The sequence below is a fragment of the Aliirhizobium wenxiniae genome, assembly GCF_014201355.1.
GTDB lineage: Bacteria > Pseudomonadota > Alphaproteobacteria > Rhizobiales > Rhizobiaceae > Neorhizobium > Neorhizobium wenxiniae.
On record NZ_JACHEG010000007.1, the window covers coordinates 114,018 to 171,688 of the forward strand.

General features: G+C 60.8%; 49 protein-coding genes (1 of these 49 only partly in view). 27 read left to right on the forward strand and 22 right to left on the reverse strand.

The window, feature by feature from the left end:
• Positions 1–1,435 carry the 5' portion of a sugar ABC transporter ATP-binding protein gene (locus HNQ72_RS23575; RefSeq protein WP_183995890.1) on the reverse strand. It extends 125 nt beyond the left edge of the window, so only the first 1,435 of its 1,560 coding nucleotides appear in the window; its start codon is at positions 1,433–1,435; its stop codon lies beyond the left edge, outside the window.
• A gap of 165 nt (positions 1,436–1,600) precedes the next feature.
• Between HNQ72_RS23575 and HNQ72_RS23580 the strand changes: the two genes are divergently transcribed.
• Entirely contained in the window at positions 1,601–2,272 is a 672-nt protein-coding gene (locus HNQ72_RS23580; protein ID WP_183995892.1) for a FadR/GntR family transcriptional regulator, read from the forward strand.
• A gap of 6 nt (positions 2,273–2,278) precedes the next feature.
• On the opposite strand, the gene HNQ72_RS23585 is transcribed toward HNQ72_RS23580, so the two are convergent.
• Together HNQ72_RS23585 and HNQ72_RS23590 are read right to left on the reverse strand one after the other, a co-directional pair.
• On the reverse strand, positions 2,279–3,448 hold the full coding sequence (locus tag HNQ72_RS23585) for a pyridoxal phosphate-dependent aminotransferase (protein WP_183995894.1): 1,170 nt from the start codon (positions 3,446–3,448) through the stop codon (positions 2,279–2,281).
• Between the two features lie 103 nt (positions 3,449–3,551).
• Entirely contained in the window at positions 3,552–3,989 is a 438-nt protein-coding gene (locus HNQ72_RS23590) for an Lrp/AsnC family transcriptional regulator (protein WP_183995896.1), read from the reverse strand.
• A gap of 115 nt (positions 3,990–4,104) precedes the next feature.
• Between HNQ72_RS23590 and rocF the strand changes: the two genes are divergently transcribed.
• Both rocF and HNQ72_RS23600 read left to right on the forward strand, forming a co-directional pair.
• On the forward strand, positions 4,105–5,025 hold the full coding sequence (rocF, locus tag HNQ72_RS23595; protein ID WP_183995898.1) for an arginase: 921 nt from the start codon (positions 4,105–4,107) through the stop codon (positions 5,023–5,025).
• Positions 5,025–6,104, forward strand: coding sequence for an ornithine cyclodeaminase (locus tag HNQ72_RS23600; RefSeq protein ID WP_183995900.1), 1,080 nt, complete (start codon positions 5,025–5,027; stop codon positions 6,102–6,104). The genes rocF and HNQ72_RS23600 overlap by 1 nt, the downstream gene beginning before the upstream one ends.
• Here the strand turns inward: HNQ72_RS23600 and HNQ72_RS23605 are convergent.
• Genes HNQ72_RS23605 through HNQ72_RS23630 form a run of 6 tightly spaced genes read right to left on the reverse strand, consistent with a single transcriptional unit; the run spans position 6,101 to position 13,308 of the window.
• Positions 6,101–7,390, reverse strand: a complete 1,290-nt coding sequence (locus HNQ72_RS23605) for an amidohydrolase family protein (RefSeq protein WP_183995902.1) — start codon at positions 7,388–7,390, stop codon at positions 6,101–6,103. The genes HNQ72_RS23600 and HNQ72_RS23605 overlap by 4 nt on opposite strands.
• Before the next feature lie 24 nt (positions 7,391–7,414).
• Positions 7,415–8,359: an ABC transporter permease gene (locus tag HNQ72_RS23610; RefSeq protein WP_183995903.1), complete on the reverse strand. Its 945-nt coding sequence runs from the start codon at positions 8,357–8,359 to the stop codon at positions 7,415–7,417.
• Complete coding sequence (locus HNQ72_RS23615; RefSeq protein ID WP_183995905.1) at positions 8,356–9,405, reverse strand: ABC transporter permease; 1,050 nt, start codon at positions 9,403–9,405, stop codon at positions 8,356–8,358. The genes HNQ72_RS23610 and HNQ72_RS23615 overlap by 4 nt, the downstream gene beginning before the upstream one ends.
• Positions 9,395–10,912 (reverse strand): ABC transporter ATP-binding protein, encoded by a 1,518-nt coding sequence (locus HNQ72_RS23620; RefSeq protein WP_183995906.1) that lies wholly within the window; start codon positions 10,910–10,912, stop codon positions 9,395–9,397. The genes HNQ72_RS23615 and HNQ72_RS23620 overlap by 11 nt, the downstream gene beginning before the upstream one ends.
• A complete protein-coding gene (locus HNQ72_RS23625) occupies positions 10,909–12,312 on the reverse strand; it encodes an amidase (RefSeq protein WP_183995908.1) in 1,404 nt (467 codons plus the stop codon). The genes HNQ72_RS23620 and HNQ72_RS23625 overlap by 4 nt, the downstream gene beginning before the upstream one ends.
• Before the next feature lie 9 nt (positions 12,313–12,321).
• Complete coding sequence (locus HNQ72_RS23630; RefSeq protein WP_183995910.1) at positions 12,322–13,308, reverse strand: BMP family protein; 987 nt, start codon at positions 13,306–13,308, stop codon at positions 12,322–12,324.
• Positions 13,309–13,886: 578 nt separating this feature from the next.
• Here HNQ72_RS23630 and proV point away from each other — a divergent pair.
• From proV to HNQ72_RS23650, 4 genes are all read left to right on the forward strand, one after another.
• Positions 13,887–15,119 carry a glycine betaine/L-proline ABC transporter ATP-binding protein ProV gene (gene proV, locus HNQ72_RS23635; protein WP_183995912.1) on the forward strand — a complete coding sequence of 411 codons (1,233 nt, stop codon included), beginning with the start codon at positions 13,887–13,889 and terminating at the stop codon, positions 15,117–15,119.
• A gap of 57 nt (positions 15,120–15,176) precedes the next feature.
• Positions 15,177–16,058, forward strand: coding sequence for an ABC transporter permease (locus tag HNQ72_RS23640; protein ID WP_183995914.1), 882 nt, complete (start codon positions 15,177–15,179; stop codon positions 16,056–16,058).
• A gap of 66 nt (positions 16,059–16,124) precedes the next feature.
• Entirely contained in the window at positions 16,125–17,024 is a 900-nt protein-coding gene (locus HNQ72_RS23645; RefSeq protein ID WP_373289482.1) for a glycine betaine ABC transporter substrate-binding protein, read from the forward strand.
• Positions 17,025–17,079: 55 nt separating this feature from the next.
• Positions 17,080–17,337: a helix-turn-helix domain-containing protein gene (locus HNQ72_RS23650; RefSeq protein WP_183995916.1), complete on the forward strand. Its 258-nt coding sequence runs from the start codon at positions 17,080–17,082 to the stop codon at positions 17,335–17,337.
• 47 nt (positions 17,338–17,384) lie between these two features.
• Here HNQ72_RS23650 and HNQ72_RS23655 read toward each other — a convergent pair whose 3' ends face one another.
• The 3 genes from HNQ72_RS23655 to HNQ72_RS23665 all read right to left on the reverse strand — a co-directional run bounded on the left by HNQ72_RS23655 (position 17,385) and on the right by HNQ72_RS23665 (position 22,444).
• A complete protein-coding gene (locus HNQ72_RS23655; RefSeq protein ID WP_183995918.1) occupies positions 17,385–18,005 on the reverse strand; it encodes a TetR family transcriptional regulator in 621 nt (206 codons plus the stop codon).
• Positions 18,006–18,097: 92 nt separating this feature from the next.
• Positions 18,098–21,244, reverse strand: a complete 3,147-nt coding sequence (locus HNQ72_RS23660) for an efflux RND transporter permease subunit (protein ID WP_183995920.1) — start codon at positions 21,242–21,244, stop codon at positions 18,098–18,100.
• Positions 21,245–21,256: 12 nt separating this feature from the next.
• Positions 21,257–22,444, reverse strand: coding sequence for an efflux RND transporter periplasmic adaptor subunit (locus tag HNQ72_RS23665; protein WP_183995921.1), 1,188 nt, complete (start codon positions 22,442–22,444; stop codon positions 21,257–21,259).
• Between the two features lie 486 nt (positions 22,445–22,930).
• On the opposite strand from HNQ72_RS23665, the gene HNQ72_RS23670 reads away from it, so the two are divergent.
• From HNQ72_RS23670 to HNQ72_RS23695, 6 genes are all read left to right on the forward strand, one after another.
• Entirely contained in the window at positions 22,931–24,136 is a 1,206-nt protein-coding gene (locus HNQ72_RS23670) for an efflux RND transporter periplasmic adaptor subunit (RefSeq protein ID WP_183995923.1), read from the forward strand.
• A 13-nt stretch (positions 24,137–24,149) separates the two neighbouring features.
• Positions 24,150–26,099: a MacB family efflux pump subunit gene (locus HNQ72_RS23675; protein WP_183995925.1), complete on the forward strand. Its 1,950-nt coding sequence runs from the start codon at positions 24,150–24,152 to the stop codon at positions 26,097–26,099.
• Between the two features lie 28 nt (positions 26,100–26,127).
• The gene (locus HNQ72_RS23680) at positions 26,128–26,772 is read left to right on the forward strand and encodes a TetR/AcrR family transcriptional regulator (protein ID WP_183996127.1); all 645 of its coding nucleotides are present in this window, start codon (positions 26,128–26,130) and stop codon (positions 26,770–26,772) included.
• Positions 26,773–26,878: 106 nt separating this feature from the next.
• Entirely contained in the window at positions 26,879–27,949 is a 1,071-nt protein-coding gene (locus HNQ72_RS23685; RefSeq protein ID WP_183995927.1) for an HlyD family secretion protein, read from the forward strand.
• A 10-nt stretch (positions 27,950–27,959) separates the two neighbouring features.
• A complete protein-coding gene (rbbA, locus tag HNQ72_RS23690) occupies positions 27,960–30,740 on the forward strand; it encodes a ribosome-associated ATPase/putative transporter RbbA (protein ID WP_183995929.1) in 2,781 nt (926 codons plus the stop codon).
• Positions 30,741–30,743: 3 nt separating this feature from the next.
• A complete protein-coding gene (locus HNQ72_RS23695) occupies positions 30,744–31,856 on the forward strand; it encodes an ABC transporter permease (RefSeq protein ID WP_183995931.1) in 1,113 nt (370 codons plus the stop codon).
• Between the two features lie 9 nt (positions 31,857–31,865).
• Here HNQ72_RS23695 and HNQ72_RS23700 read toward each other — a convergent pair whose 3' ends face one another.
• The 3 genes from HNQ72_RS23700 to HNQ72_RS23710 form a co-directional block, all read right to left on the reverse strand.
• Positions 31,866–34,991 carry an efflux RND transporter permease subunit gene (locus tag HNQ72_RS23700; protein ID WP_183995933.1) on the reverse strand — a complete coding sequence of 1,042 codons (3,126 nt, stop codon included), beginning with the start codon at positions 34,989–34,991 and terminating at the stop codon, positions 31,866–31,868.
• Positions 34,988–36,223: an efflux RND transporter periplasmic adaptor subunit gene (locus HNQ72_RS23705; RefSeq protein WP_183995935.1), complete on the reverse strand. Its 1,236-nt coding sequence runs from the start codon at positions 36,221–36,223 to the stop codon at positions 34,988–34,990. The genes HNQ72_RS23700 and HNQ72_RS23705 overlap by 4 nt, the downstream gene beginning before the upstream one ends.
• A 145-nt stretch (positions 36,224–36,368) precedes the next feature.
• Complete coding sequence (locus HNQ72_RS23710) at positions 36,369–37,217, reverse strand: MurR/RpiR family transcriptional regulator (protein WP_183995937.1); 849 nt, start codon at positions 37,215–37,217, stop codon at positions 36,369–36,371.
• 100 nt (positions 37,218–37,317) lie between these two features.
• Between HNQ72_RS23710 and HNQ72_RS23715 the strand changes: the two genes are divergently transcribed.
• From HNQ72_RS23715 to HNQ72_RS23745, 7 genes are all read left to right on the forward strand, one after another.
• Positions 37,318–38,055 (forward strand): 5-formyltetrahydrofolate cyclo-ligase, encoded by a 738-nt coding sequence (locus HNQ72_RS23715; protein ID WP_183995939.1) that lies wholly within the window; start codon positions 37,318–37,320, stop codon positions 38,053–38,055.
• 44 nt (positions 38,056–38,099) lie between these two features.
• On the forward strand, positions 38,100–39,071 hold the full coding sequence (locus HNQ72_RS23720) for an ABC transporter substrate-binding protein (RefSeq protein WP_183995941.1): 972 nt from the start codon (positions 38,100–38,102) through the stop codon (positions 39,069–39,071).
• Entirely contained in the window at positions 39,071–39,841 is a 771-nt protein-coding gene (locus HNQ72_RS23725; RefSeq protein ID WP_183995943.1) for an ABC transporter ATP-binding protein, read from the forward strand. The genes HNQ72_RS23720 and HNQ72_RS23725 overlap by 1 nt, the downstream gene beginning before the upstream one ends.
• Complete coding sequence (locus HNQ72_RS23730; protein ID WP_183995945.1) at positions 39,831–41,441, forward strand: ABC transporter permease; 1,611 nt, start codon at positions 39,831–39,833, stop codon at positions 41,439–41,441. Before HNQ72_RS23725 ends, HNQ72_RS23730 begins: the two co-directional genes overlap by 11 nt.
• A gap of 16 nt (positions 41,442–41,457) precedes the next feature.
• Positions 41,458–42,213 (forward strand): 5-formyltetrahydrofolate cyclo-ligase, encoded by a 756-nt coding sequence (locus tag HNQ72_RS23735; RefSeq protein WP_183995946.1) that lies wholly within the window; start codon positions 41,458–41,460, stop codon positions 42,211–42,213.
• Between the two features lie 178 nt (positions 42,214–42,391).
• Positions 42,392–43,186: a MetQ/NlpA family ABC transporter substrate-binding protein gene (locus HNQ72_RS23740; protein ID WP_183995948.1), complete on the forward strand. Its 795-nt coding sequence runs from the start codon at positions 42,392–42,394 to the stop codon at positions 43,184–43,186.
• Between the two features lie 44 nt (positions 43,187–43,230).
• Positions 43,231–44,280 carry a lipoate-protein ligase LplAB gene (locus HNQ72_RS23745; RefSeq protein ID WP_183995950.1) on the forward strand — a complete coding sequence of 350 codons (1,050 nt, stop codon included), beginning with the start codon at positions 43,231–43,233 and terminating at the stop codon, positions 44,278–44,280.
• Between the two features lie 33 nt (positions 44,281–44,313).
• Here HNQ72_RS23745 and HNQ72_RS23750 read toward each other — a convergent pair whose 3' ends face one another.
• The 5 genes from HNQ72_RS23750 to HNQ72_RS23770 all read right to left on the reverse strand — a co-directional run bounded on the left by HNQ72_RS23750 (position 44,314) and on the right by HNQ72_RS23770 (position 49,318).
• The gene (locus tag HNQ72_RS23750) at positions 44,314–45,042 is read right to left on the reverse strand and encodes a GntR family transcriptional regulator (RefSeq protein WP_183995952.1); all 729 of its coding nucleotides are present in this window, start codon (positions 45,040–45,042) and stop codon (positions 44,314–44,316) included.
• Positions 45,043–45,159: 117 nt separating this feature from the next.
• The gene (locus HNQ72_RS23755; protein ID WP_183995954.1) at positions 45,160–46,284 is read right to left on the reverse strand and encodes an iron-containing alcohol dehydrogenase; all 1,125 of its coding nucleotides are present in this window, start codon (positions 46,282–46,284) and stop codon (positions 45,160–45,162) included.
• Between the two features lie 183 nt (positions 46,285–46,467).
• Positions 46,468–46,857, reverse strand: a complete 390-nt coding sequence (locus HNQ72_RS23760) for a cupin domain-containing protein (protein WP_112458259.1) — start codon at positions 46,855–46,857, stop codon at positions 46,468–46,470.
• A gap of 35 nt (positions 46,858–46,892) precedes the next feature.
• Positions 46,893–48,497 (reverse strand): L-lactate permease, encoded by a 1,605-nt coding sequence (locus HNQ72_RS23765; protein ID WP_183995956.1) that lies wholly within the window; start codon positions 48,495–48,497, stop codon positions 46,893–46,895.
• A 308-nt stretch (positions 48,498–48,805) separates the two neighbouring features.
• Positions 48,806–49,318 (reverse strand): hypothetical protein, encoded by a 513-nt coding sequence (locus tag HNQ72_RS23770; RefSeq protein WP_183995957.1) that lies wholly within the window; start codon positions 49,316–49,318, stop codon positions 48,806–48,808.
• A 270-nt stretch (positions 49,319–49,588) separates the two neighbouring features.
• Here HNQ72_RS23770 and HNQ72_RS30990 point away from each other — a divergent pair, with 270 nt between their 5' ends.
• On the forward strand, positions 49,589–50,689 hold the full coding sequence (locus HNQ72_RS30990; RefSeq protein ID WP_183995959.1) for a methyl-accepting chemotaxis protein: 1,101 nt from the start codon (positions 49,589–49,591) through the stop codon (positions 50,687–50,689).
• 14 nt (positions 50,690–50,703) lie between these two features.
• On the opposite strand, the gene HNQ72_RS23780 is transcribed toward HNQ72_RS30990, so the two are convergent.
• Positions 50,704–50,949: a PIN domain-containing protein gene (locus HNQ72_RS23780; protein ID WP_183995960.1), complete on the reverse strand. Its 246-nt coding sequence runs from the start codon at positions 50,947–50,949 to the stop codon at positions 50,704–50,706.
• Positions 50,950–51,074: 125 nt separating this feature from the next.
• Here HNQ72_RS23780 and HNQ72_RS23785 point away from each other — a divergent pair, with 125 nt between their 5' ends.
• The 6 genes from HNQ72_RS23785 (at position 51,075) to HNQ72_RS23810 (ending at position 56,188) form a co-directional block, all read left to right on the forward strand.
• Positions 51,075–51,452 (forward strand): GFA family protein, encoded by a 378-nt coding sequence (locus HNQ72_RS23785; protein WP_183995962.1) that lies wholly within the window; start codon positions 51,075–51,077, stop codon positions 51,450–51,452.
• Positions 51,453–51,525: 73 nt separating this feature from the next.
• On the forward strand, positions 51,526–51,951 hold the full coding sequence (locus HNQ72_RS23790) for a metal-dependent phosphohydrolase (protein WP_183995964.1): 426 nt from the start codon (positions 51,526–51,528) through the stop codon (positions 51,949–51,951).
• Between the two features lie 66 nt (positions 51,952–52,017).
• Positions 52,018–52,797, forward strand: a complete 780-nt coding sequence (locus HNQ72_RS23795) for an SDR family oxidoreductase (protein ID WP_183995966.1) — start codon at positions 52,018–52,020, stop codon at positions 52,795–52,797.
• Positions 52,798–52,944: 147 nt separating this feature from the next.
• Positions 52,945–53,403, forward strand: coding sequence for a MarR family winged helix-turn-helix transcriptional regulator (locus HNQ72_RS23800; RefSeq protein ID WP_148145128.1), 459 nt, complete (start codon positions 52,945–52,947; stop codon positions 53,401–53,403).
• Positions 53,390–55,084, forward strand: coding sequence for an MFS transporter (locus HNQ72_RS23805; RefSeq protein WP_183995968.1), 1,695 nt, complete (start codon positions 53,390–53,392; stop codon positions 55,082–55,084). The genes HNQ72_RS23800 and HNQ72_RS23805 overlap by 14 nt, the downstream gene beginning before the upstream one ends.
• 36 nt (positions 55,085–55,120) lie before the next feature.
• Complete coding sequence (locus tag HNQ72_RS23810; RefSeq protein ID WP_183995970.1) at positions 55,121–56,188, forward strand: HlyD family secretion protein; 1,068 nt, start codon at positions 55,121–55,123, stop codon at positions 56,186–56,188.
• Between the two features lie 102 nt (positions 56,189–56,290).
• Here HNQ72_RS23810 and HNQ72_RS23815 read toward each other — a convergent pair whose 3' ends face one another.
• Complete coding sequence (locus tag HNQ72_RS23815; RefSeq protein WP_183995972.1) at positions 56,291–57,421, reverse strand: glycoside hydrolase family 25 protein; 1,131 nt, start codon at positions 57,419–57,421, stop codon at positions 56,291–56,293.
• Between the last annotated feature and the right edge of the window lie 250 nt (positions 57,422–57,671).

Here is a 57,671-nt window from a genome sequence, read left to right on the forward strand (position 1 = left end):
ACATGCCGAGCACTTCCGGCAATTCCGAACTGATCAGCACGACGCCGATGCCGCGCGCCGCAAGCTCGTCCATGATCTGGTAGATGGCGAATTTCGCCCCGACATCGATGCCGCGCGTCGGCTCGTCGAAGAACATGATGCGCGGCTCGCGAAACAGCCATTTGCCGATGATGATCTTCTGCTGGTTGCCACCCGAAAGCAGGCGAACCGGCTGGCTGAGGCTCGGCGTGCGAATGTTGAGGAGATCGACATAACGCTGCCCCGCCTCACGATGCCGCTTGCGGTCGATCACGCCGAAGCGGTTCGCTATCGCCTCCATCCGCGCCATGACCAGATTGGCATCGACCGGCATCTTCACCGCCAGCCCCTGCGCCTTGCGGTCTTCGGAAAGATAGGCGATGCCCGCATCGATCGCGCTGCGCGGATCGGAAATCTTCAGTTCATTTCCATCGAGCGTGATCGTGCCCGCATCGAGCGGATCGGCCCCGAAAATGGCGCGCGCCACCTCGGTTCGCCCTGCCCCCATCAGCCCGGCGAAGCCCAGAATCTCGCCACGGCGGATTTCGAAACTGATGTCGGAGAAAACACCGCGTCTGGTCAGGCCGATTGCCGAAAAGATCACCTCATCGCCCGGCACCCGAGTCGGCTCGGGAAACTTGTCCTCCAGCGAGCGCCCCACCATCCGCGCGACGATGTCGTCGACGGTAAGATTGTCGAAATCGTCGGTGGAGATATAGCGTCCGTCCCGCAGAACCGTCACCCGATCGACGATCTCTGCCATCTCGTCCAGCCGGTGCGAGATATAGATGATGCCGGTTCCCTGAGCCTTCAGATCCCGGATCACCTTGAACAGAAGCTGCGCTTCCTGTTCGGTCAGAGACGAGGTCGGCTCGTCCATGATCAGCACGGTGGCGTCCAGTGAAAGCGCCTTGGCGATCTCCACCATCTGACACTGAGCAACCGACAGCGTGCGCACCTGCACATTCGGATCGATGTCGACGCCAAGCCGGTCGAGACAGCGCTTTGCATCCGCGACCAGCTTTTTCCGGTCGACGAGAAAACCGCGCCGCGGCTCGCGGGCGAGATAGATGTTTTCCGCTACCGTCAGATGCGGGACGAGATTGAGTTCCTGATGGATGATGGCAATACCGGCAGCCTCGGACTGCAAGGTCGAGGCAAACTGCACGGGCTCACCCTTGAAGGTGATCGAACCCGAATTCGGCTGGTAGACGCCGCTGATGATCTTCATCAGCGTCGATTTTCCGGCCCCGTTCTCTCCACAGACGGCATGCACCTCGCCGGCGCGCAGATCGAAACTGACGCCCGAAAGAGCCTTTACGCCCGGAAATTCCTTGGACACACCCTCAAGCTTCAACAGCACGGCATGCCCAAGGGCATGACCAGCCATGCCTGCAGGTTGCGGCACTCCTCCCATCGCGATCTCCTCTTCGCGCAAGAGCTTCCCAGGGCTCTTGCCGATTATCAAATCGCGGCTGCGCCATTTGGTCAAGCCAATTTGCAGATTTTTCTTGCGCCGTACCAATTTTTAGCGCCAACTGGACGGGAAATGCCTGTTAATTACGCAATTGGCCAGACCTCAATGACGGATACACGACGCCTTTACCAGCAGACAGCAGACCGCGTCCGGCAGCTTATCGCCAAGGGCGACCACCAGGCCGGCGCGCGTCTTCCCGCAGAGCGCGAACTCGCCCAGCAACTCGGCGTCTCGCGCCCTTCGCTTCGGGAAGCGCTGATTGCACTCGAAATCGACGGTACGATCGAAATCCGCATGGGGTCGGGCATCTATGTGCTCAACACGGCAAAACCGGCCGGCAACGGTCGCTCGCTGGGAGAAAGCCCGTCGGAACTGATGCAGGCCCGTGCGGTCATCGAAAGCGCCATCATCGTCCAGGCGGCCGCAACGATGACAGAAGAAACGCTTGCCACTTTGCGCGCGACTCTGGAGGCGATGGCTGACGACATCGCCAACACGCGAAAACCGATCGAGCAGGATCGCGCCTTTCACCTGATCATTGCGGAGAGCACCGGCAATACGCTGCTTGCGGAGATCGTCGAGAACCTGTTCGACGAACGCCACAGCCCGCTATCTGCCGGCATTCGCGGTCATTTCGAAACGGCCGACAGCTGGACGGCGGCGCTCACCGAACATCATGCCATATTGGCGGCGCTCGAAGCCCGCGATCCACTGGCGGCACAGGCGGCGATGCATTCGCACCTTACCGCTTCGGGCCGCCGCTGGCTTGAGAACTAAACGACCTTAGAGCGCGCGGATATAGCCGCTCAACCGCTCGGCCGCATCCTCGATCTGTTTCGGATCGCGCAGATAACAGGCACGCATGAAGGTCTCGCCGCCCACACCGAAAGCCGTGCCCGGAGCCAGGCCGACACCCGTCGCATCGACGATCTTGAACGCTTCGGCACGCGCATCCGTCACGCCGTCGATCTTCAGGAAGGCGTAGAGCGCACCCGGCGGCCGGCGGGTCTCGACCCGGTTGGTCGCCACCAGCGCATCGCAGAGAATGTCGCGCGAGGTCCGCGCCCGCTCGATATTGGTGCGGACGAAATCGTCGCCCTGATCGAGCGCCGCGATCGCGCCCTTCTGCATGAACTGCGCCACGCCGGACGTGGAATACTGGATGAGGTTCGTCAGCGTCTGGCCGATTTCGGCAGGTGCCACCATCCAGCCGACACGCCAGCCGGTCATGCACCAGTTCTTCGAAAACGACTGGGCAAAGATGATGCGGTCATCCTTGTCCATCACATCCATGAAGGACGGAGCGCGGGCACCATCGAAATAATAGAGACCATAGATCTCGTCGGCGATGATCCAAAGACCATGCTTGCGGGCAAGATCGAGCACGGCGGCCAGATCTTCCTTCGTCGCCGTCCAGCCCGTCGGGTTCGATGGCGAGTTGATGAACAGCGCCTTGGTCTTCGGGGTGATCGCAGCAGCGAAACGATCGATATCGATCTTCCATTGCCCGTCGACGAAATCCAGCGCCACCGCCTTCGGCTTTACTTCCGCCACCAGCGCGGCATGCATGGCATTCGGCCATGACGGCGAAAAATAGATGATCTCGTCACCGGCCGAAACCGTCGCCTGGATTGCCAGCACGATCGACTGCATGCCCGAACCGGTCACATAGATATTGTCGACCGAAAGATCGGTTGCGTAATGGCGCTGATAATAGCGCACGATCGCCTGACGAAGCTCGGGTATCCCTTGCGTCCAGGTATAGAAGGTCTCTCCCGCAACAAGCGCATCCGCTGCTGTCTTCGTAATGAAATCCGGCGTCGGCAGATCACCCTCACCGATCCACAGCGGCAGCAGGTTGTCGCGCCCCCTGGCATAGGTGACGATTTCGCCAATCCCGCTGCGAGGTGCTGCTGCGGCACGGGCGCTGATATCCGGTCTGATAAAGTTCATGAAAGGCGTCTCGACTTGAAGAAAATCAATTGCAGGGCGCAAGGACTAAGCGCGTCGATTGTGGCCGTCAACGGGCAGAATCTTAAGCCGGACGCGAAAATGCTCAGAGCCGCGCCCGTGTGCTGCGCGGCGTTGCCAGAAGCAGGTTCGTCTCGCTGGCGGTGATGCCCTGAACGAGCCTGATGCGGCGCAGTACATTGTCGAAGTCTGCAAGCGTTGCCGTGCCCAGCTCGACGATCAGGTCCCAGCGACCGTTGGTCGTGTGGATTTCGGAAACCTCGGGAAAACCGCCCAGCGTCTGGATCACCCGGTCCGCGACGCGGCCCTCGATCTCGACCATCATGATGCCGCGCACCGGCAGTTCCACCGCATCCGCCCTCAGGATTACCGTGTAGCCGAGAATGTCGCGGTTGCGCTCCAGCTTTTCCATGCGCGCACGCACGGTCGCTCTCGACGTGCCGAGATTGGCCGCCAGATCCGAAATGCTGCGGCGGGCATCGTGACGCAAAAGCGTCACTAGCTTGTGGTCGAATTCATCCATGGACAGATTGATAGATCATGCTGCCGAAATGGGAAGCTATTTTATCAATTCTGGCAAATCGATCCATTCAATCCGCCACGGACTCATGATCATTTTCAATAAACGGAGTAGACTCATGCATTGCAGACTTATCGGTATTCCTCTTCAGGACGGCGCTTCCCGGCTTGGCTGTGAAATGGGTCCAAGCGCGCTGCGCGTTGCGGATCTGGCGGGCGCGCTGAAAGAACTCGGCCACGAGGTCACCGATACCGGCAATGTGGTCATCGGCGAGCTTCCCGATATCCGCCATCCGAACCCGGCCGTGCGCAACCTGCCGCAAATCGCCGCCTGGACAAAGCTCCTGACCGAGGTCGCCTATCGCGAGGCAGCCAAGGGCATGCCGATCTTCATGGGTGGCGATCATGCGCTCTCTGCCGGCACCATCGCCGGTGTCGCCCGCCACGCGGCCGACCAAGACCGTCCGCTTTTCGTTCTCTGGCTCGACGCGCACACGGATTTCCATACGCTCGATTCGACCACGAGCGGCAATCTGCATGGGCTCCCCGCCGCTTACTATACCGGTCAGGCCGGCTTCGAAGGTTACCTGCCGCCGCTTTCCCACGCCGTCGATCCCGCCAATCTGTGCATGATCGGCATCCGCAGCGTCGACCCGGCCGAGCGCGAGACGATCAAGCGGAATGCCGTGACGGTCCATGACATGCGCACGATCGACGAGCACGGCGTCGCCGTTCTGGTGCGCCAGTTTCTCGAAAGGGTCGAGGCAGCAAACGGCATGCTGCATGTCAGCCTCGACGTCGATTTCCTCGACCCGTCGATCGCGCCCGCCGTCGGCACCACGGTTCCGGGTGGCGCCACCTTCCGCGAGGCGCATCTGGTCATGGAAATGCTGCATGACAGCGGCCTCGTCACCAGCCTCGATCTGGTCGAGCTCAACCCCTTCCTCGACGAGCGCGGCCGCACCGCGACGCTTCTCGTCGATCTTACCGCAAGCCTGATGGGACGCACCGTCCTAGACCGACCGACAAGGAGCTACTGATGCCGGCCGAACAGAACCTCAACATCGTCCCCTTCATCAGCGTCGAGAACATGATGGATCTCGTGCTTTCAACCGGCACCGAGACCTTCCTGAAGGAACTCGCCGCCTATGTGGAAGAGGATTTTTCCCGTTGGGAACTGTTCGATAAGGTCGCCCGCATCCCCGCCCATTCGCGTGACGGCGTCATCGAACTGATGCCGGCAAGCGACGGCAAGCTCTACGCGTTCAAATATGTCAACGGGCATCCGAAGAACACGAAAAGCGGCCGCCAGACGGTGACTGCTTTCGGCGTTCTTTCCGATGTCGAAAGTGGCTATCCGTTGCTTCTGTCCGAGATGACCATCCTGACGGCGCTGCGCACCGCCGCCACGTCCGCCGTCGCGGCAAAGCACCTTGCCCCGAAGGGTGCCAGAACCATGGCCCTGATAGGCAACGGCGCCCAGAGCGAGTTCCAGGCGCTCGCCTTCCGCTCGCTTCTCGGCATCGAGAACCTGCGCCTTTACGATATCGATCCTGCTGCCACCGATCGCTGCCGCCGCAACCTTGCCCATCTCGGCTTGAACATCACCGCCTGCCGCACCGCCGAAGAAGCGGTCGAGGGCGCCGACATCATCACCACCGCGACGGCAGACAAGCGCAATGCAACGATCCTCACCGACAACATGATCGGCCCCGGCGTGCATATCAATGCTGTCGGTGGCGATAGCCCCGGCAAGACCGAACTGCACCGGGATATCCTGACACGCTCTTCGATCTTCGTCGAATACCCGCCGCAGACCCGCATTGAAGGCGAGATCCAGCAGCTGGCCCCTGATTATCCGGTCACCGAACTCTGGCAGGTGATTACCGGCCAGACGACAGGCCGTAGTGACGACCGCCAGATCACCCTGTTCGATAGCGTCGGTTTCGCAACAGAGGACTTCGCGGCCCTCCGTTACGTCTACGACAAGCTGCGCGGCAGCACCTGTTACGAAAAGCTCGATCTGGTCGCAGACCCCGACGAGCCGCGCGACCTGTTCGGCATGCTTCTGCGCCGCCAGGCGGCAGCGCAGAAATCAGCGGAACCGGTTATCGCTTAATTCCGTGTCGTCGGGTTGCGGCCGGCGTCGATCATACCCGGCCGGCCATCGAGCTGAAGATGCGAAATCTTCGGCTCGGTGCGGGCGATCACCTTGCCGCGACGGATCACGGCAAGCCGCGTCGGCTTCAGTCGCAGCGCTTCCAGCACGTCTTCCGCCTGCAGCATGACGAGATCGGCATTGCAGCCGACCGACAGGCCGTAGTTTTGCAAGCCCATCGTCTTCGCCGAATTGACAGTCAGCGCATCAAAAATCTGCTTTTTGTCTTCAACGCCGGACATCTGCGCCACATGGATCGCCATGTGGCCGACTTCCAGCATGTCGCCGGAGCCCATCGAGTACCAGGGGTCCATCACGCAGTCATGGCCGAAGGAAACGTTGAGGCCCGCCGCCATCAGCTCGCGCACCCGCGTCATGCCGCGACGCTTCGGATAGGTATCGTGCCGGCCCTGCAGCATGATGTTGATCAGCGGGTTGGGGATGACGTTGATCTCGGCCTCCGCCATCAGCGGAATGAGCTTCGAGACGTAATAATTGTCCATCGAATGCATCGAGGTCAGGTGCGAACCGGCAACCCGGCCCTGCAGGCCGAAACGCACGGTCTCAGCCGCCAGCGTCTCGATATGGCGGGACATCGGATCATCCGTCTCGTCGCAATGCATGTCGACCGGCAGGCCGCGATCAGCGGCGATGCGGCAGAGCGCTTCAACGGAGGCCGCACCATCCTGCATGGTCCGCTCGAAATGCGGAATGCCGCCGACGATATCGACACCCATGTCGAGCGCCCGTTCCAGCGACTTTACCCCATCCGCCGCGCGATAATATCCGTCCTGCGGGAAGGCGACGGTCTGCAGGTCGATATAGGGCGCAACGCGCTCCTTCACTTCCAGCATTGCCTCCGCCGTCACCAGCCGCGGATCGGATGTGTCCACATGGGTGCGGATATGCAGCAGCCCTTGAGAAACGGCCAGATCGCAATAGGCGAGCGCCCGCTCGACCAGTGCTTCCTTCGTCAGCATCGGCCGAAGCTCGCCCCAGAGCGCAATGCCTTCCAGCAGCGTGCCGGAGGTGTTCATCCGGGGCAGGCCGAGCGACAGCGTGGCATCCATATGGAAATGCGGATCGACGAAGGACGTGCTGACCAGCCGGTTCGTCGCGTCGATTGTTTCGCTCGCCTCACCTGCAATATTCGCCTCGATCGCGGCGATCTTGCCGCCGGTCACGGCAATATCCACGCCCTTGCGGCCGTCCGGCAGGTTGGCGTTTTTGATGATGAGATCGAACATGAAAAACTCCTCGGAATTGAAAACTCAGCGCTCGCCGCGCCGGTAAGGCTGCATCAGCGCCTGCGGCACGCGCGCACGCCGTGCCATGACGGCAAGGGCTGCAATTGACAGCAGATAGGGGATCATCAGAAAAATCTGATAGGGCACGACACCGCTCAACACTGTCTGCAGCCGAAGCTGGAAGGCGTCGAACAGCGCAAACAGGATCGCCCCGAGCAGCGCCCGTTCCGGCTTCCAGGAGGCAAAAACGACGAGTGCGATACAAATCCAGCCGCGCCCCTGCACCATGGTCGGGAAGAAGCTGTTGAAAGCCGAGAGCGTCAAAAACGCCCCGCCGACACCCATCAGCGCACTGCCGAAAATCACCGCGCCATAGCGGATCGCCATCGGGTTCAGCCCTTGCGCTTCGGCCGCATGCGGGTTCTCGCCCGTCATGCGGATCGCAAGGCCCACCGGCGTGCGGGCGATCAGATAGGCAAGCGCAATCGCCAGCCCGATCGCCAGATAGGTCGGAGCGGTCTGGGTGAAAAAGGCCGGGCCGAAGAAAGGCAGATCGGAAAGAGCCGGAATGTTAAGCGGCCGGAACGGCTCGATCGTCGGCGGCGTTCCTGCCACCGGCACCATCAGCCGGAAGACGTAATAGGCGAAGCTCGAGGCAAACAAGGTCACGCCGAGGCCGGAAACGTGCTGCGACAGGCCGAGCGTCACCGTCAGCACCGAATGCAACAGCCCGAACATCGCCCCGCCGAGCGCCGCAACCAGCAACCCGACCCAGAGATCCGCACCGTTGAAGACCGCCAGCCAGCCGGACATCGCGCCAAATGTCATGATCCCCTCGATGCCGAGGTTCAGGACACCCGCCCGCTCCGAAATCAGTGCGCCGAGCGTGGCAAGGATCAGCGGTGTGGCGATACGCAGCACGGCGGCCCAGAGGCCGGCAGAAGCGAGGATGTCGAAAAGCGCGCTCATCGGCGTATCCTGTATTGCGTGAAGAACACCGCGACCAGCATGGACAGCAGCGACAGCGCTACCGTCACATCGGCGATATAGGTCGGAATACCCATGCTGCGGCTCATCCCGTCCGCGCCGACGAACATCGTCGCGGTAAACAGCGCCGCCAGCACGACCCCGAGCGGATTGAGATTGGCGAGCATGGCAACGACGATGCCGGAATAACCGTAACCGGGCGAAAGATCGGTCGTCACGTACCCCTTTACGCCCAGAACCTCGATCGTGCCGGCAAGACCGGCGAGCCCCCCGGAAATCATCGCGACGATCACCAGCGTCCGCCCGAGCGGAACACCGGCGAACACGGCACCCGACGGGTTGAGACCCGCAGCACGCGACTGCACGCCGAAAACCGTGCGCGTCTGGACGAAATAGATCAGGAAGGCGATCACGACTGCAATGCCGAGCCCGATATGCAGCCGCGAGCGGGCGAGCATCTTGGGCAACCGTGCCGCCGCATCCACCGCTTCCGATTGCGGCCAGCCAAATGCCGCCGGATCCTTCAGCACGCCATCGATCAGCATCGAGACGAAGAGAAGTGCGACAAAATTCAGAAGCAGCGTCGTTACCACTTCATCGACGGAAAAGCGCAGGCGCAGCCACAGCGGAATAAGCAGCAGAACCATGCCGGCAAAAGCCCCGACCACAAAGAGAAGCGGGATCTGCAGCAGCGACGGCAGGCCGGCAAACAGATGTGCGCTTGCCGCTGCGGCCGCAATCGCGCCGAGATAGAACTGCCCTTCCCCGCCGATATTCCACAACCGCGCCCTGAAGGCTACGGCAGCGGCCAAGCCCGTCAGGATCAGCGGCGAAGCACGCGTCAGCGTCTCGGTCGCCGAAAGCCGCGAACCGAAGGCGCTGGTCAAGATCTTCCAATAAGCCTCGAAGACGGGCGCACCGGCAGCCGCAATCAGCAAACCGGCAATGGCAAGCGCTGCAATCACCGCGAGGATCGGTGTTGCGATCACCAGCAGCGTCGAGCGATGTTCGCGCCTCTCAAACCGCATCGGTCGCACCTTCCCATTCGCCTGCCATCATCAACCCGAGCCTTTGCGCATCGACATCCTCGGCATTGACGGAAGGCGACAGCCGGCCGCCGACGATCGCCTGGATCCGGTCGGCCAGCGCCATCACCTCGTCGAGATCCTCGGAAATCAGCAGCACTGCCGTGCCTGCCTTGCGCGCCTCAAGAATACGCTCATGCACGGCCGCGACCGCGCCTTCGTCCAGCCCGCGCGCCGGCTGGGCCGCAAGCAGGATTTTCGGGTGCTCGATCAGGTTGCGACCGAGGATCAGCTTCTGCATGTTGCCGCCCGACAGAAGGCGAATGCGACTGGTGGGTGACCCTCCGCGCACGTCAAACCCTTCGATGATCCGTGTCGCAAAGGCGATCCCCGCCTTCCGATCGACCAGACCGCCCTTCGAAAATTCCGGCAACCGTTCCAGAACGGCATTTTCCCAGATCGCCATCTCGCCGATCGCGCCATCGCGATTGCGATCCTCGGGAATGCGGCCGATGCCGGAAGACACGGCATCCGCCACCGTCAGGTCACCGCCCCCCTTGCCGAACAGCACCAGATCACCGGCGCTGCGACCGATCGTGCCGCTCAAAAGCTGCGCCAGCACCGCCTGTCCATTGCCGGAAACGCCGATAATGCCGAGCACCTCGCCGGCCCTCAGCCGGAAATCGATCGCCTTCAACCGGTCCACACCGCCGGAGCGCACGGTGATACCGGCAGCTTCCAGCACGACCTCTCCAGGCGTCGAAGCCTCGCGCACCGGCCGGGTCACCTTGCGGCCGACCATCAACTCCGCCAGTTCAGCCTTGCTGGTGTCACCCACCTTGCGCTCGGCCACCTGCCTGCCGCCACGCAACACGACGATGCGGTCGGCGGTCGCCATCACTTCGTCCAGCTTGTGGGAAATGAAGATCAGCGACAGCCCCTGCCGCGCCATGTCCTTCAGCGTCGAAAACAGCGTTTCCGCTTCCAGCTTGGTCAGAACCGCAGTCGGCTCATCGAGCACCAGAATGCGCGCATCGTTATAAAGCGCCTTCAGAATTTCCACGCGCTGCTGCTCGCCGACAGACAGATCGCCGAGCCGCGCATCGGGATCGACCTTCAACCCGAAACGCTGCGAAATCTCGATAAGCTTTTTTCGCCCGGCAGAGACATTCGAACCGAAAGACCAGAGGCTTTCCGTCCCGGTCATGACATTTTCGAGCACGGTCAGGTTCGGCGCCAGCGAAAAATGCTGGTGCACCATGCCGACGCCGGCGCGGATTGCGGCACGCGGTTTTCCTGGCGGCAGCGTCTGCCCCATCACCGAAACCGACCCGGTATCCGGCACGTAATGGCCGAAAAGAATGCTCATCAGCGTCGTCTTGCCGGCACCGTTTTCGCCGAGCAGCGCAGCGATCTCGCCTTTTCCCAGCGACAGCGAAATATCGTCATTGGCGAGGTTATCACCAAAACGCTTGCTGACATTTCGAATGTCGAGAACGATGTCCGTCATCGGTCGAGGCCTGTGATTGGGAAAGGGTGCGACCAGCGCTCCTCACCCTCAAGCCTTGCGGCAAGGGCCAGAAGCAGCGCCTCATGCCCCATAGGAGCAATCATCTGCACCGGCAAGGGCAGACCGGCTCTATCCACCCCAAAAGGCAGGGTGATCGCCGGAAAACCGGATATGTTGGCAATTGCCGCCAGCGGCGCAAACGATCCCATGCGGGCGAAATGCAGGTCGGTATCGCGGTGATCGCTCGGGAAAGATCCGGTAGGCCTCGGCGCAGAAGCAAGCATCGGCGTCAGCAGGCAATCGAAACGGTCGAACAGCGCATGCAGATCACGGCTGACATAGACCATCGCCTGCGCCATGTCCCAGACCTCGACGCCGCTCATGCGAGCACCTTCTTCGGCAACCGCCTGCGTCATCGGCTCCCAAAGGGACGCATCAATACCCGGCAACTTCGCAAGACTCGCGAGATTGATGGCAATCACATCGCGAAACGCCCTGCCCGATGCTTCGACGACTGCACGAATGTCATCCCAAGCCAACGAAACGATCTCATGCCCTTGCGCTTCCAGCGCCCGCGCGGCATCCGCGACGGCCTTGGCGCGAACCGGGTCGATCGCAACATCCGATCCAAGTTCCGTCAGCAGCCCGACCCTGAGCTTCCCACTCCGCGCTACGGCCTGCTCGACCGGCGGATAAGGACCTCGCGCAGAACCGGACAGAACGGAAAACGCCCGTTCCGCATCCCGCACCGAGCGACAGACGGCAAGCTCGCTGGCAATGCCACCGAGATGATTGCCAAACAGCGGCCCCGCCGCCATTGCCCCGCGTCCGGGTTTCAGGCCGACAAGACCACAACAGGCGGCCGGAACCCGGATCGAGCCACCGGCATCCGTCGCATGCGCAATCGAAACGATGCCGGCCGCAACAGCCGCAGCCGCACCACCGGAAGACCCGCCGGGTGTCAGCGATGGATCGAGCGGATTGCGCGATATCGGGCCAATGGCAGGTTCGCTTGCCAGCGAAAGCCCGAATTCCGGTGTCGTGGTGATGCCGAACAGGCAGAAACCGCCATCGCGAAAACGGGAAGCAAGATCGGAATCTGCTTCGCCGCCCTGCCTCGGCAGGGATTTCGATCCGGCACTGACCGCAAATCCCCTGAATGGCCCGCCAAGATCCTTGGCAAGCGTCGGCACGCCGCCGAAAGGCATGGATTTGCGCTGATCCACGGGAAGCGCATCGAAGGCATCGGCCGCGGCCAATCCCTGCTCGGCATCGAGATAGCATATGCAGCCGAGCGACTCATGCTGTTCGGCTGCGGCAAGCGATCTCTCCATCGCCTGCCGCGCCGTCATTTTTCCGCAGCCGATCGCTTCGGCAAGTGCTGTCGCATCGGCATGCATCGGTCCGGCTTACTTCGGCTCGTTCATGTTGCGCGGCACTTCGAACGTGCCGGCCTTGATCTCGGCGCGCTTGGCCTCCATTGCAGCTTCCGCTTCGGCCGGGGCAACGCCCTTGACGAAGGCGATGTCGCTGCCGCCTTCCTTCAGAAGACCGAAGGGCGTGTAGTCCTTGCCGACCGGCTTTCCTGCAGCAACATCGGCAATCGCCGCGTTGAGGATCGGGCGGAAGCCCCAGAGTGCATTGGCGAAAACGGTTTCCGGATAACGCGGCGTGTAGTCGATCAGCGAACCGACGGCCTTGATGCCGCGTTCCTTGGCGGCGTCCGCCGTGCCGATACGCTCGCCGAACAGGATGTCCGCACCGGCATCGATCTGCGCCAGACCTGCCTCGCGCGCCTTCGGCGGATCGAAGAAGGTGCCGATGAAGGAGACGAGCACCTTGGCATTCGGGTTGACGGCCTTCACGCCTTCACCGAAGGCATTGATCAGCATGTTGACCTCCGGGATCGGCATGGCGCCGACGGCACCAACCGTGTTGCTCTTGGTCATCTTGCCGGCCAGCATGCCGGCCAGATAGGCGCCGTCATGGTTCCAGGTGCCGAAGACACCGAAATTGTCGCCGGCCTGTTTGCCGCTGGAGCCGAGCACGAAAGCCGTTTCCGGATATTCCGCGGCCACTTCGCGGGCTTCGCTTTCAACGGCATAGGCTTCGCCGATGATCAGCTTGTTGCCCTGCTCGGCATATTCGCGCATCGCTCGGCCGTAATCGGTGCCCGAAACGCCTTCCGAGAAGACATATTCGATCACGCCTTCCTTGGCGGCTTCCTGCAGGGCTGCATGGAGAACCGAGTTCCAGGCGTTTTCCACCGGTGAGCCGTGAATACCGGCCACCTTCAACGGCGCAGCACGCGCAATGGAAGGAAGAAAGGCGCTTGCGCCGACGGCGGTGGCCGAAGCGATCAGCGTACGGCGGGACAGTTTGAATTCATGCGTCATGGACGGAAATCCCCTCTTTTTGTATGGTCAATTCTGTAGGCAGCGCACAAAACAGTGTCAAGCAAACTGACTGCTCATCAAATGAGCATTCATGACTTTATTCATCATTGCGCCGGAGGGACGCTTAGTCTCACCACGGCACGATTGCCATGCGACCAAGAGGGGTCGAACAGCCATATCACGGCTTCGTGATCGATTATTTTTGGCCTCGGCCTGACTCCCTCAATCCCCTGTTATTTAAGGGCATCGTCACACAAAGGAACAACAACTCCAAGGCCGCGGCCTAATAGAATTGTGTTTTTTTATGGACATCTAGACGCCTCCCCCCTACCTTTTGCAGCATACCCGGTCGATCGATCGTATTATCGAGAATAGATCCTGATCGATGCGGTAAACATGTTTTTCGCGGCCTATTTTGATGTGTTTCTTCGCATCGGCTGCGTCCTATATCCGCGGCGGCGATATTGTTTCGCCGCTTTTTGTTGTCTTGATATCCTTAGCGCCGGCTCCGCCAGGCGCTGCATTCGGGAAATCACAAAAGGAGAATGCCTGCGCTATCGAGCCCGGGCCCAGATTGTATGGCTTTTACAACTGAAAATGACGCGTCGGCTGTGCCGGCTTCGACCAAGATCAGTCTCAACAATGTCTACAAGGTTTTCGGCGAGCGGCCTGAAAAGGCCATGGAGATGGTCCGCGCCGGAAAGACGAAATCGGAAATCCACGCCCAGACCGGCTGTTCGGTAGGCGTCAACAATGCAAGCTTCGACATCAAGGCCGGCGAAATCTTCGTCATCATGGGCTTGTCGGGCTCCGGCAAATCCACCCTTCTTCGCCTTCTGAACCGTCTGATTGAACCGACTGCAGGTTCGATCGAGATCGACGGCCGCGACATCACCAAGATGTCTCGCCGGGAACTCATCGATGTCCGCCGCCGCGATATCAGCATGGTGTTCCAGTCCTTCGCGCTGTTGCCCAATCGCACGGTGCTCAACAACGCAGCCTTTGGCCTGGAAGTTGCCGGCATCGGCGAAGCCGAACGCAAGGAAAAGGCGCTGTCCGCGCTCAAGGCCGTCGGCCTCGACGGTTATGCCGACAGCATGCCCGACCAGCTTTCCGGCGGCATGAAGCAGCGTGTCGGCCTTGCCCGCGCACTAGCCAGCGAGCCGACCATTCTTCTGATGGACGAGGCGTTTTCCGCCCTCGACCCGCTGATCCGCACGGAAATGCAGGACGAACTCGTTCGTCTGCAGTCAGAGCACAGCCGTACCATCGTTTTCGTCAGCCACGACCTCGATGAGGCGATGCGCATCGGTGACCGGATCTGCATCATGCAGAACGGCAATGTCATCCAGGTCGGTACGCCGGACGAGATCGTCATGAGCCCGGCCAACGATTATGTCCGGTCCTTCTTCCGCAATGTCGATGTAAGCCAGGTCTTCAAGGCCGGTGATGTCGCGCGCAAGACGCAGATCACCATCATCGATCGCCAGGGCACCACGGCTGCTGCGGCACTCGAACGTATGAAGCATTATGACCGCGAATACGCGATCATTCTCGGCCGCGACAAGACCTATCACGGCGTCGTCAGCCAGACCTCGCTGATCGAAAAGATGCGGGCCAAGGCCGCCGACCCCTATCGCGGTGCCTTCCTCTCCGAGATCGAGCCGATCCCGGCCGATGAACCGCTGTCGAACGTGCTCGGCAAGGTTGCAGCCAGCCCATGGCCGGTCCCCGTCATCGACGACGGCAAACGCTATCTCGGCTCCATCAGCAAGTCGACACTGCTCGAAACGCTCGATCGCGCCAGCTGATCCATCCGCAGGATCTTGAGCCCTTCCCATAACCGGCCCACCACCGGAGACAGACTTATGAATTTCGATATCGGAGACGGCATCGACGCCGCCGTCAATTACGTTCTGGACAATTTTTCTCCCGTCCTCGACTTTATCGCCAGCATGATCGGTTTCGTGACCGGCAACATTCAAAACGCCCTCGTCGGTATCCCCTTGCCGGTCGGCATCGCCATCTTCGTCCTTCTGTCCCTCTGGAGAGTAGGTCTCGGCTTCGGCGTCCTGACAGGCGTTGCGCTGTGGCTCGTCAATCACATGGGCCTGTGGAGCGCGATGATGGAAACCCTGTCGCTGGTCATCGCATCCACGCTGATGGCAATGCTGATCGGCCTGCCACTCGGTATCGCCATGGCGCGCAGGGATACGGTCGCAACCATCGTTCGCCCGATCCTCGACCTGATGCAGACCATGCCGGCCTTCGTCTACCTGATCCCCGCCGCCATGTTCTTCGGCCTCGGCGCAGTACCGGGGGCGATCGCCACCGTGATCTTCGCAATGCCGCCTGTGGTGCGCCTCACCAATCTCGGCATCCGCCAGGTGCATGCCGAATTCATCGAGGCCGGTAACGCCTTCGGCTGCACCTCGACACAGCTCCTGTTCAAGGTGCAGCTGCCCAATGCCATGCCGTCGATCATGGCCGGCATCAACCAGACGATCATGCTGTCGCTGTCGATGGTGGTCATCGCCTCGATGATCGGCGCAGGCGGCATCGGCAACACGGTGCTCACCGGCATCCAGCGACTTGATGTCGGAACCGGTTTTGAGGGCGGCCTTGCCGTCGTCATCCTGGCCGTCATTCTAGACCGCCTTACCCAATCCCTCGGAAAGCCGCGCGCCGCCTTCTGGAGCGTGCTTTTCAAAAAGACCGAGCGCGAGGAGCTGGCAACGGCAACCGCCTGAGCCGATCCCGCGCCTGCCCATGCGGGTGCCGAACCCGCGAATTCAAACTCCCAAGAAGGAGCATCCATGTTCAAGTCACTTTCCACCACCCGACGCACGACGCTTGCGGCAACGCTCGGACTTGCCGCGGCACTCGTCGGCGGTTCCGTCATGCCGACCATGGCGCAGGACGCCAAGACGGTGAAGCTCGGTTTCGCGCCGTGGTCCGACGCCGAATTCGTCACCAAGCTTGCAGCCAAGCTGATGACCGACAAGCTCGGCCAGAAGGTCGAACTGGTCCAGACCGACGTGGCGCCGCTCTATCAGGGTGTCAGCCGTGGCGATATCGACGCGATGATGATGGCATGGCTGCCGGCAACCCATGCCGACTATTACGACAAGGTGAAGAACCGCGTCGAAACGCTCGGCACGGTTTATGACGGCGCCAAGCTCGGCTGGGTCGTGCCGACCTATATCCCCGAAAGCGAGATCGCCTCGATCGAGGATCTGAAGAAGCCGGAAGTACAGGAAAAGCTTTCCGGCACGGTGCAGGGCATCGATCCGGGTGCTGGCCTGACACGCCTTTCGCAGCAGGCCGTGAAGGATTACGCACTCGACGACTACAAGCTGCAGATCTCCAGTGAAGCCGGAATGCTGACGACCGTCGACCGCGCCATGCGTGGCGAAAAGTGGTTCGTCGCAACGTCCTGGAGCCCCCACTGGATGTTCGGCAAATACAAGCTTCGCTACATCGACGACCCGAAGAAGTCGCTCGGCGAGGCCGAACATGTCGACATTCTCGCCTCGAAGGATTTCAAGACCGAAAACCCGAAAGCCGCAGAATTCCTGTCGCGCATGAAGGTGCCGCTCGATGACCTCGAGGCCGCCATGTTCAACGCCCAGGAAACCTCTTACGACGAGGCCGTGGCAAAATATATCGAGGACCATCCGGACCAGATCAAGGCCTGGGTCGGCGACGAAGGCTGAATAGCGGCGGCCGCTCGCCGGACGAGCGGCCGCACTTCACCTGTGGGGACACCTGATGAGCAATCGCAAATTCCAGCCCGCCTACGGCATTGACGACACACTGGGGGGCCGTATCTCCCTGGCGCGCGATGCGCGGGATATCTCGGTAGAGGAGGCGGCGCAGACCCTCGGGATTGAACCCGTAACGTGGTCAGATTGGGAAAACGACCGTTCAGAACCCCTCTCCGACCGCCTCGAGATGATGGCGAGCGTTTTGCAGGTCAGCGTCGTTTGGTTGGCGGATGGCCGGGGAACCGGACCGCGCTGGAGTTGATACCGGCGCATCACAGCAAATGCCGGCAGCTTTCCGGTTCTACGGCCCTAGACCGTGTTGCTGCGAAAGCTGGCCAACAATCTCCTGACCTTGTCACTGCCGTCCTTGCTAAGATCGAACTTCTGGCCGTAAAGCAGCCAGTCCCAGCAAATACCCTTCATCAGCCATTTGAATGTCTTGCTGGCCGAATGCGGCGTCCACGCAGCGGCGAGCCGGTTGTCGTTCGCGGCTCGCTCCAGAATGCTCTCCAGATAGCCCGTATGTTCACGATCGAGCTTGTCCAGCTCGTCCATCACCGGCTGGAATTCTTCCGTGAAATTGGTCCGCAGCAGGATGGAAAGCAGCCGCTGGCGATGCCTGTCCTCGGCCAGCACCTGTAGCCAGTCACATGCCATATTTTCCACGAGAGACAACGGATCGCGGCCGTCATCGCATGGCGCATCGACATCCGCCATGTTAACACGCGGAAGATCGGCCGCGTTGTAAAGCTCGAGAAACAGATCGCTCTTGCTGTTGAAATGCCAATAGATCGCGCCGCGGGTCACGCCGGCTGCCGTCGCGATTTCATCAAGCGTGCTGGTGGCGACGCCCTTCTCGAAGAAGAGTTTTTCAGCCGCCGCAAGGATCGAGCAGCGCGTCTCGGCGGCCTCTGCCTTGGTTCGTCTCATCCCTCCTCCTTTCCATCATGCCCGAATACTCCACGCTTTCGGGCCAAGGTGGTGGTTGCCCCCGGAAGACCGAGCTTCCGGGGGCAACAATCTTAATGTGTCGACGTGCCACTCTTGGCTTCGTACTTGCCGCCCATCGGCTCTGCGCGGGCGCTCTTGCTGAACAGCCTCATGACGAACATGAAGAAGGCCGGCACGAAGAAGATCGCGAGAACGGTGGCGGAGATCATGCCGCCGAGAACGCCGGTACCGATGGCGTTCTGGCTGGCAGCACTTGCGCCGGTGGCAATCGCCATCGGCACGACACCGAGGGTAAACGCCATCGACGTCATCAGGATCGGGCGGAAGCGAAGATGCGCCGCTTCCACAGTCGCCTCGTAAGTCGTCTTGCCTTCAGCGCGCAGGTCCTTGGCGAACTCGATGATCAGGATCGCGTTCTTGGCAGACAGACCGACGATCGCGATCAGCCCGACGAGGAAGTACACATCGTTGGGCATGTTGCGGATCATCACCGCGGCCACGCAACCGATGACACCGAGCGGAACCACCAGCATGACCGCAATCGGGATCGACCAGCTTTCGTAGAGTGCCGCCAGAAGCAGGAAGACGAACAGGATCGAGAGCCCGATCAGCGCGGGAGCCTGCGAACCGGACTGGATTTCCTGCAGCGACTGGCCGGTCCATTCGTAACCGAAGCCGCTCGGCAACTGCCCGGCGAGGCGCTGCATTTCCGCAATCGCGTCACCCGACGAGTAACCCGGACCGGCCTGACCGGCGATACGGACCGACGGATAGCCGTTGTACCCGACGACCTGGGACGGACCACGCATCCATTCGACAGTTGCGAAGGACGACATCGGCACCATGCCGCCACTGGCATTGCGGACGTTCAGCTTCAGAAGGTCCGCCGTCTGCATGCGCTGGTTGCCGTCCGCCTGCACCGTCACGCGTTGCATGCGGCCCGCATTCGGGAAGTCGTTGACATAGGACGAGCCGAGATTGGCGGTGATCGTCGAGTTGATGTCACCGAAGGTCACGCCGAACGTGTTGGCCTTTTCGCGATCGATCAGCAGGTTCACCTGAGCCGCATCCGGCATGCCTTCGATGCGAAGGCCGGCAAGGATCGGGCTCTTGCGAGCTTCCGCCATCAATTGGTCACGCGCAGCGGCGAGCGCCGTCTGTCCCACACCTGCGCGGTCCTGCAGGCGGAAGGTAAAGCCGGACGAGTTGCCGAGACCCTGGATCGGCGGCGGCGACAGCGAAAACGCGATCGCATCGCGAATGCCGAAGATCTTGCCGTTGATCCGCTGCGCCAGCGCATTTGCGCTGTCTTCCGGTCCGCGTTCGCTCCAGTCCTTGAGCGTGATGAAGGCGAGACCGGCGTTCTGACCGGAACCCGAGAAGGAAAAGCCGTTGATGGCGATGATGCGATCGACAGCCTTTTCCGCCATGGCGATCTTCTCGATCTGCGAGATGACGTCGATCGTGCGGTCGGTGCTGGCTTCTGCCGGCGCCTGCACGTCGACGATCAGAAAGCCCTGGTCTTCGTTCGGCAGGAACGATGTCGGCAACTGGATATAGGCCCAGCCGAGACCGGCAACCAGCGCGAGGTAGATGATCATGAAGCGGCCGGAGCGCTTGATGATGCCACCGACAGTACTGGAATAACCGTGCGATGCCTTGTTGAAGCCGCGATTGAAGAGACCGAAGAAGCCCTTCTTCTCGTGGTGGCCTTCCTTGATCGGCTTCAGGAACGAGCCGCAGAGCGCAGGCGTCAGCGACAAAGCAAGGAAGCCCGAGAAGAGGATCGACACGACCATCGTCAGCGAGAACTGCTGGTAGATGATGCCGACGGCGCCCGGGAAGAAGGCCATCGGCACGAACACTGCCGTCAGCACCAGCGTGATGCCGATGATGGCGCCGGAAATCTGCCCCATCGCCTTGCGTGTCGCTTCCTTCGGCGACAGCTTCTCCTCGGCCATGATGCGTTCGACGTTTTCGACGACGACGATCGCGTCATCGACGAGAATGCCGATCGCCAGAACCATCGCGAACATCGTCAACACGTTGATCGAGAACCCGGATGCATACATGACGGCGCAGGTGCCGAGCAGCGCCACAGGCACGACCAAGGCCGGAATGACGGTGTAACGGATGTTCTGCAGGAAGATGAACATGACGACGAAGACGAGAATCATCGCCTCGATCAGCGTATGAATGACCTTCTCGATCGAAACCGCCACGAACGGACTGGTGTCATAGGGAATTTCATACTGGACGCCAGCCGGGAAATACCTCGCCAGTTCCGCCATCACGTCCTTGACGCCTTCCGAAGCCGCAAGCGCGTTGCCAGTCGGTGACAACTGAATGCCGATGGCAGCACTCGGCTGACCGTTCAGGCGGCTGGAGAAGTTATAGCTTTCACCCCCCACTTCGACACGGGCAACGTCGCGAAGACGAACCGACGAACCATCGGGATTGGCGCGCAGCACGATCGCACCGAACTGCTCGGGCGAGGTGAGCTGTCCTTGGACATTGACGGTTGCCGAAATCTGCTGGCCGATCGGGTTCGGCGTCGCACCGATGCGTCCACCTGCAACCTGAGCATTCTGAGCCGAAATCGCACTGACGATATCGGCAGAGGTCAGGCTGAGGCCAACCATCTTGTCGGGATCCATCCAGATACGCATGGAGCGCTGGGTGGCAAACAGCTGGGCGCTGCCGACGCCATCGACACGACGGATTTCGCCGATAACGTTGCGCTGCAGGTAGTCGCCGAGACCGATCGCGTCAGTATTGCCGTCCGTCGAGGTCAGGGAAACGACCATAAGGAACGACGTGCCGGCGCGCTCGACGCGAATACCCTGCGAGGTGACGGCCTGCGGTAGGCGCGGCTCGGCGCGGGCGATACGGTTCTGCACCTCGACCTGCGCTTCACCGATATTGGTGCCGGGGGCGAAGGTGACGTTGATCGAGATACGACCGGAGGATTCGGACGTGGATTCGAAATAGATCAGTCCCGGAACACCGTTCAGCTCGTCTTCGATCGGACGCGTGACACTCTGGTAGATGTTTTCGGGAGACGCACCAGGATAGCTGGTGGAGATGGAGATCTGCGGCGGCGCGACATTCGGATACTGCGCGATCGGCAGCATCGGGATCGCGAGCACGCCCGCCAGCATGATGAAGATCGCGACGACCCACGCAAAGATCGGCCGATCGATGAAGAAACTTGCCATACGATCGGATCCTTACTTCTGTGCCGCCGGGGCTTCGCCTGCCGCTGCTTCAGCCGCAGGCTTTTCCGGGCTCCAGGGCTGCGGGTTGACGGTGGCTCCGGGTGCAGTCTTCTGGAAGCCGTCGGCGATGACCTTGTCGCCGGCCTTCAGGCCCTGCGAGATGACCCAGCGATCGCCAAGCGCACGGCCGACATTGACGCGGCGCTGCTCGGCCTTGTTGCCTTCACCGACGACAAGCACGCTTGCCTGACCGCCCGGATCGCGCTGAACCGCCTGCTGCGGAACCGCAAAGGCTTCCCTCTCGACACCCTGCTGGATCTGGACGCGCACATACATGCCCGGCAGAAGGTCGCCGTCCGGATTGGGGAATTCACCACGCAGCGTCACCTGGCCGGTCGTTTCATCGACGGCGGCTTCGGAGAACAGCAGGCGTCCCGTCTGGGCGTAAGGCGTGCCGTCATCGAGAAGCAGCTTCACTTCCGCCTCATTGTCGCCAGTCATCAACTTGCCGTCTTCGAGCGCCTTGCGCAGGCGGATCAGGTCAGCAGCCGGCTGGGTGAAATCGGCATAGATCGGGTCGAGCTGCTGGATGGTTGCAAGGTTCTCGGTGCTGTTGGCGCTGACAAGTGCGCCTTCGGTGATCAGCGCACGGCCGATGCGGCCGCTGATCGGCGCGGTGACCTGCGAATACTGCAGGTTGAGATTTGCCTGTGCGAGGCCGGCCTCGGCAACGGCGACTTCGGCATCAGCCTGTGCCAGCTGCGAGATCGCGTTATCGAATTCCTGCTGCGAAGCAACGTTGGAGCGACGCAGCTGCTGCTGGCGATCGGACGTCTGGCGCGCCTGCAACTGGGCAGCCTTGGCCCGTGCAACCGTTGCCTTGGCGCTATCGACCTGCACCTGGAACGGCGCCGGATCGATGCGGTAAAGGACATCGCCGCGGTTGACCTGCGAGCCCTGCTCGAACACCTGCTCGACGACGATACCGGCCACACGCGGGCGAACTTCTGCAAGCCGGGTCGGCGAGATGCGTCCCGGAAGTTCGTTGATGATCGGCAGCGATTCAGCCGCAATCGTCACGACACCGACAGGACTGGGCGGAGGCGCCTGCTTGGCCTGCCCCTGCTGCTCCTGCTGGCACCCTGCCAGAAATGCGAGACCAGACAAAAGTGCGAGAGCGCGCAGCGGCGTCTTTTGCATCGGAAAGCTCCAACTGAGGGGGAGAGAAATTTACATACAAACTAATACGTATATAAATTATCGCAAATTGATTTTGAATATCACGGTGGTTGAGGAACGGCATATCACTGCATGCCAGAATTGCTCAACCGAGAAGCGCTGCGACAATCCGTAAAGGCATGCGTCATTACCGCCCAAGCGATCCGTAAAACCAAAAACAGACAACTAAAATAATGAAATCAATATCTTGATCAGTACCATCGAGCGACTACAATCGCCTCGACAGCATTGGACACGGTCATGCCGCCCGATGCAACAGCCTGCCGCCAATCTAACATAGTTTTGATGAAAAGCAGCCGCAAATTTGAAAACGAGCAGACCGGTTACTGCGGGTGAATGGCCATACCCGCGCCAGCATGAACATCATTTAATCTTCGCTGCGTTGACAGGCCGGCAGTGAAAAACAATATCGGTACTCATCGGTTTTAAAAAGGTTGAGTATCTCGCATGCGTCTCAAGACGGCCCTGCCACTCCTGCTTATCGCGCTTGTCATCATAGGTGTCGGCACCGCCTTTACCCTGTCGTCATCGGCCTCCACTGCGGCAGTGCTGACGACGCCCGTGGCGCGCGGCAATGTGGAATCGACGGTTCTCGCGACGGGCACCCTCAAGCCCTCGCGGCTGGTCGCAGTCGGCTCACAAGCATCAGGTCGCATCACTTCGCTGAAGGTCGCCGTCGGTGACACGGTGAAGGCGGGCGATCTCATCGCACTCATCGATTCCACCACGCAGGACAACGCGCTGAAAACCGCCAGGGCAGCGCTCGCCAATGTTCAGGCACAACGCAATGAACGCGTTGCAGAGCTGGAAAACGCCAACCTCACCCTCGCTCGCCAACAGGCGATCTACGAGAAACAGGCAGGCTCCCGCGCCGACCTGCAAACCGCCGAAGCGGAAGTGAAGGTCGTCACGGCACAGATCGAGGCGCTCGACGCGCAGATCACCGAGGCCGAGGTCGCCGTCGAGACAGCGCAGGCGGATGTCGGCTATACGCGGATCAGCGCGCCGATGGACGGCACGGTTCTGGCGATCGTCAACCAGGAAGGTCGCACCGTCAACGCGACGCAATCGGCCCCCACCATCGTCGCTCTCGGCGACCTCACCCGGATGACGGTCCGTGCCGAGATTTCCGAAGCCGATATCACCCGCGTCGAAGCCGGACAGAAGGTGCGTTTCAACGTCATCGGCGACCGGGCGAGATCCTATGACGCGACGCTTGCGGCGATCGAGCCTGCGCCGGAAACGATCGTCGATGACAGCAGCGTCGCCACATCCAGCACCGGCTCATCATCCTCCTCGTCCTCATCCTCCTCCTCGGCGATCTACTATATCGGCGTCTTCGACATCCCGAACGACGACGGCCGTTTCCGCACCTACATGTCCGCCGAGGTCAACATCATCCTCGGTTCGGCAGCAGATGTGCTCACCATCCCCTCCTCCGCCCTGCCGGAAACAGCTGCAACGGGCGAAGCCCAGGTCCGCGTCGAGAAGGACGGCAGGATTGAGACCCGCCAGGTCGAGATCGGCCTTAACAACAAGATCACCGCCGAGGTCAGGTCCGGCCTTTCCGAGGGCGAGCGGGTGGTGATCGGCGAAGGCTCGGCTGCACCATCGACATCCAGCAGTCGCGGCGGTCCGCCGCCGATGTTCTGACGGGAGCAAGTCGATGACAGACCCCTTGATTTCGCTCGCCGGCCTGCGCCGCGACTATGCCTCCGGTGACGGCACGATCACCGTCCTGAAAGACGTCGACCTGACGATCGAACGCGGCGAGATGGTCGCGATCATCGGTGCCTCCGGCTCCGGCAAGTCGACGCTCATGAACATTCTCGGCCTGCTCGACCGGCCGACCGCCGGCACATACAAGATTTCCGGCCGCGAGACATCCGCCCTCGACAACGACGACCGCTCGGCGCTGAGACGCGAGCATTTCGGCTTCATCTTCCAGCGCTATCATCTGCTGGACGAAATCTCGGCGCTCTCCAATGTCGAGATCCCGGCGGTCTATGCGGGCCGCGACCGCAGCCAGCGGCGCGAGCGAGCCGCCGCCCTGCTCGGACGCCTCGGCATGGCGGATCGCACCGAACACAGGCCGGGACACCTCTCCGGCGGCCAGCAGCAGCGCGTGTCAATTGCTCGCGCCCTGATGAACGATGCCGACGTGATCCTCGCCGACGAACCGACCGGTGCGCTCGACAAGGCAAGCGGCGAGGAAGTGCTGCGCATTCTCGACGAGCTGCATGCCGAAGGCCGCACCATCATCATCGTCACCCATGATGCGACAGTGGCCGCAAGAGCCGAGCGCATCATCGAGATCTCCGACGGTCGCATCATTTCCGACACGCGCTCCAGAGCCCTTCCCGTTTCGGCTCCGGAAACAAAACCGCGAACCGTCGCACCGGCAAATCGCGTCGGCGCCGGTTTCGACCGTTTTCGCGAAGCCTTCCTGATGGCCTGCAAGGCATTGAAGACGCATCGAATGCGCTCGTTCCTGACAATGCTCGGTATCATCATCGGCATCGCCTCGGTGATCTCGGTCGTGGCGCTCGGCACCGGCAGCCAGCAGAAGGTGCTCGCCAATATCAGCAGTCTCGGCACCAACACGCTGGAAGTCTTTCCCGGCAACGGGTTCGGCGACATGCGATCGGGCCGGGTGAAGACCCTGGTGGTCTCCGACGCCAATGCGCTTGCGAAACTACCCTATATCGCCGCCGCGACGCCAACGGTCTCGACCAGCACCACAGCACGTTTCGGCGCGACCGAAGCCAATGCCCTGATCAACGGCGTCGGCAGCAAGTATTTCGAGGTCAAGGGCTCGAAGCTCGTCGCCGGCCGTTTCTTCGACGATGCCGGCGTGCAGGCCATGGAACAGGATGCGGTCATCGATGAGAACACCGCAAAAACCCTGTTCGGCAGCGATACCGCTCAAGCAATCGGCCAGGTATTTCTGGCAGGCAGCGTGCCGTCGCGGGTGATCGGCGTGATCTCGTCGCAGCAGGGCGGTTTCGGCTCCAGCGACAATCTCTCCATCTACCTGCCCTATACCAGCGTGCAGACCCGTTTCACCGGCGACCAGTCGCTGCGCAGCATCACGCTCAGGATCAGCGACGATGCCGACACCAGCGTTGCCGAACAGGCGGTCACCACCTTCCTCACCGGCCGCCACGGCACCAAGGACTTCTTCGTGCTGAATACCGACGACATTCGCCAGACCATCACCAGCACGACCCAGACGATGACGCTGCTGATCGGCGCGATCGCGGTCATTTCGCTGATCGTCGGCGGTATCGGTGTGATGAACATCATGCTGGTCTCGGTCTCCGAACGGGTGGGCGAAATCGGCGTGCGCATGGCGGTCGGAGCCAGACGGCAGGATATCCTGCAGCAGTTCCTGATCGAGGCCGTGCTCGTCTGCCTGATCGGCGGCGTGCTCGGCGTGGCGCTCGCGCTTCTGTTCGGCGCGACATTCAGCCTGTTCGGCTCGAGCTTCAGCCTCGTGTTCACCACTGCACCCATCGTTCTTGCAGTCGTTTCGTCCTGCCTCATCGGCATCGCCTTTGGCTATCTTCCGGCCCGCAACGCGTCGCGGCTTGATCCGGTGGCGGCTCTTGCGTGATACCGCCGGACATAAGACACTGCGATTGATGGATAGCGACGACACGATGCCCGAAATGAAACGTTCAAGGGGACGCCCGAAAACGCAGAGCGACGATGAACGCCGGCAGGCGATCGTCGAGGAGGCCCAGCGCACCTTCGTCGAACTCGGCTATCGCGGCACCACGACCGATATCGTGGCGGCGCGATGTCGTATCTCCAAGCAGACCCTCTATCGGGTATTCGAAAGCAAGGCGGATCTATTTCTCGCGGTCGTCGGCTCCCATCGCCGGATGATGCTCGCTCTCCCGCGCCCCGAGAATGAAGACAGGCCCGTCGATGAGGTTTTGGCAGATATCTTCATGATCGACATCGACGAGGCGGCGGAACGGGAACGCGAAGCCTTCATCTCCTTCGTCATAAGGGAATCGCAGCAGGTTCCCGAACTGGTCGATATTTTGCACCGGGAGGGTGTCGACCGATCACGAAAGCTTCTCGCGGAATGGCTCGATCTTCAGGTTGGCCGCAGGATGCTTGCGATCGACAACACATTGAGCGGCGCCCGCATGCTGATGGACCTTCTGTTCGGGGGCATGGCCGGGCCGGGCAGCCGTGACTGGAAGGACCGCGCGGATCGCAACCGCCATCTACGGCGCTGCATCGGCGTCTTCGTCCGGGGAAACCAGCCTCACTGAATGCGGGCACCAACATTCAGCAAAAGGTTGCATTGACCGTGGTCAATTCGCCATGACGCCATAAGTCTATCGTCACGGGAACATTTGCAATTGCCTGGGGACAGTGATGACGAAATCCGCAAGGGGATGGGTCTGGGGCGTAATCGCCCTCGTTGTAGTTGCTTGCGGATATTATGCTTGGACGGTTTTCCGTGGCGATAGTTTGGCCGCGGGCTTCACCTCCAGCAACGGCCGCATCGAGGCCGTCGAAATCGACATCTCCACCAAGACCGCCGGCCGGCTGAAGGAGTTGATGGTTCGCGAAGGCGATTTCGTCAAGGCGGGCCAGATTCTCGCCAAGATGGATACCGCCCAGCTGGAAGCCAGCAAGCGTCAGGCGCAAGCGCAGCTTCGCCGCGCAGAAATTTCCGTCGATACTGCCCACAGCCTCGTCGCCCAGCGCGAGGCCGAACGAAAATCCGCCCTTGCGGTCATCGAACAGCGCAAGGCCCAGCTCGACTCGGCGCAAAAGACCAACGCCCGCTCGCGGCAATTGCTCGCCAACAACACCGTCTCGCAGCAGGTGGTCGATGACAGCGAGGCGGCCGAACAGGCGGCACGCGCCACGCTCGCCTCGGCGGAAGCGTCACTTGCGGCCTCCGATGCGGCGATCAACGCCGCCAAGGCGCAGGTGGTGGATGCAGGAGCGGCGGTCGATGCCGCAAAAGCTGAGATCGACAGCGTCGATACGGATATCGCCGACAGCACATTGACATCGCCGCGGGACGGTCGTGTCCAGTACCGCGTCGCCCAACCGGGAGAGGTTTTGTCCGCCGGCGGCCGCGTTCTCAATCTCGTCGATCTCGGCGATGTCTACATGACCTTCTTCCTGCCCACCGCGCAGGCCGGCCAGACTTCGATCGGCTCTGACGTCCGCCTCGTCCTCGACGCGGCGCCCCAATACACGATCCCGGGAAAAGTCTCCTTCGTTGCCGATGTCGCGCAGTTCACGCCGAAAACGGTTGAAACAGAGGAAGAACGCCAGAAACTGACATTCCGCGTGCGAGCCCAGATCCCTCAGGAACTGCTTCAGAAATACATCCAATACGTCAAGACCGGCCTGCCCGGCATGGCCTATGTCCGGCTCGACCCGCAGGCCGCATGGCCTGAACATCTCGAACGCAACCTCGTGAAGTGACGGCGCCGAGATGGACGCCGCCGACAAACAAGCCCCAAGCGACAGCAAGCCCGTAGTCCGGCTGCAGCAGGTATCGCTTGCCTACAAGAAGACGGTCGCGCTCGATGACGTGTCGATCGATATTCCGCCCGGCTGCATGGTCGGCCTGATCGGGCCGGATGGTGTCGGCAAGTCGAGCCTGCTGTCGCTCGTCTCTGGTGCCCGCGCGATCCAGAAAGGCAAGGTCGAGGTTCTCGGCGGCGACATGTCGGATGCCCGCCATCGCGACACCACCTGCCCGAAGATCGCCTATATGCCGCAAGGGCTGGGCAAGAACCTCTATCCGACCCTGTCGGTCTTCGAGAATGTCGATTTTTTCGCCCGCCTGTTCGGCCAGGACAAGGCCGAGCGCGAGGCGCGCATCAGCGAGCTTCTGGAAAGCACCGGCCTTTCCCCCTTCGCAGACCGGCCCGCGGCAAAACTTTCCGGCGGCATGAAACAGAAACTCGGTCTCTGCTGCGCCCTGATCCATGACCCGGATCTGCTGATCCTCGACGAACCAACGACCGGCGTCGACCCGCTTTCGCGCCGGCAGTTCTGGGAACTGATCGATACAATCCGCGCCGGCCGTCCCGGCATGAGCGTCATCGTCGCCACCGCCTATATGGAAGAGGCCGCAGGCTTCGACTGGCTGGTGGCGATGAATGCCGGCAAGGTGCTCGATACCGGCACACCGGCCGAACTTCTGTCGCGCACCACAACCGACAATCTCGATGCCGCCTTCATCGCGCTTCTTCCCGAAGCCGAGCGGCGCGGCCATGTCGATGTCGTCATCCCGCCTCGCGAGCATGACGGGGCGGAAGACTATGCCATCGAGGCCAGCCACCTCAGCATGCGCTTCGGCAGTTTCACCGCAGTCGACAATGTCAGCTTCCAGATCCCGCGCGGCGAGATCTTCGGCTTCCTCGGCTCCAACGGCTGCGGCAAGTCGACAACGATGAAGATGCTGACCGGGCTTCTGGCGGCCAGCGAAGGCGAGGCAAAACTCTTCGGCCGCACGGTCGATGCCAGCGACATGGCCGTGCGCCGCCGCGTCGGTTACATGAGCCAGGCATTTTCGCTCTACAGTGAACTCACGGTGCGCCAGAACCTCGACCTGCATGCCCGCCTGTTCAAGCTGCCGGAAGAGAATATCCCGGCACGGATCGATGAGATGGCCAGCCGTTTCGGCCTGGCCGATGTCATGGAGACGCTGCCCGACGGCCTGCCGCTCGGCATCCGCCAGCGCCTGTCGCTCGCCGTTGCCATGATCCATGCCCCCGACGTGCTGATCCTCGACGAACCGACCTCCGGTGTCGATCCCATCGCCCGCGATGCCTTCTGGCAGATCCTTGCCGATCTCTCCCGCAAGGACAATGTCACCATCTTCATCTCCACCCATTTCATGAACGAGGCGGAACGCTGCGACCGCATCTCGCTCATGCATGCCGGCAAGGTGCTGATCAGCGACACGCCGGAAGAGATCGCCAAAAGCCGGGACGCCGCCTCGCTCGAAGAAGCCTTCATCGCCTATCTGGAGGAAGCGTCCGGCATCACGCCAACGGCAAAGACCGAAAAGAGAGCTGATCCAGCCCCAGCAAAGCAGGTCCTCTCGCACGACACCCATGCGCCGAAAAAACGCCGCGTCTTCGATTTCCGCCGCATGTTCAGTTGCACGCGGCGCGAAACGCTGGAGCTGCAGCGCGATCCGATCCGCGCCACGCTCGCCGTACTCGGCAGCGTCATCCTGATGTTCGTCATCGGCTACGGCATCAACATGGATGTCGAGGATCTCACCTTCGCCGTGCTCGACCGCGACGACTCGACCATCAGCCGCGACTATGTGCTGGATATCGCCGGGTCGCGCTATTTCATCGAGAAGGAGCCGATCCGCGATTATGCCGACATGGACAAGCGCATGCGCGAGGGAGAGATCAGTCTGGCGATCGAGATCCCGCCGGGATTCGGGCGAAACGTACTGCGCGGCGATACGGTCGAGATCGGCGCCTGGATCGACGGCGCCATGCCGCAGCGGGCCGAAACCGTCAGCGGTTACGTCCAGGGCATGCATGCCAACTGGCTGAACCGCAAGGCGAAGGAGATCAACGGGGCAGCCGCCACGCAGGGCACGTTCTCCATAGAAACCCGCTTCCGCTATAATCCGGACGTCAAAAGCCTCGTCGCCATGGTGCCGGCGGTCATCCCGCTTCTGCTGATCCTCATCCCCGCCATGCTTTCGGCCCTCAGCGTCGTACGCGAAAAGGAACTGGGATCGATCATCAATCTCTACGTCACGCCGGTGACGCGGCTGGAATTCCTGTTCGGCAAGCAGCTTCCCTATATCGTCCTCGGCATGCTGAACTTCCTGCTGCTGGTCGCCTTCGCCACGCTGATCTTCCGTGTGCCCTTCACCGGCAGCTTCGTCACCTATGCGACGGCCGCTCTTCTCTATGTCATCATCGCCACCTCGATCGGCATATTGATGTCGACCTTCATGTCGAGCCAGATCGCCGCCATCTTCGGCACGGCGCTGCTGACGCTGATCCCGGCCACGCAATATTCCGGCATGACCGACCCGGTCTCCTCGCTGCAGGGGGCGGGCGCCTTGATCGGCCAGATCTATCCGACCAGCTATTTCATGACGATCTCGCGCGGCACCTTCTCCAAGGCGCTGGATTTCGCCGGCTTGGCCGGCTCCTTCGTCCCGCTTTTGATCGCCATCCCCATTCTGGCCGCGCTCGGCGCGGTGCTTCTCAAGAAGCAGGAGAGCTGACCCATGTTCTCGTCCAACATCTTTCAGCTCGGCCTCAAGGAATTGCGCGGCCTCGCCCGAGATCCGATGCTGCTTCTCCTGATCGTTTATGCGTTCAGCCTGCAGATCTATACCGGCTCCAGCGCCATGCCAGAGACGCTCAACAATGCCGCCGTCGCTATCGTCGACGAGGATCAGTCGCCGCTTTCGGGCCGCATCAGCACCGCCTTCATGCCTCCCTATTTCGTGCCGCCGAAACAGATCTCGATTGCCGAGATGGACAGCCGCATGGATGCCGGCCTCGACACGTTCGCGCTCAACATCCCGCCGGATTTCCAGCGCGATGTCCTGGCGGGCCAGCAGCCCGTCATCCAGCTCAATGTCGATGCAACCCGCATGAGCCAAGCCTTCAGCGGCAGCGGCTATATCCAGACGATCGTCGGAAACGAGGTCGGCGAATTCCTCAACCGTTACAGGGGTGCAAGCAGCGTCCCGGTCGACCTGACGCTTCGGGCACGCTTCAATCCGTCGCTCGACAAATCCTGGTTCGGCTCGATCACCAACATCATCACCTCAATCACCATGCTGTCGATCGTCCTGACCGGTGCCGCCCTCATCCGCGAGCGCGAACACGGCACGATAGAGCACCTGCTCGTCATGCCGGTCACGCCGACGGAAATCATGATCAGCAAGATCTGGTCGATGGGCCTCGTCGTGCTGCTCGCCTCGAGCTTCGCCCTGTTCGTCATCGTCAAGGGACTGCTGGCGATCCCGATCGAAGGTTCGCCCGCAGTCTTCCTCCTCGGCACGGCGCTGTTTCTTTTCGCCACCACATCCATGGGCATATTTCTGGCGACGGTCGCAGGCTCCATGCCGCAATTCGGCCTGTTGCTGATCCTCGTGCTCCTGCCGCTTCAGGTGCTTTCGGGTGCGATGACGCCGCGCGAAAGCATGCCGGACATCATCCAGTATATCATGCTGCTTGCCCCCAACACGCATTTCGTCATCCTGGCCCAGGCCGTCCTCTTCCGCGGCGCGCAGATCGACGTCGTCTGGCCACAGCTGCTCGCGCTAATGGTAATCGGCTCGGTCCTGTTCTGGCTGGCACTGCGCCGTTTCCGGCGCTTCCTCAGATAGCGGACACAGTCACTCCGCAGCGATCGCCGGGCGATGATCGTCGTTCGTCTCGCTCCGCTCCTCATCCTTCCGGCGACCAAACCGGCTGAGGAAACGGCCGAAACGGTCCATCTCGACAAAGATCACCGGCGTGATGAACAGCGTCAGCGCCTGGCTAACGATCAGCCCGCCGACCACCGCGACGCCGAGCGGTTGGCGAAGCTCCGAGGACGCGCCGCCGCCGATTGCGATCGGCAAGGCGCCGAGCAACGCACAGAAGGTCGTCATCATGATCGGGCGGAAACGCCGAACACTCGCCTCATGGATTGCGGCAGCGGCACTCTCACCCTTCTCCCGCATCGTCTCCACCGCCACGTCGATCATCATGATGGCGTTCTTCTTGACGATGCCGATCAGCATCAGAAGACCGATCAGCGCGATGATCGAGAGATCAAAACCGAACAGTTTCAGCGCCAGAAGCGCTCCGAACGCCGCCGCCGGCAGGCCGGAGAGAATGGTCAGCGGGTGGATGAAGCTTTCATAAAGCACCCCGAGCACGACATAGATGGTCAGAACGGCGGCAAGGATCAGCAGCGGCGTATTGCCCTGGCTCTGTTGAAAGATCTGCGCCGTGCCGCCGTATGAGGTGAACACGTCTGCCGGCATGTCGAGCGATGCCTTGATCTGGTCGATCGCAGCGGTCGCATCGCTGAGCGACACGTTTTCGGGAAGGTTGAACGAAATCGTCGTCGAGACCAGCTGGCCGGTCTGGCTGATCGTCACCGGCGCGGTCTTTCGTTCCACATGGGCAAAGTTCGACAATGGCACCAGCGTACCGTTGGATGACATGACCCGCACCTGCTGCAGCAACTGGTCGTTCCACTGCCGGCTGGTATCGAACTCGACGATGACCTCGTAACTATCGCCCGTCGACTGGATTTCAGCGGCATTGTAACCGCCAAAGGCCATCTGCAGCGATTTGCGCAAGGTGTCGTCGGTAATGCCGAAACGGGCGGCCTTTTCCGTATCGACCTTGATATCGGCCTCGATCGCGTTGTTCTGCGCATCGGAGGTGACGTCGGTGAAATGCTGCCGGTCCTTGCGCATTGCATCCAGCAGCTTGCCCGACCATTCGTTCGTATCGTCAACCTTCAAGGCCTGGACGACGAGCTGGTATTGGCTGGCGGTGCTGCGCCCGCCGAAGCGAAGGCTCTGCTGCGGCGTGATGAAGGCGCGGATACCGGCAATCCTGCCCGTCGCCTGCCGCAGCTCCTGCAAGGTCTGCTGCAATGGCGGCCTCGCGTCGCGGTCCTTCAGTTCGACGAAGACCGTGCCGTTATTCAACGGGCTTCGGCTGTTACCGCCGACCGTGGACGTCACATGGGCAACGGCCGGGTTGGCGCGGATCGCCGCCACGACCTGCGCCTGCAGATCACGCATCGCCGCATAGGAAATGTCTTCTCTGGCGCGTGTCGAAACCGAAAGCCTGCCGATATCCTCGGTCGGGAAGAAACTGCTCGGAAGAGTCTTGAACAGATAGACGGAGCCGCCGACCGAAGCCAGGAAGACCAGCATGATCACCATCCGGTTCCTCAGGCACCAGCCGACCGAGCGATCATAACCGCGCAGCGTCTTCTCGAAGCCGCGATCGAATATCCTGACGATCAGGCTCGGGCGATGATGCCGGTCGGACATGCGCGACCCCAGCATCGGCGTCACCGTCAGCGACACGATAGCCGAAGCGACGATCGCCATCGCGACCACCATGCCGAATTCGTTGAACAGCCGCCCGACCACGCCGCCCATCAGCAGGATCGGAATGAACACGGCAATCAGCGAGATCGACATCGAGACGATCGTGTAGCTGACTTCGGACGCTCCCTGCAGCGCGGCCTGCCGCACCGGCATGCCATCCTCGATATGCCGCATGATGTTTTCGAGCATCACGATCGCATCGTCGACCACGAGGCCAACGGAAAGCGTCAGCCCCAGAAGTGAGATGTTGTCGATGCTGTAGCCGAGCAGATACATGGCGCCGAAGGTCGTGACCAGCGACAGCGGCACAGCAAGCGCCGGAACGATGGTCGCGGAAACCCGTCCGAGGAACAGGTAGATCACCAGCACGACCAGCGCGATCGTCAGCCCGAGCGTGAACTGCACGTCGGAGATCGACTCGCGGATCGATACCGAAGAATCGTTCATCACATTGAGCGACACGGATGCCGGAAGTTCGGCCGTCAGCGCCGGGAGCTTGGCTCTCACCGCATCGACGACCGCAACCGTATTGGCATCCGGCTGGCGCTGCACGGCAAGCACGATGGCCGACTGGCCGTCATACCAACTGCCCGCATCGAGATTTTCGACACTGTCCTCCACCCGCGCGATATCGCCGAGATGGATCGGCGCGCCGTTGGGCGATGCGATGACCAGCGAGCGGAATTCTTGCGCATTGGTGCGCTGGGTGTCGGCATTGATCGTCAGCTTCTGGCTGCCGTTCTGCAGCGAGCCGACTGGCGCCTGGCTGTTGGCGGCCTCGATCGCGTTCGTCACGCTCTGGACGCCAAGACCGCGTGCCTGCAGCTTGTCGGGATCGACCTCGACACGAACGGCATAGGTCTTCGCCCCGAAGATCGACACTTCGGCAACGCCCGGCAGCGTTGAAAGTGTCGGCGAGATGACGTTTTCGGCAATCTCGTCCACCTTGCTCGGCGGCAGGCTGTCGCTTTTCACCGTCAGAAGCAGAACCGGCGCGTCGGCCGGGTTGGTCTTGCGATAGCTCGGCGCCGTCGTCATATTGTCCGGCAATTGCCGACTTGCCTGCGAGATCGCCGCCTGCACGTCGGCGGCGGCCGCATCGATATTGCGGCTCAGATCGAACTGCAGCACGATCGAGGAACTGCCGAGCGAGTTGGTTGCGCTGATTTCGCTGATACCCGGAATGGTCTCGAATTTCTTGATCAGCGGCGTGGAAACCGCCGTCGCCATCGTCTGGGGCGAAGCACCGCTCAGCGACGAGGAGACGTTGATCGTCGGGAAATCCACCTGCGGCAGCGCCGCGACCGGCAGCATCCGATAACCGGCAAGCCCGGCCAATATGGCCCCGATGGCAAGAAGCGTGGTGGCGACGGGACGCCTGATGCAGAATTCGGAGATCAATTGCTTGCCCCCGTTTCAATCACGGTATTGACCGAGGCGGTCTCCCGGCCGGCATTCGAGAAATCCTCGTGAACCGTCGCACCATCGGCAAGCTGCGATTGCCCTTCCACGACGACATGAGCACCGTCCTCTATCCCCTTGGTGATTGCCGTGTCGCTGCCATTGGAACGGGAAACCGTTACCAGCGTCTTGTGGGCCTTTTTGTCATCCCCGATCGTATAGACGAAGGGACTGTCGGCCCCCGGATTGACCGCAACGGTCGGCACGACGACGTTCTCTTCGCCGCCGTTGAAATGGACAGTCACGTTGACGGACTGGCCAGGCCATAATTCTCCGTCCGGATTATCGAACTGCGCCTTTGCCAGAATGGTACCGGACGCCGTGTCCACCGTATTGTCGAAGAAGCTGAGCTTGCCGGAAACGATCTCGTCCGAGGACGACTGAGGCAACGCATCGACTGCAATCTCACCACCTGAAAATCCCCGGCGCAATTCACCGAGATAACCTTCCGGCAGATGGAAGCTGACATAGATGGGATCATATTTCTCGATCGTCACCACGGTGGATCCGACCCCGAGATAGGCACCGACGCTGACCGCGATATCGCCAAGACGCCCTTCGAAAGGCGCGCGGATTTCCGTGTGCTCTAAATTGACCTGATCGGCTGCGATTGTCGCCTTGTCGCTTTGAACCGTTGCGGCGCTGGTATCGCGCGTGGCCTGCGCCTCGTCGACCGATTGCTGCGTGCCGGCACTGCGATCGACGAGCGTTTTCGCCCGGGCAAGCGCAGTCTCTGCCCCCCTCAGCGCTGCCTCATCCCGTGCCAGCAGTGCCTTGTCCTTGTCGAGCGCCGCCACGAGGCTGCGATCATCCAGCTTGGCGATCAGGTCGCCGGCCTTGACCACATCACCATCACGCGCGGTGATGGAAAGCACCGTTCCAGCTTCCTGCGCTGCGATCGTGGTGTTTTCATCGGCAACGGCTGCACCCGTTGCAGTGACATCGAGCGGCAAGGTCATCTTCACGGCGGCAACGGTCTTGACTGCGGCGGGCTGGCCATTGCCGCGCCCACGCTGCCCGTTGCGACCGCCATCCTGCGATTGCCCGTTTGCTGCCGTCTTATCCGCCGAAGCTTGCGGATCAAGCTGATCGAGATAGGGAAGCTGCGCTCGAAAATGCCAGCCGGCAGCTGCCGCCACGGCAAAACAGGCCACGATCCAGATCTTCTTCATGCCGGTAGTTCTCCATCAGGGCCTTGCCTCTGTGGAGGAGGATATTGCGCTCAAAACGGCGAAAAGCCAGCGAACACAGCGGCCTGCGGATTAAATCTTGGTAAGGATGCGCAGGGCCTCATGAAACGAAAAACGTAACATTCGATCAGTAAAGATCGCCAAGCTCTTCATGGATTGCCGCGATGATCTCGGTGCGTTGCTGGGCCGAGCGACCGGCATGCGCCGCATAGGTCAGCGCCAACAGCCTCACCGTGCTCAGGATCGTCGTATGCGACGGGCCGAGTGCAAAGCTCGCCACATGGCATGGCAATACGACATTCGAATAGCGCTGCGCCTCCAGCATCGAGTTGCGGTCGGTAATGGTGATGATGTTGAGACGGCTCGTCGCCGCGTGGCTGAGGATCGGTTTCAGGATCGGCTGGTGCGGCGGCAGCGTCACCAGAAGCAGCACGTCCTTCGGCCCGGTCATCGCCAGATCTTCCGCCCATGAGCCCTGGTTGATGCCGAGAATCATCACGCTGTGCCGCAACCGGGAGAAAACGAGCCGCGCATAACGCGCCACGCCCTCTTCCACACCAAGCCCGAGAACCCACACTTTCGGTGCAGCACCGATCATTTCCGCCGCCTGCCTGACCTTGTCGGAACGCATTTCCTCAAACGTTTTGGTCAGGTTTTTCAGCTCCAGCTCCAGATGCGCGCCGATCGTGCGCCCCAGCGCCACCTGCTCGGATTGCGTGACGGAATAACCGTAAGGTTCCGTGCGGTTGCGCTCTTCACGCGCCTGCAGCTTTACCTCGTTAAAATCCGCATAACCCAGATGCTGGAAGAAACGCGCAGCCGTCGCCTTGGAAACGCCGGCCATCTCGGCGATCTCGGTTGCCGAATGGGTCAGGATGTCGTCCTGCCGGTCGAGGATCAGCTGGGCGAGTTTCTGCTCGCCGGCTGTCAGCCGCGCGTAGCGTTCCTGAATGCGCAAGACGAGACGCGAGGCCATGATCTCTCCGGTTTGCCGCTCTGCATAAAAAGACTAGCACCCCTCTTGCAACAATGAAACTATTGTTTCACAATTATGAAACACTGAAACAGAGGCCATGATGGCACAACCACGCGTGATCCGGCAGAGAATTTGGGACAGCCTGAAGGCTGTCGCTCGCCCCGACACGCGCTTCCATTTGAGCTTCAGCGAATTCATTCCGGATTTCGAAGGCGTCGAGCAGGCGACCGACCGGATCGCGGCACTTCCCGCTTTTGCAGACAGCAAACTGGCCTTCGTCACGCCCGACAATTCGATGACCGAACTGCGTCGTCGTCTGATCGTCGAGGGCAAGGCCTTCGTCATGTCGACCTACAACATGCAGCGCGGCTTTCTCTATATGGCACCGGGCATCGTCCCGCCGGATGCCGCTCCCTTTGCCGCATGGCTCGACGGCATGGAGCATTTCGCTCGCCCCATCAATCTTGAGGAACTGACCACGATCGGCCGTTTCGACCTGCTCGCCACCGGTGCATCGGCGGTGACGAAGGACGGCATCCGTTTCGGCAAGGGCCATACGTTTTTCGACCTCGAATGGGGCATGTTCACCGATCTCGGTCTGGTCGACGAAAAGACGCCGGTCGCGGCCATCGTCCATGATGTCCAGGTGGTCGATGAACAACTGAGCCCCAGCGAAACCGACATTCAGGTGGATTTCATCGCCACGCCGAGCCGCCTTGCAACGGTCGAGCGCCAGAGCCGGCGTCCCCGCGGCATCAAATGGGAGCGGCTGACGCGCGACGAAATCGTCGACACGCCGCCGCTCAAGGAACTTGCCCGCATGCGCGGCGTCGCCTGACAGACCGCTTTGAAGACTTCACCCCGACAATAAGGAACAGCCCGATGCATCTTTCCCTCAATCGTCGCCATTTCATGGGCCTGATGGGCGCCGCTGCGACCATGCCGATGATGGGCCGCATGGCCTCTGCCGCCACGCCGTTCAATTTCCAGGCCTCGTGGATCAACGATGCCGAATTCGCCGGTTATTTCCTCGCCGCCGACAAGGGCTATTACAAGGAAGCCGGCCTTGAGCTGGAATATCTGTCGGGCGGCCCGGACGTCATCCCGGAAAGCTCGATCATCGCCGGCAAGGCCGACCTGACCCTGACCACACCGGACACGACGATCAAGGCGATCGTCGAACAGGGCGCACCCTTCAAGATCATCGGCGCCCAGTACCAGAAGAACCCGATCGGCATCGTGTCGCTGGCCAAGAACCCGATCAAGCAGCCGAAGGACCTGATCGGCAAGACGCTTGCCGTTCCGCCGGTCAACGTCATCTCCGTCGAAGCCATGCTGAAGATCTCCGGCGTAGACCGCGCCCAGGTCAATATCGTGCCTTACGCCTACGACCCGACCCCGCTGATCAAGGGCGAGATCGACGCCTCGGTCGATTTCACCACCAACGTGCCTTTCACCATCAAACAGGCCGGCGAAGAGGCAACCTCCTTCCTGCTCTACGATTTCGGCTTCACCATCTTCAACGACACCGTCGTCGTCACCGAAGAGACGCTCAAGGCCAAACGCAAGGAAATCGTCGCCTTCCTCAAGGCCAGCCGCAAGGGCTGGGAAGAAAACCTCAAGGATCCGGCAGCCTACCCGAAGACCTTTGCCGACACATGGTTCAAGGGCACCGGCCGCTCGCTCGAAAACGAGGTCTATTTCAACACCGCGCAGAAGCCGCTGATCGAAAATGCAAAGGGCATCTATTCGATGAGCGAGGAAGCGATCGCCGCCAATATCGAGGCGCTTGCCGCCGTCGGTATCACCGCCAAGCGCGAACACTTCGACACCACCGTTCTCGAAGAAGTTTGATGACCTCTACAACCGGCATTACGCTTGAAACCGTCTCGCGCTCCTTTCAGGGGCGCGGGACTGTCGTTCAGGCGCTCGACAATGTTTCGCTCGATTGTCCCGCAGGCTCGTTCACGGCGCTGATCGGCCCGTCCGGCTGCGGCAAGTCCACTATGCTGCGCCTCGCGCTCGGCCTCGATGACGCGACTTCGGGCGATATCGGCATTGCCGGCATGAAACCGCAGCAGGCAGCCAAGGCCGGCCTCACCGGCGTAGCCTTCCAGGATGCCGCCCTGATGCCCTGGCGCAGCGTCGAGGACAATATCGCACTGCCGCTCGATGTGCTCGGCCGCAAACGCGCCGATTTTTCCGCCAAGATCGCCGAACTGATCGCCCTTGTCGGCCTGAAGGGTTTCGAGAAGGCCCTGCCCGGCGAACTATCCGGCGGCATGCGCCAGCGCGTGGCGATTGCTCGCGCCCTCGTCACCGATCCCAAGGTTCTCTTCCTTGACGAACCCTTTGGCGCACTCGACCAGATCCTGCGCCGCCAGATGAATCTCGAGCTACAGCGCATCTGGATGGAAAGCCGCGCCACGACCCTGCTCGTCACCCACGGCATCGACGAGGCCGTTTTCCTTGCCGATCGTGTCGTCGTCATGCAGAGCCGCCCGGGCCGTATCGGCAAGGTCGTCGACATCCCGCTAGCCCGCCCGCGCCTTCCGGAAGTCTTCACCACGCCGGAATTCCACGCGCTCGAAGATCAGGTCGCGGAGGCGCTGGATGGCCACTGAGACGGCGCTTGGAGCTTCGCCCGAAACGACCAGAGGAACTACCGGCTTCCGGCATTGGTCCGCGCTTCGTAACGCGGCGATCCTGCTCGTCCTCTGGGAAATCCTCGGCCGCTTCAAGCTCGTCGCCGGCGGCGCGCTGCCTGCCCCGACCGAAGTCCTCATCCGCTTCTGGTCGGATCGCGGCGATTATCCCGCCCATATCCTTTCTACCTTTCAGGGCGCATCGCTCGGTTTCCTGATCGGCAACGGCCTCGCCATCCTCGCCGGCATCCTTTTCGCCGTCTCGCCGGTTGCCGCAAGGCTCGGACGCGGCCTCAATGTCGCGATCTTCGCGCTGCCGCCGATCGCCATTTCACCGATCCTCGTCCTTACCTTTTCCGGCATGACGCCGCGCGTCGTGCTTGCGGCCCTCGGCTGTTATTTCGTCACCATGAGCGCCACCGTCACCGGCATCAGCCAGACGGACAGGCGAATGCTCGACGTGGTGCGCGCCTATGGCGGCGGGCGGCTTGCGCTTCTGCGATTGGTCGAGATCCGCGCCGCCCTGCCCGCCATCCTCGCCGGCCTGCGCGTCGCGGCACCGGCCGCCGTGCTCGGTTCGATCCTGGCGGAATTCGGCGGCGGTGGACGTTTCGGCCTCGGTGCCTATCTCATCGGCTCGCTCGGCCGTGCGGACCCCGCCCGCCTCTGGGGCATCGGCCTTGCCGCAACGGCAATGGCACTGATCGCCTACGGCATTTTTTCACTCATCGAGGCCCGCCTTACCCGCTCGACCCGCGCTATCACGGTTGCAGCAACACCGCCCGGCATCCGCTCTGAAGGCAGTCTCCTGTCGACGATTGCCATCACGCTTGCCTCGATCGCGCTCCCCTTCATCGTCTGGTGGCTGCTCCTGAAAATTCTCGGCACGCCGGCGATGATCGCCAAAACCCCGGCCGGCGTCTTCGACTATCTCTTCCTCGCCCCCTCGGCGACCTCGGCGCAGACCCGTCTTCTCGCAGCGCTCGGCCAGACCCTGCCGATGACCCTGATCGGCATGGCCGCCGGCCTCGCCTTCGCCTTCCTGCTGGCGCTCGCCTCGGTCGTGCGCCCCAGCATCGTCCGCTCGTTCATGCCGGTGGCGCTCGTCACGCAGACCATGCCGCTGGTGGCGCTGACGCCCCTGCTCGTCCTGCTTCTCGGCCGTGGTCCTTCGGTCATCCTGTGGATCACCATTTCGGTCACCTTCTTCCCGGCCTTCGTCACGCTGGCGCAGGGGCTCGGCATGGTGTCGCGCGGCGCGCTCGATGTGGTGCGCGCCTACGGCGCCAGCCCCTTCACGCAGTTGCGCCTCGTCTCGATCCCGGCGTCGCTGCCCTATCTCTTCGCCGCCATGCGGCTTGCCGTTCCGCGCGCGCTTCTGGGCGTCATGATCGCCGAATGGCTCGCCACCGGCACCGGGCTCGGCAATCTCCTGAACCAGTCGCGGGGTTATCTCGACTACGGCATGATCTGGACGGTCGCCGTGGTCTCGGTCCTCATCTCGGTTCTCTTCTATCAAATCGTCATCGTCATCGAACGGCATGTGCTGCAAAAGCGCGGCATGCAGCCGGCCGCCTAGTTACAAGGAGCCCCCAATGTCCACTCACGCAGAAATCGCAGATCACAAATCTTCCGTACGCGAGCGCGTCTGGACCGAACTGCGCAAGGTCGCCGTCGCCGACAGCCGCTTCCATTTCGATTTCGGCGAATTCATCGCCGATTTCGAGGGCGGCGAAGCTGCCGTCAACCACCTGCTCGACAATCCCTATTACCGCGACGCCCGCCTGATTTTCATCACGCCCGACAATTGCCTCGATCGCCTGCGCTTTCAGGCGCTGAAGGACGGCAAGCTGGTGCTGATGACTACCTATTCGATCAAGCGCGGCTTCTGGCTGCTCGATCCGAAGAAGATCGCTCCGGACCTCTATCTCTACGCCTCGACCCTCGACGGCATGGAACGCGTCGGCCAGCATATGACGCTTGCCGATATCCAGACGAAGCTGCCGAATGTCGATTACATGGTCACCGGCACCGGCGCGATCAATCTGGATGGCGTGCGTTTCGGCAAGGGTCACGGTTTCTTCGATGCAGAATGGGGCATGCTCTACCAGCTCGGCAAGATTTCCGTCGAAACCCCCTGCGCCGCCGTTGTCCACGATTGCCAGGTTCTGTCGGAAAAGCTCAACCCCGATGTCTATGACACCGTCGTCGACGTGATCTTCACGCCGACCCGCGCGATCAATGTCTCGGGCCCGCACAAGCCGACCTGCGGCATCATCTGGGATCGCCTCGACCAGCACATGTTCGACACCATCCCGCCGCTGCAGGAACTCAAGGCCATGGGCCTCTGATCCTTCATCTTCCGGCTATCGGCGGCAGCGCCGGTAGCCATTCACCACGGGCCAAACTTGACTCAATAAGTATATTTTTAATTCCCCCATGGATTGCATCGCCAAACAGGGGTAAAGCACCGCCAGAATGCGGTACAGTGACAGTGTCGCCGCGCCTATCCAATTCGCGAGCACATCCATGGTCTCTCTCCGGCATATCCTTACCGTCGCAACCCTGATCGCATCCTCCTTCACCGCCTCTGTCAGCATGGCGCAGGACGAAAAACCGCTGCGCATCGCGCTTGCCACCAGCATTTCCAATCAGGCGGCGGAAGTGGCTGCCGAAGAGGCGAAGGCTCAGGGCCTCAACGTCGAACTCGTCGAGTTCAACGACTGGAACACGCCGAACATGGCGGTGGCAGACCGGGAAATGGATGCCAACCTCTTCCAGCACATCCCCTATCTCGAATTCACCAATCAGGCCGGCGGCCGCGATCTCGTCGCCGTCGCCCCTGCCTACGCCACCCCGTTCGGCCTCTATTCGAAAAAATACAAGTCACTGGAAGACCTTCCCGACAACGCGCAGATCGCCTTCTCCGGCGACGCAGTCAACACCGGCCGTTCGTTGCTTCTCCTCCAGCAGGCGAAGTTCGTCGAGCTGAAACCCGGTACCGGCCATCGCGCCACGCTCGAAGACGTCGTCAAGTGGGTGAAGCCGCTGCAGATCACTCAGCTCGATGGCCCGCAGATCGCCCGTGCGCTCGATGATGTCGACGCCGCCGCCACCTATCCGACCTTCGCCAAGCTTGCAGGCCTCGATCCAGCCTCTGGCCTGATCTTCGAGAACGACCCGATCTACGCCTTCCAGTTCGTCACCCGGCCGGACATGCGCGACGATCCGCGCCTGCGCAAATTCATTGACATCTACCGCGGTTCTGACGCTGTAAAGGCAAAGCTCCGCTCGCTTTACGGCGACCTCGTCTCGTTCCCTTAAAAGCGCGCAGCAAAAAGCAGTTATTCAGGTTGGGAAGCTAAAAGATGCACGGTGAATACAAGGTTCAAGGCGGAAAGCTGGTTGTCGTCGATCTCGATGTCCGTGACGGCATTCTCGCCAATGTCCAAGTCTCGGGCGACTTCTTTCTCGAACCGGCAGAAGCACTCGAGGACATCCGCGCCTCTCTCGAAGGCCTGACCGCCTCCTCCGCGGTGGAAGACATCATCGCCGCAGTGCGCACAGGCCTGCGCCCCGGCGCGGAAATGATTGGCTTCAGCCCGGAAGCTGTCGCCATCGCCGTCCGCCGCGCACTCGGCGTCACCGGCACATGGCGCGATTACGAGTGGCAGATCATCGAGACCCCGGCGCTGACCCCGGCCCTGCATGTCGCCATGGATGAGGTTCTGGCCAAGGAAGTCGCGTCCGGCCGTCGTGGCCCTTGCCTGCGTTTCTGGGAATGGGAGCGTCCGGCCATCATTCTCGGCGGCTTTCAGTCGCTCCGCAACGAAGTGGATATGGAAGCCGCCGCGGAATTCGGCATCGAGACAGTCCGCCGCATCACCGGTGGCGGCGCCATGCTCGTCGAACCCGGAAACAGCGTGACCTATTCGCTTTACGTACCGGGCGAACTGGTGCGCGACATGAGCTTTGCCGATTCCTACGCCTTCCTCGACGACTGGGTGCTGAAGGCGCTGATCTCGCTCGGCATCGACGCCTTCTACAAGCCGCTCAACGACATCTCCAGTTCCAAGGGCAAGATCGGCGGTGCGGCGCAGAAGCGTTTCTCCTCCGGTGCCGTCCTTCACCACGTCACCATGGCCTATGACATGGACGCCGAAAAGATGGTCAAGGTCCTGCGCATCGGTCGCGAAAAACTCAGCGACAAGGGTACGACGAGCGCCGTGAAGCGCGTCGATCCGCTGCGCAGCCAGACCGGCCTTCCCCGCGCGGAGATCATCCGCCGCATGAAGGAAACCTTCATCTCGCTGAACGGCGGCACGCCGGGCACCATTTCCGACGAGGAATATGCGGCAGCTGAAAAGCTCGCTGCAGAGAAATTCAGCAGCGAAGAGTGGTTGCGCCACATCCCGTAAGGTGACATCCCGGCGCGGAAGCGCCGTTTCACCTCACCGCGTCACGGTAAAGACCGCAAGGTTTTCCGGCATCTCGACACCCGTCATGATGGCGTCCAGATGAGCATGGATGGCCTCGGCCGCGCGGTCGGGGTCATGGTCGCGTATGGCGTTGAAGATCGCCGTATGCTCCTTGATCAGCCGCGCGATCCGGCCCGGTTTCGGCAGGCTCAGGTGGCAGTAACGATCCACCTTGATCTTCACCGACTTGATGATGTCCCATATGCCCGGATAACCCGCGGCTTCCGCAATCAGCGTATGGAACGTGTCGTCGGTCCGGCGGAACCCTTCGTAATCCGCCTCTGCCGCCTGCACCTTCTGCAATTCGAGATTGGCGCGCAGCGTCGCGATCTGCGTCCGGCTGGCTTTCAACGCCGCCGCCCTGACCGTCACATCCTCCAGCGCCTTTCTGACAACGATCGCCTCCGGCAGCGTATCGAGCGCGATACGCGCGACAAAAGTTCCAGATTGCGGCAGGATCTCGATCAGCTTTTCGTTCGACAGCCGCAGGATTGCCTCGCGCACCGGTGTGCGGCTGACGCCAAACTGCGCGGCGATCTCCTTTTCCAAAATAGGATCGCCCGGATAACGACGCAGTGAAACGATGTCGTTCCAAAGGACCTGATAGATCAGCGCCGAGGTACTGGCACTGCGCAGGTCCAGTTCGTCGCGTATGCTCGCCAGGCTTTTTCGCTGCTCCTGCGGGGGATTATTATCCTCCATATCAACCTTCTCACGGCTTGTTCTTGGTATTCGGGATCGCACGCGCGAATCCGCCCCTCTTTGCTGCCGAGCATGGCCCGGCAGCGATCGGCTTGTCAAAGGTGCAGCGTGTTCAGATCACAGCATGGTTTCGAGGATTTCGACCATGGTTTCCGGGGTCAGCTTGCGCGGATTGAAATCCGTCGACCGACCAACGCCATTCCTGACGATATCGGGGATAGCCTCGCGGGTAACACCCAAGGTCGAAAGACGCGTCGGCGCTCCGAGCTTTTCCATCTTGGCTTCGAAAGCCAAAGCGAATTCCTCGACCGTGCCGAACCCCAGAACCGTCAGAAGGTCATCGAACCAGGGACCGAGCTCCGCCTTGTTGAAGCGCAGGAAGGCCGGCACATAAATCGCGCAGGCCAGTCCGTGGCGCAGGTCGTAGTCCAGCGTCAGCGGATAGGAAAGCGGATGCAGCGCCGTATTGCCGATCATCGCCATCTGCGTGCCGCCGATCACGCTGCCGAGCGTTACCTTTTCGATCGCGTCACGATCCTTGTCGAGGCAGGCAGCCTCGATATTGCGGAAGATCAGCACGATGGCGCGAAACGCCATCGCCCGCGTCATGTCGTTTGCGCGCGTCGACCAGAAACCTTCAAGCGCCTGGGTCATCGCATCGAGCGAGGTGGAAACCGCAACCGCCGTCGGCATGCTGAGCGTCAGTGCGGGATCGACGATCGCATGGTCCGGGAAGGCCTCGGGATAGGCAATCGCTGGCTTGGCATTCTTTTCCCTGTCGGTGACGACGGCAAAAGGCGTAACCTCGCTGCCGGTACCGGCCGTCGTCGGCACGGCGATCAGCGGCAGCCCGCGTCCAGCCGGCTTCCTTTCGCGATAGAGATATTCCCGGATGGAGCCTTCATTCTTCTGCAGAAGTGCGACACATTTGGCCGCATCCAGCACACTGCCACCACCGATCGCAACGATGATATCGGCACCACTCTCCCGGCAACGGGCCGCCGCCGTATCGACCGTCCCGATCGACGGATTTTCCTCGATGTCGGTGAAGATCGTCAGGTCGGCCGAGCCGACCAGTTGCTTCAACCCCGCCTCGCCGACGCGATTGAGGAAACTGCGTCCAATCATCGCAAATACATGACGGCCACCCAAATTCGAAATCATATCGGGTAGGGTCGACAATCGATCCCAACCGAAATGGACCGCAGTCGGCAATCTGAAATCCCAATTTGAACCCGTCATCATCGTCACTCCAATATCTTTTATACATGCTTCAAAAACCAATAGGCCGCCGGTAATTCCGCTTTTCCGACAAGGCAAAGGAGCGGAGTTGGAGAGGTGATCAGCCCCGCCCGTTTCCGCTCCTCCGATCAAGCCATCAAAGCGCTTAGGGGTCGCAAAGACAGCCTATTGGATTTTAATATATCACTTAGGGCCCTCAATTGGAAGGCCGTGCTTGGCCATCAGCTGCAGGTAGTCTTCACGCGGCGGCACGAAGATGTCGATACCGCGGAAACCGGTCGTCGTGCGGCCGCCATGCGGCACGTTCGACGGATGGACGCAGACATCGCCGGCTTCCATCAGGAAGGTTTCATCGCCGCAGGTATGTTCTTCCGTACCTTCGAGAATGACCAGGATCTGCACGGCTTCATGGCTGTGCATCGGGAATACGCATCCGGGAGGATTGGTGATGAAGCTGAGCAGGGCGGGGCCTGCAGCGACGAAGCGCGTGCTGGATTGTTCTGTCAGCGGCACCAGCGGAATATCCTCGATCGTGTAGCAGTATTTCGATTTGTTGGTTGCTTTGTAGACCATAGCTGGTTCTCCTATTTTCAGTCATGTTCGAGGCTTTATGGAAGCATCCACGAAAGCACAGGCGTCGTTTGAAGGAAGACGATCGCGCAAAGGACGAGCGTCAGTGCGATGCTCCAGGGAAGCGTCTTGCGGAAGATGTCCCCTTCGCGTCCGATGATGCCGACCGCAGCAGCGCCAATTGTCAGGCTTTGCGGTGAGATCATCTTGCCGAGCACGCCACCGGAGCTATTGGCTGCAGCCAGAAGCGACGGTGACAGGCCGGTTTCATGAGCCGCCGCGACCTGCAGAGCACCGAAGAGCGCGTTGGCTGAATTGTCGGATCCGGTGATCGCCACGCCGATCCAGCCGATGGCCGGCGACAGGAATGCAAACGCATGTCCGGTCGTGGCGAGCCAGCGCCCGAGCGTGATGGTCTGTCCGGAGAAGTTCATGACGAATGCGACGGCAAGTACGCACAGAACCGTCGGAATGGCCCATTTCAGCTGCTTGAGCGTCGCACCATAGGTCTCGACAGCGGCACCGGCGGACACCTTTAGAAAAGGCATCGAGAAGATGCCGGCAATGCCGAGAAGCGTGGCAGTGCCAGGCAGCCAGGGTAGCGACAGCGACGTGCCGATCGCCCCCCCTGCGGGGCTGGTTATGGCAAGCCCGGGCCAGGCAAACTTGCTGACACCGGCAGACAGCGCCTGAGCGATCGGCCCGATCTGCGAAAGCGTGAAGATCACGATGATCGCGACATAGGGCAGGAAAGCGATCGACACGCTGCGGCTGCTGAACGGGATTTTCGAATTCTCCCCTTCACTGACGATGGCGCATTCGATGGTTTCCTTCGGCTTCCAGACCTGCAGGAAGGCGACGAGTGCCGCGGCCCCGGCAAGCGCTCCCAGAACGTCGGTCAGCGGCACGGAAATCCAGGACGAGCTGACGAACTGCGTGACGGCATAGGCAAAACCGGCGACCAGTGCAGGCAACCATGTCTGGCGAAGACCTCTGCCGCCGTCGACGATCCAGACGAGGATCAGCGGAATGAACATTGCAAGGATCGGCGTCTGGCGGCCGATGATTGCGCCGAGTTCGTCATAAGGCAGGCCGGATACGGCAGCCAATGTGGTGATCGGCACGCCGAGTGCCCCGAAGGCAACCGGCGCGGTGTCGGCAACGAGCGCGCAGAGTGCGGCTTTCAGCGGATCCATGCCGATTGCCACCATCATCACGCCGGCAATCGCGATCGGCGTACCGGCACCGGCAAGCGCCTCGAGCAGGCCACCGAAGCAGAATGCGATGATGATCGATTGCACACGCAGGTCGGTGCTGATCACCCCGAAACTGCGCCGCAGGATGTCGAAATATCCCGACTTCACCATCATGTTGTGGATCCAGATGGCGTTGATGATGATCAGGATAATCGGAAGAATACTGAATGCCGCCCCGTACAGGGCGGAATTGGCGGCCACCGACACCGGCATGCCGTAGATGATGATGGCAACGCCCATCGCGACGATAAGCGAACATAGACCGGAAAGCTGCGGCGAAAGCCTGAACCCTCCGAGCATGATGAACATCGTCAGAAGCGGCAAAGCCGCAAATATGGAACTCAGCCCGAGCGACTGAGCGACCGGATCATAAACCTGTTGAAACATTTTCGGCGCGTCTCCCCACGCTGCCCGCAAAGGCGGGCACAAACCCAAAGCCTTGCACCCGCCAAAAACGCCTCCCCTAAAAGCGGTCCAGGTCGATGAGAAAACTCATCTCATGCAAGATGTGTATACTTATATATCAGTTGGATTTGATCGAAAGTGCGCAAGCCGCCGCAGCCGTGAGGCAAGTTGACGCTGGGAGACGGTTTGAGATCAAGACAGTCGATATCATTCGGACAGCACGCTAACCGCCCGGAATGTTCGCATATCGCGCAGAGACTAGCGAAGGAATGAAAAGCGTTAGACGCGGCTCACTGGCTCAGATCGATTCTGCTGGTCACCACAGACTTACCACTTGCCGGGTCGTTATCGATGGTCTGCAACCGCAGTCGGTTTTCGCCAAGTTTGGCGATTGTCATCGTCGCCTTACGGTCGCCGTTGATATTTCTCGCCCAGCGCACGGCCAGATTTATGGAATCACCCTGCCGGGTTCCCGAAAGCGAAGATGGCTGGCCCGAAGGCCCTGTGTAGGTTCCGCTATAACGCGTCCCGGAGGCCTTCAGCGCTGCGGAGATGGATCGGCTGACGACAGCAAGCGCGCGACAGGAACCCTGCATCGCAAGATCGTCAGCGCCTACCGAAAAATTTACATTACAGCTCACATTGAGGGATCTTCCGCCGATCCGGGTCAGAACCGTTCCCTTGCCTGACCACTTTCCATCGATGGATTTCAAAAACTCTCCTTCGGCGGCCGTTGCCGAACCGGCCATTCCCAGTGGAAGGACCAATGTTGCTGTCAGAATTGCGAGGAACTGCGCATGCATGACAACCTCCATCAAAAGATGCAGGCCTAACGTTCACTTTCAGTACAAGTTCCCGATGGCCAGAACGCGCCAGAGCGCAAGCAGAATATCCGCTGCGCAATTCTTTGCCGGGCAGCAGTCCGACTTAGATCCGGCCATGTTTGTAGAGGCTACGGGAAATCACGACATTTATTATCAGCAAATAAGCTGAGCATTAACCAAGCAAAAACCATGGCGTGCAAAATATAGACACATTGTCACATCTCCACTTTTCAGTTCAGGATCTGCAAGATGATACCGGCACAGGCAGAAAAGCAGCAGCATGCAGCAACGCCCCGTTCAATGCAGGTCATAACTGACGGCATTGGCAATGATCTCGAGCGTTTCAGCGCCGACAACACTCATGTCGTCAAGCAGATCAAGCTCCTTGCGATCAATGCACTGATCGAAGCTGCGCGTGCCGGCGAGATGGGCAAGGGATTTGCCGTCGTCGCCAATGAGGTCCAGAGGCTGGCGCAGATCGCCTCCGACATTGCCTCCAAATTCGAAAGCAATGTGCTCGGCCGCATTGGACTGACCCGCAGCATGGCCGATTCTCTGGTTCACGAGATGGAGGGCATAAGGCTCACGGATCTTGCGCAGACGCTCGTACAACTGATCGTCCGCAACCTCTTTGAACGCACTGCCGATGTCCGCTGGTGGGCGACTGATACGGCGCTCTGGCAGGCCCTCAATGATCCGTCCGCCGAGCGCCGCACATTCGCAGCGGAACGCCTGGGTGTCATCAACCGCTTTTACACCGTCTATCTCGATCTCGTCATGACCGACCTCTCCGGCAAGGTGATCGCCTCGGCCAACCCGAAATTCCAGCGAAAGCTGATTGGTACATCGCTGTCGGATGAACCGTGGTTCGCTGCCGCCCGCCGTTGTGCCTCGGGGGACGATTATGTCGTCGATGAGGTGAAGCGCTCCGGTCCGCACGACAACCGCACCGCCCTTGTTTATGCCACAGGCATCCGAGATGGGGGAAAAGTCGACGGTGAGCTTTTGGGTACACTCGGCGTCTACTTCGACTGGGAAAACCAGGGCCAGTCGATTGTCGAGAAAGAAGCAAACCTTCCGCCGCATGTGGCAGACAAGACCATCGTCCTTCTTCTGGACGGAAACAGCCGCGTTATCGCAACGACCAATCCCGCCCTGCTGTTCACGCATTTCGCACTTGCCAATCCGGGTGGCCAGTCCGCCGGCAGCTACTATGACAACAGCGGCTCGATCGTCGCCTATGCCAGGACCCTCGGTTACGAAGATTACGACGGCCTCGGCTGGTATGGTGTGGTCGTTCAGCAGCTGGAAAACGAGAATGACATCCGCATGGCGCTGAATATCCGGTAATCCGGGGCTTCCGGTCAAAAATCCCAGGGCGAGATAAGGTCGAGCCCGCAAGGCTGGAAATCCTTGATGTTACGGCCGGCCAATCTTCCGCAATTGACGAGCGCGATTGCGGCGATCACCCCATCCTGCACGGACATCGAGCCTCCCTTCCGCACGGCTTCATCCATAAATTCAGCATAGGCCAATGCAGCCTGTTCCGTGACCGGGAATATCGGGGCTGCAAAGCCAGCGCTTCGAACGGAGAGCTGCGGTTCTGCCATATCACACTCGCTTTCCATGATCAGTTGCCACCAGGATGGCCGCTGATGGCAAGCTGGCAATATTTTGGCTCTGGCCGCAGCACACATAGGCGCTATCTCAAGCCTGTGAGGATTGAGGAGGCATCATGATCATCCGTTCCGGAAGCTGCCTGTGCGGAAAGGTCCGCTATAAGGTTAAGTCGGATCCCATTCGCATCGGGCTTTGCCATTGCATGGATTGCCGCAAGGAAAGCGGTTCGGTCTTTGCCACGTTCGGCATCTGGCCCGCACATGCCTTCGAGGCATCGGGAGAGGTTCACTATTATGAAGGCCGTGGCTTCTGCGTGAACTGCGGCGCCCGCATCTTTTCCGAACCAGCCGAGGATGAGGTCGAAATCCGGGTCGGCACGCTGGACATGGCTCCGACCGACATCCAGCCAACCTATGAATTATGGGTAAAGCGCCGCGAAGACTGGCTGGCACCGCTGGATGGCGCCGAACAGTTCGAGGAAGACCGGCTCTGATCCGTATCGCCATTTGTACGTTGCTTTGATATGCCTGCTCGCCAGCAGAAAACATGGCACGGTTGAGATCCCGATGACCTACGAAGCACAACTGAAAAAAGCGATCGACATCGCCACGAAGGCGCATGAAGGACAGTCGAGCAAAACGGGCGGCCCGTTCATCGATCATGTGCGGCGTGTGGCCGAGCATGTAAGGGGAGAGGATGAAACGCTGGTCGCATGGCTTCACGACGTCGTCGAAAAGGGCCCCGGCTGGACTTTCGGGCGGCTACGCGAAGAAGGTTTTTCACAAAGGGTCATCGATGCTGTCGATGCGATGAGCAAGCGTGAGGGCGAGGACTATTTCGACTTCGTCCGCCGTTCGATCGCAAACCCTTTGGCCCGCCCGGTCAAGCGGGCCGACCTCACTGACAATCTCGCTCAGATGCGCCAGATGGGCGGCGATGGCGGAAAATTTGCCGAGGGCCTTCGCATTCTCGGTGATACCTATCCGGCATAGCCGGAACTTTGGCCTGTCTCTTTCGTTGCGGCGGTTGAACCACTGCCCGAAACGGAAGGATCGCCGATGGAACTTCAGTCGAAAGTCGCCCTGGTCACCGGCGCAGGCTCGGGCATAGGCCGCGCTTCGGCAATCAAGCTGGCGGAGGCCGGAGCGGTCGTGGGAGTTCTGGGCCACACGCCCGGCAAACTTCATGAAACAGCCGAATTGATCGAGGCTACAGGCGGCAGAGCCATTTCTCTGAATGCCGATGTCGCGGACGAAGTAGCTATGCACCACGCCGTGGAAACGCTGGTCGCGGAGACCGGCAGGCTGGATGTGGTGGTGGCGAATGCGGGCATAAACGGCGTCTGGGCGCCGATCGATGACCTCAAGCCGGAGGAGTGGGACCAGACAATCCGCGTCAACCTGCGCGGCACCTATTTGACGCTCAATGCCAGCATTCCACATCTGAAGAGGCAGGGTGGCTCGGTGATTGTTGTGTCGTCCATCAATGGCAATCGCACCTTCAACACGCCGGGTGCAACAGCCTATGTCGCGACAAAGGCGGCTCAAGTTGCCATCGTCCAGCAACTGGCGCTTGAACTGGGCCGTCACCGGGTTCGCGTCAACGCGGTCTGTCCGGGCGCTATCGAGACCAGCATCAATAACAACACAAAAGTTCGTGGCGAAGACGAGACTGCCGTTCCGGTGGAATTCCCCGCAGGCGACATTCCCATCACCGGCGGCAAGGCGGGCCAAAGCGACGACGTCGCCTCCGTCATCCTTTTCCTCGCCTCCGACCAGTCGCGGCATGTCACAGGAACTCCGGTTTATGTCGATGGTGGTCAGGGACTTTTGCGCTGACCCGATAAGCTCGCTGACGCGTGAGCAAGCAGAAATTCTTGCGACCTATGCAAATTCTGGAGGCCTGATTTGCGCATGGTCAAGGATTGAAAAGAGATACTTTGGGTGCTAACTAATGTCGTAGACAATCTTAGTGTGCTAACCATTATGCCATATATCGATCAAACAGCCTCGGAATTCCTTGAGGAGCTGACCAAGGTCAGCCGCAAGATCCGCACGACTTTCAACAAGAAGGTGACCGCCCACGGGCTCACCTATCCCCGTGCGCGTGCGCTTTTCCGTCTGGCGAAAAAGCAGAACATGACCCAGACGGAGCTCGCCTGCGATCTGGAGCTGGAACAGGCAACGCTTGTGCGCCTGCTTGACCGGATGGAAGAGAACGGGCTGATCGAACGTCGCCCCGATGCGAACGACCGGCGCGTCAAACTCATCGCACTGACCGAACACGGAGAAGAACAGGCTGCCTTCGTGCGTGCGCTGGCTGACCAGATCCGTCACCAGTTCTTTGAAGGCATTGACGAGGCCGAGTTGAAGCAAGCCATCGCACTGATGGAGACCATCTCCGAAAACGTCTCGAATGTGGAGATCGATGATGTCCACGCGTGAGGCAACGGCCAGGAACGAAGATCTACAGACAGAACAGCTGGAAACTGCGGCAACCGACGTGCAGGCGCTACCGCCGGCCCCGGCTCCCGCAAGCCCACCGCCTTTCGTGCCGAAACCGTTACCGATCGCACTTCTTTATGCCCTTACCTCGCTCACGGCCGCCGTCATGCAGGGGCTTGGCACGGCGATGATCTCGACCAACCTGCAGCAGATCGCCGGACCGCTTGAAGCGACCCAGAACGAAGCTGCATGGCTGATGGCAGCCTATCTCTTCCCGAACGCCAGCCTCGGCCTGTTCCTGTTCAAGGTCCGCACCCAATACGGCATCCGCCAGTTCTGCGAGTTGGCGATCATCCCTTACGTGATCGTCAGCCTCGCGCATCTGTGGGTCAATGATCTCGGCCTGAGCATCGCACTTCGTTTCTTCGCCGGTGCGGCGGCAGCGCCGATCTCCTCGATGGCCTTCCTCTACATGCTGGAAATCTTTCCGCCGGAGAAGAAGCTCAATATCGGCCTTTGCCTCGCCCTGATCGGCCTGTCGCTGTCGACGCCGATCGCCGGCCTCATTTCGCCGTCGCTTCTCGATATTCACGACCTGCGCGGCCTCTATCTCGTCGAGCTCGCCCTGGCGCTGATCGTCTTTGGCCTCATATATATTCTGCCGCTGACATCGCCGCCCCGCGCAAAGGTCATCTCGTCGATGGACTATGTGAGCTACGGCCTGCTCGCCACATCGATGGGCTGTCTTGCGGTCTTCTTCACCATGGGCCGCCTCTATTGGTGGCTGGAAGCCAATTGGCTCGCCTGGGTGCTCATCACCGGCATCGTCAGCGGCACGCTCTGCATCATGCTGGAGCTCAACCGCAAGAACAACCTGATCGACGTGCGCTGGATAGGCTCGTGGGAGATCGTCCACTTCGCCGGCGTGCTGCTTGTTTTCCGCATGCTGCTGACCGAACAGTCGACTGGCGCGATTAATTTCTTCCGCCAACTCGGCCTGTTCAACGAGCAGATGGCTCACCTCTACTGGGCGGTGCTGATTGCGAGCGTCGCCTCAGGCCTGCTGTGCGCAGTCTTCATGAAGCCCGGTCGTGAGGCCGCCATCCATCTGCTCGCATTGATCCTGATTGCCGCCGGCACCTTCATGGACAGCCAGTCGACGGTCCTGACCCGTCCTGATCAGATGCTGCTCAGTCAGTCGCTGATCGCCTTCGGCTCGGGCCTCTTCCTGCCGCCAGCCATGGCCGTCGGTTTTGCCGCCGCGCTGAAGAAGGGCCTGACCTACATCATCAGCTTCATCGCCGTATTTCTCTTCACCCAGAAAGTCGGCGCCTTCATCGGTAGCGCCTTGTTCGGCAGCTTCGTCACCTGGCGGGAGCAATATCATTCCGCCATCCTGACCTCGCGCCTCCTGCCCACTGATCCGCTCGTCGTGCAGCGCATCAACCAGTACGTCTCCGCCTATAGCCGCACCGGCTCGGATGCTATGCAGCACACGATCCAGGGCACCAGCACCTTCGCCAAGCAGGTCCAGCAGCAAGCCTATGTGCTTGCCTATAACGACGCCTTCTTCGCGACATTCGTTCTCGCGGCAGTGGCCATCGGCATGCTGCTGTTTCACATCCTATGGAATAACCGCCACCGGTTCCTGCACAGAGCAGACACCCCGCAAACTGCCTGACGCTCGCAACCTGGCCCAAAACACAAGTCAAAGACCATGAAATCCGTATTTCGCTCTCTCGCCACCTATCTCGCGGCTGCCGTCGGCATCGCCGGTGTCCTCATCGTGCTCTATGTCTGGAACCTGCCGCCGTTCAAGGGCTCTATCGAGACCACCAATGATGCCTATGTGCGTGGCCAGGTTACCCTGCTCAGCCCGCAGCTCGCCGGCTATGTCGTGGAAGTACCTGTTCAGGACTACCAGAAGGTCAAAAAAGGCGATCTGATTGCCCGGATAGACGACCGAATCTATACGCAGAAGCTGGAACAGGCGAAGGCCACCCTGGCATCGGCCGAGGCTTCGCTTGCCAATTCCGAGCAGAGCCGCAAGTCGGCTGACGCCAAGATCGTTTCGGCCAAGGCAGCCGTCGAAAGCGCCAACGCCGCCTTCGATGCGGCCAAGACCGCCTATAACCGCACCCAGTCGCTGCTGAAAAGCAATGTCTCGACCCAGAGCGATTTCGAAAAAGCCCAGGCAACCTATGATCAGGCCCAGGCAGCGGTTCACCAGGCAGACGCGGCCGTCCTCGTCGCCGAACAGGACCTCAATACGATCGTCGTCAACCGCCGCACACTGGAAGCAACTGTCGAGGGGGCCAAGGCTTCCGTCGCGCTCGCCGACATCGACCTGCAGAACACCCGCATCACCGCTCCGCAGGACGGCGAGCTCGGTGAAGTGACGGGCCGCCTCGGCCAGTACGTCTCGATCGGCACACAGATCGCATCACTTGTGCCCAATCATGTCTGGGTCGTCGCCAACTACAAGGAAAACCAACTCGAAGGAATGAAGCCCGGCCAGCTGGTCACCTTCACGGTTGATGCTCTCGGACACCAGAGTCTCAAGGGCCGTATCGAGCGCTTTGCGCCGGCGACCGGCTCCGAATTCTCCGTCATCAAGTCCGATAACGCGACCGGCAATTTCACCAAGGTCGCCCAGCGTATTCCCGTCCGGATCGCAATAGAGCCGAACCAACCACTTACCGATAGCCTCGTCCCCGGCATGTCGGTCGTTGCCAGCGTTGACCTCGCGCAGCAAAGTGGACCAGCTCTGGCGCAGGGCAACTGACCTTTTCGTCAGTCCGCCCCGCCTTTTCCGGACAAAAAGAAGCCCCGCGCCCTGTTCAGCATCCCGGCGCGGGGCTTTCTCTATCTTGTCTGCTTGTTGTTTTTAGCGCTGAGCTACGGCGCTCACGGCACCGGTGGATCGCTCCACCCAGTCATGCCAGCCTTCGACGCCGCCATTGAAGACATTGAGGTCGATCTTGCCCTCGACACCTTGCGACAGGCCCGATCCCGAATACTGCCAGAACAGCCATTTGCGATCCGGATAGATCTTTGACGGGTGAGCGGCCACAGACCTTAGCCAGAAAGGATAGTCGCGGAACTGACCGCGCAGGTGATCCTTGTAGAAATCCGGTGCAGTATAAATGACCGGGCGCTGGCCGTAATGCCGTTCCAGCTTGTCCATGAAGACCTGCATCTTCTCGAGCACCCGCTCGGTCGAAAGCCGCATCTTGCAGTCGGACTGGTGATTGTATTCCACGTCGATCACAGGCGGCAGCGCATCGGGATCGCGCGGCACGTTACGGATGAACCAGTCTGCCTGCTCGCCGGCGGTACGGCACCAATAGAAGAAGTGGTAGGCGCCGCGACGGATACCCGCCTGCTGCGCGCCGCGCCAGTTGGTCCTGAACATCGGGTCGATATGGTCGCCACCATCCGTCGCCTTGATATAGGCGAAGTTGGCGCCCTGGGTGCGCAGTTTCGCCCAGTCGATATTGGCCTGCCAACGCGATACGTCGACGCCATGTACGGCAAAGTGTCGGGGCGCGACCCGGCCGAAATTCATCGGCTTGGCATCACTGAAACGGTGGCCGTAAACCTTCAGACGCTGAAAGCCTGCAGAAGGCGGCATTGGCTGGCTGTATGAAGGCCGGTTGAGCGAAGGATTGAGTGCCGGCCTGAGCGAGGCGACAGGGCGTTCGGCGGGAACCGGCATGCCGACAGTGGTTGCCAAGCCGTCGAATGCTTGTGTTTCGTGTGCACCGCCATTCCATGCCAGCTCATGCGGATCCCTCAAGCCGGCCGGCGGCGTGATCGCCGCAACCGGGGTCGGATCGATTGAAGGAACAGACGCTGCCGGCATTGACGGCGGAACGATTGCCTGTGACGGCGCGACCCGCGCGGTCTTGACTGACGCGGGCGGTACGGTCAGCGCTGTCTCTGTGCTGGACGAGGTACAGCCGGACAAGCCGATACAGGTGGCGATGATCGCCGAAGTGGCAGCAGAAAAACGCATGATAACCCGTACGCAAAACACCGATCCCGCCCTGACTGCCTCTTTTCAGGCGCAACACGGGATTTGACTAACGGGACGTTACCGAAAAAACCTAAATGCAATCTTTACGAGTCGTTCACTTCGCCGGCATTCGCCAGCGGAAGCTAATAAAATAATCGGTGATTATCGCGTGGGCAGGCCCGATAGTAACACCATTGTTAAGAACTCGCGTCCGATACTCGCCTTATTGACATAAGCCAATTCCCAACGG

Coding starts and splice junctions, on each gene's coding strand:
- HNQ72_RS23765 (WP_183995956.1), bottom strand. CDS start 48,497: ATGTTTCAACAGGTTTATGATCCGGTCGCTCAGTCGCTCGGGCTGAGT.
- HNQ72_RS23815 (WP_183995972.1), bottom strand. CDS start 57,421: ATGCGTTTTTCTGCTGCCACTTCGGCGATCATCGCCACCTGTATCGGC.
- HNQ72_RS23750 (WP_183995952.1), bottom strand. CDS start 45,042: ATGGAGGATAATAATCCCCCGCAGGAGCAGCGAAAAAGCCTGGCGAGC.
- rbbA (WP_183995929.1), top strand. CDS start 27,960: ATGGACGCCGCCGACAAACAAGCCCCAAGCGACAGCAAGCCCGTAGTC.
- HNQ72_RS23615 (WP_183995905.1), bottom strand. CDS start 9,405: ATGCGGTTTGAGAGGCGCGAACATCGCTCGACGCTGCTGGTGATCGCA.
- proV (WP_183995912.1), top strand. CDS start 13,887: ATGGCTTTTACAACTGAAAATGACGCGTCGGCTGTGCCGGCTTCGACC.
- HNQ72_RS23740 (WP_183995948.1), top strand. CDS start 42,392: ATGGTCTCTCTCCGGCATATCCTTACCGTCGCAACCCTGATCGCATCC.
- HNQ72_RS23630 (WP_183995910.1), bottom strand. CDS start 13,308: ATGACGCATGAATTCAAACTGTCCCGCCGTACGCTGATCGCTTCGGCC.
- HNQ72_RS23645 (WP_373289482.1), top strand. CDS start 16,125: ATGTTCAAGTCACTTTCCACCACCCGACGCACGACGCTTGCGGCAACG.
- HNQ72_RS23725 (WP_183995943.1), top strand. CDS start 39,071: ATGACCTCTACAACCGGCATTACGCTTGAAACCGTCTCGCGCTCCTTT.
- HNQ72_RS23785 (WP_183995962.1), top strand. CDS start 51,075: ATGATCATCCGTTCCGGAAGCTGCCTGTGCGGAAAGGTCCGCTATAAG.
- HNQ72_RS23755 (WP_183995954.1), bottom strand. CDS start 46,284: ATGACGGGTTCAAATTGGGATTTCAGATTGCCGACTGCGGTCCATTTC.
- HNQ72_RS23715 (WP_183995939.1), top strand. CDS start 37,318: ATGGCACAACCACGCGTGATCCGGCAGAGAATTTGGGACAGCCTGAAG.
- HNQ72_RS23685 (WP_183995927.1), top strand. CDS start 26,879: ATGACGAAATCCGCAAGGGGATGGGTCTGGGGCGTAATCGCCCTCGTT.
- HNQ72_RS23675 (WP_183995925.1), top strand. CDS start 24,150: ATGACAGACCCCTTGATTTCGCTCGCCGGCCTGCGCCGCGACTATGCC.
- HNQ72_RS23610 (WP_183995903.1), bottom strand. CDS start 8,359: ATGAGCGCGCTTTTCGACATCCTCGCTTCTGCCGGCCTCTGGGCCGCC.
- HNQ72_RS23805 (WP_183995968.1), top strand. CDS start 53,390: ATGTCCACGCGTGAGGCAACGGCCAGGAACGAAGATCTACAGACAGAA.
- HNQ72_RS23600 (WP_183995900.1), top strand. CDS start 5,025: ATGCCGGCCGAACAGAACCTCAACATCGTCCCCTTCATCAGCGTCGAG.
- HNQ72_RS23585 (WP_183995894.1), bottom strand. CDS start 3,448: ATGAACTTTATCAGACCGGATATCAGCGCCCGTGCCGCAGCAGCACCT.
- HNQ72_RS23625 (WP_183995908.1), bottom strand. CDS start 12,312: ATGCATGCCGATGCGACAGCACTTGCCGAAGCGATCGGCTGCGGAAAA.
- HNQ72_RS23760 (WP_112458259.1), bottom strand. CDS start 46,857: ATGGTCTACAAAGCAACCAACAAATCGAAATACTGCTACACGATCGAG.
- HNQ72_RS23620 (WP_183995906.1), bottom strand. CDS start 10,912: ATGACGGACATCGTTCTCGACATTCGAAATGTCAGCAAGCGTTTTGGT.
- HNQ72_RS23795 (WP_183995966.1), top strand. CDS start 52,018: ATGGAACTTCAGTCGAAAGTCGCCCTGGTCACCGGCGCAGGCTCGGGC.
- HNQ72_RS23735 (WP_183995946.1), top strand. CDS start 41,458: ATGTCCACTCACGCAGAAATCGCAGATCACAAATCTTCCGTACGCGAG.
- HNQ72_RS23640 (WP_183995914.1), top strand. CDS start 15,177: ATGAATTTCGATATCGGAGACGGCATCGACGCCGCCGTCAATTACGTT.
- HNQ72_RS23770 (WP_183995957.1), bottom strand. CDS start 49,318: ATGCATGCGCAGTTCCTCGCAATTCTGACAGCAACATTGGTCCTTCCA.
- HNQ72_RS23670 (WP_183995923.1), top strand. CDS start 22,931: ATGCGTCTCAAGACGGCCCTGCCACTCCTGCTTATCGCGCTTGTCATC.
- HNQ72_RS23680 (WP_183996127.1), top strand. CDS start 26,128: ATGGATAGCGACGACACGATGCCCGAAATGAAACGTTCAAGGGGACGC.
- HNQ72_RS23745 (WP_183995950.1), top strand. CDS start 43,231: ATGCACGGTGAATACAAGGTTCAAGGCGGAAAGCTGGTTGTCGTCGAT.
- HNQ72_RS23590 (WP_183995896.1), bottom strand. CDS start 3,989: ATGGATGAATTCGACCACAAGCTAGTGACGCTTTTGCGTCACGATGCC.
- HNQ72_RS23695 (WP_183995931.1), top strand. CDS start 30,744: ATGTTCTCGTCCAACATCTTTCAGCTCGGCCTCAAGGAATTGCGCGGC.
- HNQ72_RS30990 (WP_183995959.1), top strand. CDS start 49,589: ATGATACCGGCACAGGCAGAAAAGCAGCAGCATGCAGCAACGCCCCGT.
- HNQ72_RS23720 (WP_183995941.1), top strand. CDS start 38,100: ATGCATCTTTCCCTCAATCGTCGCCATTTCATGGGCCTGATGGGCGCC.
- HNQ72_RS23800 (WP_148145128.1), top strand. CDS start 52,945: ATGCCATATATCGATCAAACAGCCTCGGAATTCCTTGAGGAGCTGACC.
- HNQ72_RS23810 (WP_183995970.1), top strand. CDS start 55,121: ATGAAATCCGTATTTCGCTCTCTCGCCACCTATCTCGCGGCTGCCGTC.
- HNQ72_RS23780 (WP_183995960.1), bottom strand. CDS start 50,949: ATGGCAGAACCGCAGCTCTCCGTTCGAAGCGCTGGCTTTGCAGCCCCG.
- HNQ72_RS23580 (WP_183995892.1), top strand. CDS start 1,601: ATGACGGATACACGACGCCTTTACCAGCAGACAGCAGACCGCGTCCGG.
- HNQ72_RS23605 (WP_183995902.1), bottom strand. CDS start 7,390: ATGTTCGATCTCATCATCAAAAACGCCAACCTGCCGGACGGCCGCAAG.
- HNQ72_RS23655 (WP_183995918.1), bottom strand. CDS start 18,005: ATGAGACGAACCAAGGCAGAGGCCGCCGAGACGCGCTGCTCGATCCTT.
- HNQ72_RS23650 (WP_183995916.1), top strand. CDS start 17,080: ATGAGCAATCGCAAATTCCAGCCCGCCTACGGCATTGACGACACACTG.
- HNQ72_RS23730 (WP_183995945.1), top strand. CDS start 39,831: ATGGCCACTGAGACGGCGCTTGGAGCTTCGCCCGAAACGACCAGAGGA.
- HNQ72_RS23790 (WP_183995964.1), top strand. CDS start 51,526: ATGACCTACGAAGCACAACTGAAAAAAGCGATCGACATCGCCACGAAG.
- HNQ72_RS23660 (WP_183995920.1), bottom strand. CDS start 21,244: ATGGCAAGTTTCTTCATCGATCGGCCGATCTTTGCGTGGGTCGTCGCG.
- HNQ72_RS23665 (WP_183995921.1), bottom strand. CDS start 22,444: ATGCAAAAGACGCCGCTGCGCGCTCTCGCACTTTTGTCTGGTCTCGCA.
- rocF (WP_183995898.1), top strand. CDS start 4,105: ATGCATTGCAGACTTATCGGTATTCCTCTTCAGGACGGCGCTTCCCGG.
- HNQ72_RS23710 (WP_183995937.1), bottom strand. CDS start 37,217: ATGGCCTCGCGTCTCGTCTTGCGCATTCAGGAACGCTACGCGCGGCTG.
- HNQ72_RS23705 (WP_183995935.1), bottom strand. CDS start 36,223: ATGAAGAAGATCTGGATCGTGGCCTGTTTTGCCGTGGCGGCAGCTGCC.